Below are 56307 nucleotides of genomic sequence, written 5' to 3'. Positions count from 1 at the left end.
GACTTCACCCACTGGGACGGCACCGCCTTCCCGATGCGCTCGCTGGGCTCGTCCGGCGTGTGGGAGCTGTTCCTGCCCGGCGTCGGCGAGGGGGTGAAGTACAAGTTCGAGATCCACTCGCGGTACGGGCACCGGTTCCTGAAGGCCGACCCGATGGCCCGGGCCGCCGAGGAGCCGCCGAACACCGCGTCCGTGGTCACCGCGTCGCACTACGAGTGGAGTGACGCCGACTGGCTGCGGGAGCGGGCGGCGACGCCCGTGCACCAGGCGCCGTTCTCCGTGTACGAGGTGCACCTGCCGTCCTGGCGGCCGGGGCTCGGCTACCGGGAACTGGCCGACGTGCTGCCCGCGTACGTCAAGGACCTGGGCTTCACCCACGTGGAGCTGATGCCGGTCGCCGAGCACCCCTACGGGCCGTCCTGGGGCTACCAGGTCACCGGGTTCTACGCGCCGACCGCGCGGCTGGGTGCGCCGGACGACTTCAAGTACCTGGTCGACGCGCTGCACCGGGCCGGGATCGGCGTGATCATGGACTGGGTGCCGGCCCACTTCCCGAAGGACGACTGGGCGCTGGCCCGGTTCGACGGCGACCCGCTGTACGAGCCCGGGGACGAGCGGCGGGCCACCCACCCGGACTGGGGGACGTACACCTTCGACTTCGCCCGCACCGAGGTGCGCAACTTCCTGGTCGCCAACGCGGTGTACTGGTGCGAGGAGTTCCACATCGACGGGCTGCGGGTCGACGCCGTCGCCTCGATGCTGTACCTGGACTACTCGCGCGACTCCGGACAGTGGGAGCCGAACGTCTACGGCGGCCGGGAGGACCTGGCGGCGATGGCGTTCCTCCAGGAGATGAACGCCACCGTGTACCGGCGCTGCCCCGGCGTGGTGACCATCGCGGAGGAGTCCACCGCGTGGGGCGGGGTGACCCGGCCCACCGACGCGGGCGGGCTCGGCTTCGGGTTCAAGTGGAACATGGGGTGGATGCACGACTCGCTGGAGTACGTCGCCAAGGAGCCGGTGCACCGCAAGTACCACCACCACGAGATGACCTTCTCGATGGTGTACGCCTACAGCGAGAACTACGTGCTGCCCATCTCGCACGACGAGGTGGTGCACGGCAAGCAGGCGCTGGTGTCGAAGATGCCCGGCGACTGGTGGCAGCGGCGCGCGAACGTCCGCGCCTACCTGGGCTTCATGTGGGCCCACCCGGGCAAGCAGCTGCTGTTCATGGGGCAGGAGTTCGGGCAGGGCGCGGAGTGGTCGGAGCAGGCGGGCCCGGAGTGGTGGCTGCTGGACGAGGGGTACCACTCGGCCGGTGACCACCGCGGCATGCGGGACCTGGTGCGGGATCTCAACGCCCGCTACCTGGCCGCGCCGGCGCTGTGGCAGCGGGACACCGACCCGGCCGGTTTCCGGTGGGTGGCGGTGGACGCCGCCGAGGACAACGTCTTCGCCTTCCTGCGCTACGACGCCGAGGGGCGCCCGCTGCTGGCGGTGTCGAACTTCTCCCCGGTGGTCCGGCACGACTACCGGCTCGCCACCGGCGACGACGTGCCCGGCTGGCAGGAGGTCCTGAACACGGACGCGGCCCGCTACGGCGGCTCGGACGTGACCGGCCCCGGCCCCGTCCGGACCGAGGACGGCCAGGTCACGCTGACGCTGCCGCCGCTGGCCACGGTGTGGCTGATGCCCGCCGCCGGGTGAGGTCCCGGCTCTGCGGCCAGGTGTTCGACGGCGACTGAGGGGGCAGTCAGGTTCCTACGACTCGAGAACCCTCGTCGTCGCCGTTCCAGGGCCCCAGAGAGGCGGCATCAGGTGCGTACCGTCGGAGTGGAGGAGGAACTCCTCCTGGTCGACCCCGAGAGCGGTGAGCCGCGGGCGATGTCCGCGGCGGTGCTCGCCCGGGCCGCGCAGGACCCGGGCGAGCAGGACGTGTTCGAGAAGGAACTGCACGACCAGATGCTGGAGTTCGCCACCCATCCGCAGAGCGAGATGGAACCGCTGCACGCGGAGATCGTCCGCTGCCGCAAGGAGGCCGCGCGGCACGCGGGCGAGCTGGGCTGCACGGTGGCCGCGCTGGCCACCTCCCCGCTGCCGGTCAGCCCCGCCGTCGGCGTCAACCGCCGCTACCAGTGGATGGCCGGCCAGTACGGCGTCGTGGTGCAGGAGCAGCTCGTCCTGGGCTGCCATGTACATGTCTCGGTGGACTCCGACGAGGAGGGCGTCGCGGTCGCCGACCGGGTGCGGCCCTGGCTGTCGGTGCTCGCCGCGCTGAGCGCGAACTCGCCGTTCTGGCAGGGCAAGGACTCCGGGTACAGCAGTTACCGCAGCCGGGTCTGGCAGCGCTGGCCGTCGGCCGGTCCCACCGAGCTGTTCGGGTCGGCGGAGCGCTACCACCGGCGGGTCGCCGACATGGTGGCCACCGGCACCATCCTCGACGAGAAGATGATCTACTTCGACATCCGGCTGTCGGAGCGGTACCCGACGGTCGAGTTCCGGGTCGCGGACGTCTGTCTGCACTCCGACACGGCCGTACTCCTCGCCGCGCTGGCCCGGGCCCTGGTGGAGACCGCCGCCGAGGAGTGGCGGGCGGGCCGGGAGCCGGCCGGGCACAGCGTGAGCCTGCTGCGGCTGGCCGCGTGGCGGGCCGCCCGGTCCGGGCTGACCGGCGAGCTGCTGCACCCCCTGACCATGCGCCCGATGCCCGCCGAGACGGTGGTACGGGCGCTGCTCGACCATGTCGGGGAGGCGCTGGCGGCCGACGGCGACCTGGAGCGGGTCCGGGAGGCGTGCGGTGAGCTGCTGCGGCGCGGCAACGGGGCCCGGGTGCAGCGGGAGCTGCTGGAGCGCACCGGCAGTCTGCGGGACGTCGTCACCGGCTGCGTGCGCCGCACCCAGGGTTAGCCGGCGTCCCGTCGCTCACACCATCAGGGTGATCGCGTAGGCGAGGAAGAACGCCGCGACCAGCACGACCAGGACGATGATCAGGGTCAGCGGGCCCTTGCCCCAGCCCTTGGCCGGGTTGTGCGTCTCGCGCGGGCCGGCCTCGGGCAGGCTGCTCTCCGCGGGCGGGGTCTCGCCCGGCGGTACGCCGCCGCCCGGCTCGAGGCCGGTGCTGCGCTCGGGTTCGGGGTCGGGATTCGTATAGCTCATGGGGTCCGGGTCCCCCCTTCTCGCCGGGATCATCAAGGCGTGGCCCCAGTTCGGCCGTCCCGGTCCCCCGCCGCCCTCGCCTCGGCTAGATTCGGGCCCGCCGACAACGCTGTCCGACGGTTTCCGTCACAGCCCGTACCCATCAGGAGCAGTGCATGCGCGACTCCGCTCTCGCTCCCTGGGCCGTCCCGCCGCCGACCGGTGGGCTGGCCGACCGGCTCTTCGAGACCGCGGAGGGGAACCCGGCGCTGCCGCTGCTCGCCCGCCGTGCGCAGGGAGCCGCGGACGGCTGGCGGGAAGTGACGGCGGTGGAGGTCCGCGACGAGGTGGTGGACCTGGCCAAGGGGCTGATCGCCGCGGGGATCGCGCCGGGCGAGCGGGTGGCGGTGATGGCCCGCACCCGGTACGAGTGGACGGTCCTGGCGTACGCGCTGTGGACGGTGGGCGCCGAGGTGGTCCCCGTCCACCCGGCCGCCGCCCGGGACCAGGTCGGGTGGATGCTGCGGGACGCCGGCTGCGTGGCCGTGGTGGTGGAGGACGAGCGGTGCGTGATGACCGTCGGCTCGGTGTGCGCGTCGCTGCCGGCGCTGCGCCACGTCTGGCAGCTGGACGCGGGGGCCCTGGCCGAGCTGACGGCCCGCGGCGCGGACGTGGCGGCGGCCACGGTGGACTCGCTGCGCCGCATCGTGCTGCCGGAGGCCACCGCGGTGGTCGCCTACACCTCCGGCACCTCGAGGAGGGCGCTGGGCTGCGCGCTGAGCCACCGCGCGCTGGCCGCCCCCTGCGACGTCCTCCTGGCGGGGTGGGGCTCGACGGCGGCGCCGGCCGGGGAGCAGGGCTCGGTCCTGGCGTTCCTGCCCTTCTCGCACGTGTACGGCCTGATGGTGCAGGGGCTGTGCGTACGCGGCGGTCTGCTGATGGCGCACGAGCCCGAGACCACGGAGGCGGCGCTGACCGCCGCGCTGCGCTCGTTCCGGCCCACGTACCTCTACGCCGTCCCGTCGGTGCTGGAGAAGATCTACAAGAGTTTCCTGCGCGACGCCCAGCGGGCGGGCCGGGGCACCCTGTTCGAGCGGGCCGCCGGCACGGCCCGCGACTACGCCGAGGCCCTGGAGCGCCGAAGACTGGGCACCGGGCCGGGGCCCGGCCTCGACCTGCGGCTCCAGCACGCGCGGTTCGAGCGGACGGTGTACCGCCGGCTGCGCGGGGCGCTGGGCGGCCGGGTGCGCCGCGCGGCGTGCGGCGGCTCACCGCTCGGCCGCGAGCTGTCGCTGTTCTTCGCGGGCATCGGCATCGAGGTGCACGACGGCTACGGGCTGACCGAGACGGCCGGCGCGGTCACCATGCAGCCGCTGGGCCGGGAGAAGTCCGGCACCGTGGGCACGGCGCTGCCCGGCACCGAGATCCGGGTGGCGGGCGACGGGGAGATCCTGGTCCGCGGCCCGTCGGTGTTCCAGGGGTACGTGGGCGACCCGGCCGCCACCGCAGCGGCGCTGCGCGAGGGGTGGCTGGCCACCGGTGACCTGGGGCGGCTGGACGACGAGGGGTATCTGACGATCACCGGCCGCACCAAGGACCTCGTGGTCACCAGCGGCGGCACCCGGGTGGCCCCGGCCGTCCTGGAGCAGCGGCTGCGGCTGCACCCGCTGGTCCACCAGGCGGTCGTGGTGGGCGACGGCCGGCCCTGTGTGGGCGCGCTGATCACCCTCGATCCGGAGTTCCTGACGCACTGGCGGGCGGGGCTGGCGCTGCCGGGGGACGCCCCGGCGCGGGAGGCCCGGGAGGAGAACGCGCTGCGCGAGGAGATCGCGCGGGCCGTGGCCGCCGCCAACAGCGCCGTGTCGCGGGCGGAGTCGATCCGGGTCTTCCGGGTCCTGCCGGAGCCGTTCGACGTGGCCCGGGGGCTGCTGACGCCGTCGCTGAAGCTGCGCCGCGCCGAGATCGCGCGGGCCTGCGCCCTGGAGATCGACGCCATGTACGAGACGCGCTCCGCCCGGCCCGCGCGGGCCCTGCCGGACCGGTCGGCGGGCCGGGCCGACGGCCCGGCGGACTGGGAGGAGAGCGACAACGTCTTCGTCAGCCGCCGACGTACCAGCTGAATCCGCCGTTGGACGCGCTCACCGCGAGCAGCACACCGAACAGGACGAGGTCGACGATGCCGAGCACGATGCCGGCCTTGGCCATTCCCGCACCGCCCTTGGCCGCCGCCTGCCGGATGCCGACGGCGCCCAGCACGATGGCGACCGGTCCGAGGACCACGCTGAAGACGAGCAGTCCGACGATTCCGCAGACGAGGCTCGCGACGGCCAGGCCGTTGGTACCGGACCGGGAGGAAGCGGGCGAGGAACTGCCGTAACTGGTCATCAGAATCTCCTGGAGTAGGCGGATTCGAACGGCGGAGCACTTCCTGTCGCGACATGCTCCGGTGTGTTCCGCTCCACCGGGTGCCCGCCCAATCCGCCCCGCATTCCCGGGAATTGACATGTCTCGGTTCGGCCGGTAAGAGGAATTCGGCATTCCTCTCCTTCGGGGTCCTTTCCGCCGGCGTCCGGCGGCGGAATTCCGCCCGGCCCGGGACGGCGGGCACGGCAGGCCACCGCCCCGTCACCCCGGGTCATCTTCCGGTGTCCGTGCGAACGGGCGCGTAGGCTCTGCCGGCACGGGAACTAGCAGACGAAGGGGGCGCACGGGAAAGGACGAGACAGCCGGGCTGAGGCCGGGCCGGGAAGGCGAAATGGCAGCCGAGTCGCGTTGGGACAGGACACTGGCTTCCGAGGAGATCACGGACCGCACCGCCAGCTTCACCGGGGAGCTGCACAATGTCACCGGTGCGCGCCTGGTCGCGGAGGAATTCCTCTACGACCTCGCACGCGTGGCCCGGCCGGCGGCCGCCGAGCACTGGGACGACATTCTCCTGGTCGTCACGGAGCTGGCCGCGAACGCGGTGCAATATGCCCCGGGGCCCTTCCAGCTGCGCCTGCGGCGCACCTTCGACGGGGTGCACGTGGTGATGCACGACACCAACCCGACGCCGCCCGCGCCCCGGCCCTTCCATCCGAGCAACGGCGGCGGCGGCATCGGCTGGCATCTGATCCACACGCTGTGCGACCAGGTCAGCGTCGTGCCCGACGAGCGCGGCAAGGACATCCACGTCTTCCTGCCCTGGTGACCCGGCGCCCGCCGGACCCGCGCCGGCCTCAGGTGCCGGGCGTCTCCCCCGGCGGCAGCCGGTCGTAGTAGTCGCCGACCGCCGCCAGGTACTCCCGGTCCATCGTCTCGCTGTCGGTGTGGAAGCGGGGCGCGGCCTTCACCTCGGCCCTGGTGCAGGACACCGTGACCTTGCCGGCCCCGACGTCCACGCCGGTGACGACGCCGACCGGTACCAGCACGCTGCGGCCGAAGACCCAGACGCCGGTGTCGACCACCAGGTGCCGCATCCCGAAGTGGTCCGCCTGACGGTCCACGTGGCCGATGGTGCCGTCGCTCGCGACGACGGTGCAGCCCGACAGGTCCTCCCCCTCGACATGACCGCTCCCCGGCGCGTACGACCAGATTCTCTCCATCGGCACGCTGCTCCTTCCCTCCGGTGTCGTGACCGGTGCTGGCCCGGTCCGGGCGGCCGGTCCGCCCGGCTCCACAGCAGCCAACTACCCTCCCCGGCCACCGGCATTCGGCGCGCGCCGCGGCACTCCGCGCCGCCCGGTCCGGCGGGGACCGGGGCCGGGCGCGGCGGCCCGCGCCGCCGCACCGAAACCGCGCCGAGTACCCCTCGGTGCCGAAAGCATGCCCGGCTCGACCCGAAGGCGTGAGCGACGGTCACGGTCCGGGCGGCCTTTTCCTTCCCCGCCCGGCGCGCACCTGCTCCGCTGGCGTATTTTTCTCCCTGGGCAGTTCCGCTGAACTGCGCAAACGCATACACGAAAGTCCGGGCCGCGGATCGGCCCGGGCAGGGGGTTCCGAGTCCTTCGCCGCGAGGACTCCTGGGGAGCGGAACGAGGGTGCGCATGACCAGCGACAGCGCCGGGGTCGTCGACGCCGCCTGGGGCGATCAGGAGCTGCGACGGCTCCTGGCCGGCCTGACGGCCGTGCGGGACGGCGATTTCGGCACGCGTCTGCCGGACGACGCCGACGGTTTGATGGGCGACATCGCCAAGGTTTTCAACGGCATGGTGGACCAGTTGTCCGTGTTCACCTCCGAGGTCACCCGGGTGGCCCGGGAGGTCGGCACCGACGGGCGGCTGGGCGGCCAGGCGAAGGTGCCGGGCGTCTCGGGCACCTGGGCCGATCTGACGGACTCGGTCAACGCGATGGCCGGGAACCTGACCACCCAGGTGCGGGACATCGCCCAGGTGGCCACCGCGGTGGCCAAGGGCGACCTCTCGCAGAAGATCGACGTCGACGCCCGCGGCGAGATCCTGGAGCTGAAGAACACCATCAACACGATGGTCGACCAGCTCTCCGCCTTCGCCGACGAGGTCACCCGGGTCGCCCGCGAGGTCGGCACCGAGGGCCGGCTCGGCGGCCAGGCGGACGTGCAGGGGGTGCGCGGCACCTGGCGGGACCTCACCGACTCGGTGAACTTCATGGCCGGGAACCTGACCAACCAGGTGCGCAACGTGGCGCAGGTCGCGACCGCGGTGGCCAAGGGCGACCTCTCGCAGAAGATCACCGTGGACGCGCGCGGCGAGATCCTGGAGCTGAAGAACACCATCAACACGATGGTCGACCAGCTCTCCGCGTTCGCCGACGAGGTCACCCGGGTGGCCCGCGAGGTCGGCACGGCCGGGAACCTGGGCGGGCAGGCGCAGGTGCGCGGGGTCTCCGGCACCTGGAAGGACCTCACCGACAACGTCAACGTGATGGCGTCCAATCTGACCCACCAGGTCCGCTCCATCGCCCAGGTCGCCACCGCCGTCGCCAAGGGCGACCTGTCGCAGCGGATCACGGTGGAGGCCAAGGGCGAGGTCGCGGCGCTGGCCCAGGGCATCAACACCATGGTGGACACGCTGTCCGCGTTCGCCGACGAGGTGACCCGGGTGGCCCGCGAGGTCGGCACCGAGGGCCGGCTCGGCGGCCAGGCGCACGTGCCGAACGTGGCCGGCACCTGGAAGGACCTCACCGACAACGTCAACTCGATGGCCAACAACCTCACCGGCCAGGTGCGCAACATCGCGCTGGTGACCACCGCCGTGGCCCGCGGCGACCTGTCGAAGAAGATCGACGTCGACGCCCGTGGCGAGATCCTGGAGCTGAAGACGACCATCAACACGATGGTCGACCAGCTCTCCGCGTTCGCCGACGAGGTCACCCGGGTGGCCCGCGAGGTCGGCACCGAGGGCCGGCTCGGCGGCCAGGCCGAGGTGGAGGGCGTCTCCGGCACCTGGAAGCGGCTCACCGAGAACGTGAACGAGCTGGCCGGGAACCTGACCCGGCAGGTCCGGGCCATCGCCGAGGTGACCAGCGCGGTCGCCGAGGGCGACCTGACCCGCTCCATCAACGTGGAGGCGTCCGGCGAGGTCGCCGAGCTGAAGGACAACATCAACGCGATGGTGGAGTCGCTGCGCGAGACCACCCGGGCCAACCAGGAGCAGGACTGGCTCAAGACCAACCTGGCCCGGATCTCCTCCCTGATGCAGGGCCACCGCGACCTCGCGGTCGTCGCCGAACTGATCATGGACGAGCTGGTGCCGCTGGTCTCCGCCCAGTACGGCGCCTTCTACCTGGCCGAGGACGGCGCGAGCGGGCCCGAGCTGCGGCTCGTCGGCTCCTACGGCTACCCGGACGACGACGACCGGCCCACCCGGATCCCGTTCGGCCGGACCCTGGTCGGCCAGGCCGCCCGCAGCCGCCGCGCCATCAACGTGACGGAGCTGCCGCCGGACTACGTGACGATCTCCTCCGGGCTCGGCCAGGTGGTGCCCACCGCGCTGGTGCTGCTGCCGATCGTGGTCGAGGGCCAGGTGCTCGGCGTCATCGAGCTGGCCTCGGTGTCCGCCTTCACCCAGATCCACCACGACTTCCTGTCCCAGCTGATGGAGACCATCGGCGTCAACGTCAACACCATCGTGGCCAACGCCCGCACCGACGAACTGCTGGCCGAGTCGCAGCGGCTGACCGCCGAACTCCAGGTCCGCTCCACCGAGTTGCAGGTGCAGCAGGACGAGCTCCAGCGCTCGAACGCCGAACTGGAGGACAAGGCGTCGCTGCTCGTCACGCAGAACCGGGACATCGAGGCGAAGAACCTCCAGATCGAGCAGGCCCGCCAGGAGCTGGAGGCCCGCGCCCAGCAGCTCTCGCTGGCCTCGAAGTACAAGTCGGAGTTCCTGGCCAACATGAGCCACGAGCTGCGCACCCCGCTGAACAGCCTGCTGATCCTGGCCCAGCTGCTGGCCCAGAACCCGTCCCGCAACCTCAGCCCCAAGCAGGTCGAGTACGCGGGCATCATCCACTCGGCCGGCTCCGACCTGCTCCAGCTGATCAACGACATCCTGGACCTGTCCAAGGTCGAGGCCGGCAAGATGGACGTGGCCCCGGAGCGGGTCACGCTGCGCCAGCTCATCGAGTACGTCGAGGCCACCTTCCGGCCGATGACCACGCAGAAGAGCCTGGACTTCACCATCACCACCTCGGCCGGGGCGCCGGCCGACCTGCTGACCGACGACTCCCGGCTGCGCCAGGTGCTGCGCAACCTGCTGTCCAACGCGGTGAAGTTCACCGAGCGGGGCAGTGTGGAGCTGCGGATCGAGCCCGCCGCCGACGGCGAGGTGCCGCAGGGCGTGCTGCGCGGCGGCGCGGTGGTGGCCTTCCGGGTGCGGGACACCGGCATCGGCATCCCGGAACAGCACCTGGAGACGATCTTCGGCGCGTTCCAGCAGGCGGACGGCACCACCAGCCGCAAGTACGGCGGCACCGGCCTGGGCCTGTCCATCACCCGGGAGATCGCCCAGCTGCTGGGCGGCGCGGTCACCGTGGACAGCGTCCCCGGCCAGGGCAGTACGTTCACGCTGTTCCTGCCGGTGGCCCGGCCCGACTTCGAGGAACTGCTCGGGGCCGGCCGGGCGGCGGACCCCGAGCGGGCCGGGATGCCCGCCGACGCCCTCGACCGTCCGGCGGCGGTGCCCGAGCTGACCGCCGCGCCCCGGCAGCGGCCCCGGCGGCTGCTGGTGGTGGAGGAGCGGCCGCGCGGACTGCTCACCCTGGTCGCCGAGAGCGTGGTCGCCGACCTCGCGCACGGCCGGGACGAGACCGGCGACCGGCCGCCGCTGGACGTGATCACCGCCGTCGGAGCGCAGGAGGCGGCGGGCGCGCTGGCCGCCGACCCCTGCCACTGCGTGGTGCTGGAGCTGGGCATGCCGGACGGCGAGGCGTCCCGCTTCCTGACCGCGCTGCGCGGCGACTCGGCGCTGGCCAGCGTGCCGGTGCTGGTGCACAGCGGGCACCGCGCGGACGCCGCGCTGGAGGAGTCGCTGCGGTCCGGGGCGCCGGGCGGGGCGCTGGAGTTCCTCTCCAGCCTGGACGAACTGCGCGAGCGGATCGCCCTGCACCTGTCCGCCGAGGAGCCCGGCGACGTGCTGTCCCTGGTCCGCACCGAGGAGCCGGTCCGGCCGGCCCCGCCGGACACCTCCGCCGCGGCGGACGGCCGTACGGTCCTCGTCGTCGACGACGACGCCCGCAACCTGTTCGCGCTCAGCGGCATCCTGGAGCTGCACGGCTTCCGGGTGCTGCACGCCGACAACGGCCGCAAGGGCATCGACACCCTGCTGAACAACACGGACATCGCCCTGGTCCTGATGGACGTGATGATGCCGGAGATGGACGGCTACGCGGCGACCGCCGAGATCCGCGCCATGCCCCGGTACGCGGAGCTGCCCATCATCGCCGTCACCGCCAAGGCGATGCCCGGCGACCGGGAGAAGTCCCTCGCCTCCGGCGCCAGCGACTACGTCACCAAGCCCGTGGACACCGACGACCTGATGGCCCGCGTACGACGGTGGCTGCCCGCATGAGCGGACCGGCCCCCGTCCCGTACACCGGTGGGCCGGGGGGCGCGCGCCGCGTGCCCCCCGCCCGAGGAGCAGTGACAACGTGAGCATCCCAGAACGTACGCAGGACGACGGGTCCCAGGGGTCCGGCGGCGACCTCGTGGAGGTCTCCCCCGAGTCGCCCGTGGGCCGGCTGGCGGCCACCGTCGCCCGGCTCAGCCGCGAGGTGAGCCGGGCCCAGGCGGAGGCCGAGGGACGGGCCCTGATCGAGCTGGCCAAGGGCATCCTGGTGGAGCGGCTGGGCTGCGGCCCGGCCCAGGCCGCCCGGCAGCTCGCCGAGCTGGCCGAGCAGGCCCAGGTGACGCCGCTGGAGTTCGCGGTGGACGTCATCAACCAGGCCGCCCGGGACCGGATGTCGGAGGTGACCGACGCGTTCCTCGCGGCCACCGCCGCCGCGGCCGACGAGGAGCAGGCCGCCGAGTCGGCCGCGGTGCGGCTGCGGGCCGCCGAGAGCGGGGCGCTGGCCGCCGACGACACCCAGGCCGTCGCCGACGCCCTGCTGGAGCAGGCGCTGCGGCCACTGGGCGCGGTGGCCGTGGCGATCTGGTCGGCGGGCTCCGACGGCTCGCTGACGCTGGCCGGCAGCGCGGGCTTCTCGCCCGCCGAGGCGGCCCGCTGGCGGTATGTCCCGCCGGACGTGGCGACGGTGGCCCGCAGCGGCCTGACCGGCGCGGACGGGCGGTGGATCGGCTCGCTGGCCGACACCGGGCTGCCCAGCGTGGGCCGGCACCAGAATCCGCGGGGCGGGCGGGTGGCGCTGCCCGCCGGGACCGGCGGGCGGGTGCACGGCGTGCTGGAGATCGCCTGGCCCGGGCCGCTGGATCCGCAGCCCCCGCAGGTGGTGCGCCAGCTGGAGGCGCTGGCCGAACTGTGCGCGCACACCCTGGAGACCTACCCGTCGGCCCCGGGCGCCGGGCCGGAGCCGCGGCTGCTGCCGGACGCGGTGGAGCTGATGGACCTGGCCGACGGACTGCACGACCCGGCGCTGGTCCTGGTGCCGCACCTGGACGCCGCCGGGAACCTGGTCGACTTCCTGATCCAGCACGTCAACGACCGCTTCCTCGACCCGGCCGGCCGGCCCCGCGCGGTGGTGGGCGGCGCGCTGCTGCTGGAGGCGTACCCGATGGCGGCCGGGGACAGCGAGCTGTTCAAGAGCGTGGAACGGGTGTACGCCACCGGGGAGCCGTTCCGGGCCCGGCGGATGAACCTGACCGCGCTGGTCGACCAGGTGCCGCTGTCGGCACTCGCGGACATCAGCGTCAGCCGGCACGGCAACGCCGTCCTGCTGATCTGGCGCATCGAGGACGAGACGGCGCGGCTGGCCAGTCTGCTCCAGCACGCCCAGCGGCTCGGCCGGATCGGCGGGTTCGAGGAGAACCTGCTGACCGGCGAGATCACCTGGAACGGACAGCTGTTCGACCTGTACGGGCGCCCGGAGACGAGTACGCCGGTGCCGCTGGAGCAGTTGCAGGCGCACGCCCACCCCGACGACGCGGTCACCATCGGCCGGTTCCTGCGCACCCTGATGCACCACCGGCGGCCCGCCTCGGCGGCGTTCCGGCTGGCCCGGCCGGACGGCGTGACCCGGCACATCCGGGTGGTGGCCGAGCCGGTGCTGGACACCGACGACCGGCTGCTGATGCTGCGCGGTGCCTGCCAGGACATCTCGGCGCAGCACTGGACCGAGGTGGCGCTGGCCGCCACCCGGGACCAGCTCGCCCACACCGAGCAGCAGGCCAGCGAACGCGCCCGGCTGACCCTTCAGCTGCAGCACGCCATCATGCCGCCGGCGCAGGCGCCGCTGCGGATGGACGGCCTCCAGGTCGCGGTGCGCTACCGGCCGGCCGAGACCGAGCAGCTGGTGGGCGGCGACTGGTACGACGCCGTGGTGCTGCCCAACCGGCTGGTGCTCCTGTGCGTGGGGGACGTGGCCGGGCACGGCATAGAGGCCGCGACCACCATGGTGGTGCTGCGCAACGCGCTGCGCGGCCTCGCGGTGACCGGGGCGGGCCCGGGCCAGCTGCTGTCCTGGCTGAACATCGTGGCGCACCATCTGACCGGCGGGGTGACCGCGACGGCGGTGTGCGGGCTGTACGACCCGTCCCGGCGCACCCTGCGCTGGGCCCGGGCGGGCCATCTGCCGCCGGTGCTGGTGCGGGACGGGTCGGCGGCGCCGCTGCCGCTGGTCAAGGGAATCCTGCTGGGCGCGGTCCCGGAGGCCCGGTACGAGGAGGCCGAGACGCAACTGGCCGCCGAGGACACCTTGCTGATGTACACCGACGGGCTGGTGGAGCGGCGGGACCGGTCCGTGGAGGAGTCGCTGAGCCAGTTGCTGACCACGGTCCGCGCGGCGCCCACCGCACTGGACCAGCAACTGGACCGGCTGCTCACCTACAGCAGGTCGGACACGGACGACGACACCTGTCTGGTGGGCGTCCGCCTCGGCTGAGAACCCGGCAGGCATGACCGGCCCGGGAGGGGGTAGACGCGCGAGCGCGCTGACGACACCGGAAGGAGGGGCGATGAGATGTTGATCACCCGTGCGTTCCGGGAGAGACGCGCATCGAAGTGACGTACGGGGGTAACCGAGCCGGTTGTCCGCACCTGTTGGAGGTACACGTGCCCATTGCCCAGGATCCGCTGTCCGTCGAGGTGACCCTGCCCCGTGAGGACGTGGCGCTGCTCACGGTCGAGGGGTATCTCGACGTCGACACCGCCACCGAGTTCCAGCACCATCTGGCCAATCAGCTGCACCACGGCCGGCGGCACTTCCTGCTGGACCTGTCGGCGGTGCCGTTCATGGACTCCTCCGGCATGAACATCATCCTGCGGGTCTACCAGGAGGCCCGGGAGCTGCCGGGCAGTGTGCACATCATCCGGCCCGCCGCCGCGGTGCGGCGAATACTGGATCTCACCGGTGTCAGCATCACGGTCCCGGTCTCGGAGAGCGTCGAGGACGCCCTCGCGCTGGTCGACGGGCAGGCCGCCGGACCGGGCCAGGAGCAGTCGCGGGACCAGGAACAGCACGACTGACGGCAACCGGCGTTCCTCCTTGGGCCGCGGCTCGCGCCGGCCGTCCGCCGAGGTGCCGCACGAGGTGTCGTACGAGGTCGGCGGGTGGTTACAGTGGGCGCCCGGCAGAGTCACGTCGCCGGCCCGTTCCCGCAACGGTTCGCGCGACGCAGTTGCGGATGAGGAGTGAAACAGGTGCCGGAGCACGTAGCGGACACAACGCCCGGAACGCCGACCGGTGAGGTCCGCGACTTCCTGCGCGGCCGCCGGGAGCAGATCGCGCAGCGCTGGGCCGACGAGCCCCTGTTCCGGGCCGTGTTCACGGTTTCCCGGGACGAGGCGGTGGAGGCGGGCAAGGCCGTCGTCGACGCGCTGGCCGAGGTCGCGGACGTGGGCCGGGTGGAGGACCCCGACGCCGCCGGGTTCGCGGGCGTACGGGAGCAGTTGGGGCGGATGGCCGCGGCGCGGTCCCGGGCCGGCCTGAGCACCGGGCAGGTCTCCAGCGAGCTGGCCGGGCTGCGCCCGCCGGTGGAGAACATGCTCCTGGAGCAGCTGCGGGACGCCCCGACCGACCATGTGCGGGCCTGTACGACCACGCTGAGCGTGCTCATGGGCACGCTCCGGGTGCTGGTCATGCAGACCGCGCTGAGCGAGGGGCAGGCGCTCATCGACCGGCAGCGGCTGCAGTTGATGGAGGTGGCCACCCCGGTCATCAAGCTGTGGGACGGCATCGTGGCGGTCCCGCTGATCGGGACGCTGGACAGCGCCCGCAGCCAGGTGGTGATGGAGACCCTGCTGGAGTCCATCGTCGAGCAGCAGGCGCGGTACGCGATCCTGGACATCACCGGGGTGCCGACGGTCGACTCGCTGGTCGCCCAGCACCTGATGAAGACGGTGCAGGCGGCCCGGCTGATGGGCGCCGAGTGCATCGTCTCCGGCATCCGTCCGGCGATCGCGCAGACCATCGTCCACCTCGGTCTGGACCTGGGCGGGGTGATCACCCGGGCCGGGCTCGCCGACGCGCTGGGCTACGCGCTGCACAAGCTGGGGGCCGGCATCGTCAACACCGCGTCGAACGGTACGGATCAGCGGTGAACGAGGCGTTTGCCGGCCCCGCCGCCGGACGTGTACCGGTGCTCCGGCTGGGCCGGGTGCTGCTCGTCACCCTCCAGGGCGACCTGCACGACAACACCGCCCAGCAGCTCCAGCAGGACCTGTCCGAGACGGTGGTGGGCAGCGGGGCCACCGGCGTGGTCATCGACATCTCCGGGGTGGAGATCGTCGACTCCTTCCTCGGCCGGGTGCTGGCCGAGATCGCCGCCCAGTCCGGCCTGCTCGCGGCCCGGACGGTGATCGTCGGCATGCGTCCCGCGGTCGCGATCACCCTGGTGGAGCTGGGTCTGACGCTGCCCGGACTGCATACCGCGCTGAGCACCGAGGCCGCTTTGGAGCTGCTGGACGCGCGTCCCGGCGCCCCGCGCCAGGAGCGTCCGTGATGGGCACGGCAGCGGGCGTGGAGGCCCGCCTGCCGGTCCGTTCGGACCTGGACCTGATGTGGGTGCGCCAGCACGTCCGGCAGGCCGCCGCCCAGCTCGGTTTCGGCCTGGTGGACCAGACCAAGCTGGTGACCGCGGCCAGCGAACTGGCCCGCAACACACTGGTGTACGGCGGTGGCGGCACGGTGGAGTCGGAGCACCTGGTCGACGGTTCCGCGCACGGTCTGCGGCTGACCTTCAGCGACCAGGGGCCGGGCATCACGGACGTGGAGCAGGCGCTCAGCGACGGCTACACCTCCGGCGACGGGCTGGGCATGGGCCTGGGCGGGGCGCGCCGGCTGGTGCACGAGTTCTCGATCGAGAGCGCCCCGGGCGCCGGTACCACGGTGCGGGTGACCTCCTGGACCGGCCGGCCGCCCAGGCCGCGGGAGGAGTTCTGATGCCACGCGTGTGGGAGGTGCCGGTGCACGACTCGACCCGGGTGCGGGACGCCCGGGTCGCGGCCGAGCACGCCGCCTCCGCCGCCTCGCTGGACGAGCCGCGCACGGCGGCCGCGGCGCTGGTCGCCACCGAACTGGCCACCAACCTGCTCAAGCACGCGGGCGGCGGCCAGGTACTGATCGACGTGGTGGCGCCGCCGGTGCTCGCGGCCGGTCTGGACGCGGCGCCGATGGTGCAGATCGCGGCGGTCGACCACGGTCCGGGCATCGCCGACGTCGACGCGGCGCTGCGGGACGGTTTCTCCACCGCCGGGTCGCTCGGCGCGGGCCTGGGCACCTGCCGCCGTGTCGCCCACGAGTTCGCGCTGCACAGCGTCCTGGGCCGGGGCACGGTGGCGCTGGCCCGGGTCGGCGCCGCGCTGCCCCGGACCGGCGCCGACGCCCCGGGACCGACCGCCGCGGTCCGGGCCGGCGGGGTGAACGTGCCGTTCGCCGGGGCGGAGTACTCCGGGGACGCCTGGGCGTGGGTGCGCTCCGGGGACCGGGTGACGCTGATGCTGGCGGACGGACTGGGCCACGGGCCGGAGGCGGCCCGGGCCTCAACGGCCGCCGTGGACGCGCTGCGCGGCGCGGCCGGGCTGGGCCCCGCCGAGGTGCTGCGCCGGCTGGACGCGGCGCTCGGCTCCACCCGGGGCGCGGCCGTCGCGGTGGCCCAGGTGGATCCGGGGGCCGGGCGGCTGCGGTTCACCGGGGTCGGCAACGTGGGGGCGCGGCTGTGCGCGGCCGGGGTGTGGCGGCCGCTGGTGTCCCGGCCCGGCATTGTCGGCGTGCACCGGCCGGGGACGCTGCGCGAGGACGAGGCCGCCTGGGGTGACGACCACCTGCTGATCCTGCACAGCGACGGGCTGCCCAGCCGCTGGACGCCGCCGCCCGAGGCGTGCCGCCCCGCGCTCGATCCCGCCGTCACGGCCGCGGTGGCCCTGCGCGACGCCAGCAGCCCGGCCCGCCCGGTGCGCGACGACACCGCCGTGGCCGTACTCACCTCCAACCCGTCGGACCGGTGACGATGCGTACCAGGCAGACCCCCGGCGTCCCCCACGCCACGCCCCGAACCCGTCACCCCGCCCGCACGGCCCCGGCCACCCCGCACGACACCAGCAGCCCGGCCCGCCCGGTGCGCGACGACACCGCCGTGGCCGTACTCACCTCCAACCCGTCGGACCGGTGACGATGCGTACCTGGCAGATCTCCGGTGTTCTGGACGCGGCGCGGGCGCGGATCGCCACCGCCCGGCTGGTCGCCGCGTACGGGGTGCCGCCGCTGGAGCGGACCCGGCTGTCCGCGGCGCTCAGCGCGCATCTGCGCCAGTGCCTGACCAAGGGCGGCACCTGGCGGCTGACGCTGAACCCGATCGCCCGCGGTTCGGGCGAGGGCCGCCTCGAGGTGCTGGTGACACCGTCCCGGGAGGTGTCGGCGGCGGGCCAGCCGCCGTGGCGGATGACGCTGGCCTGCCCGGAGCCGGACCGGTCGCCGGAGCCGGGCCCGGCGGACGACCCGGCGGCGCTGGCGGAGGCGCTGCTCGGCGCCGACGAGGACACCGCGCTGGTGCTGCGCAAGCTGCGCGAGCAGGAGGAACTGGTCGCCTTCCACCGCGAGGAGCTCCAGCAGACCAACCAGGGCGTGGTGGCGCTGCACGCCGAACTGGACGCCGCCGGGCGGGCCCAGCGCGAGGCGTTCGCCGCCGAGCGCAAGGCGCGCACCGAGGCGGAGGAGGCGCGCCGCCGGCTGACGTTCCTGGCGGACGCCAGCGCGGTGCTGACCACGCCGCTCAACCACCACGAGATCCTGCGCCGCCTGCCGGACCTGCTGGTGCCCGGCTACGCCGGAAACGTCGACCTGTGGCTGTTCGAGACCGACGACGACCCGCGGGGCGCCGCGGCGCACCCGGCGGCGGTCACCGCGGCCCGCACCGGGCGCCCGCAGTACGCCGCCGACCACCCGGGGCACTTGGCCGGGGTGGACGACCACCCGACGTCCCCGGCGCACTCCGCGCGGCCGGTGCTGTGCATCCCGCTGCCCACCCGCCGGGAGCCGCTGGGCGTGCTGACCATGTCGCCGCCCGGCGAGCGCTGGGACCGGGACGACGCGGTGATGCTGGTGGAGCTGACCCGGCGGGCCAGCATCGCCATCGACAACGCGCGGCGCTACGAGCACAACCGGGACATCGCCGAGACCCTCCAGCGCGCCCTGCTCACCGAACTTCCGACGCCCGGTTTCCTCGGCATGGCGGCCCGCTATCTGCCGGCCACCCAGGGAATGAACATCGGCGGCGACTGGTACGACGCGTTCCGCCAGCCGGACGGCTCGGTGATCGCGGTGGTCGGCGACGTCACCGGGCACGGACTGCACGCGGCGGTCATGATGAGCCAGCTGCGCACCGCGCTGCGCGCCTACGCCGTGGACGGCGGCAGCCCCGGCCGGCTGCTGACCCGGCTGCACAACTTCCTGCACAACCTCCAGCCCGACCTGTACGCCACCGCCGTCATCGCCCGGTTCCACCCGGACGAGCCGACGCTGACCTGGGCGGCGGCCGGGCATCCGCCGCCGGTGCTGCGCGGGCCGGACGGGCGGGTGACGATCCTGGACGCCAAGCCCGGCGCGATGCTCGGCATCCCGCTCAAGCAGGACATCGCGGACCACACCGTACGGGTGGCGCCGGGGACGACGCTGGCGCTGTACACGGACGGTCTGGTGGAGCGGCGGGCCCGGGGCATAGACCCGGGCATCGAGCGGCTGGCGGCGGCGCTCGGGTCGTTCGGGCCCGCCGAGCTGGAGATCGACCTGGGGGGTGCGGCGGACGGCATCCTGGACCCGCTGCTGAGCGACTCCGAGCGGGACGACGACGTCTGTCTCCTCCTGTGCCACCTGCGGGAGCGCGGCTGAGCGGCCGGGCGGGCGCGTCCGAGTGGCGAAACGCGCGGCGGCGCGATGAGATCGGTGGGTGCGAAGCAGCGATCCCCGGGCAGGCGAAGGACGTTCGAGGCAGACGGCCCGGAGCCGCGGAAAGGGATGGACACCGTGACACGACCCAGGATTCTGGTGGTCGGCGCAGGTTTCGCCGGTGTGGAGTGCGTCCGCCGTCTGGAGAGGAAACTCTCTCCGGGCGAGGCGGAGATCACGCTGGTGACGCCCTTCGCCTACCAGCTCTACCTTCCTCTGCTGCCCCAGGTCGCCTCCGGCGTCCTGACCCCCCAGTCGGTGGCGGTGTCCCTGCGCCGCAGCAGCAAGTACCGCACCCGGATCATCCCCGGCGGCGCCATCGGCGTGGACCTGGAGTCCAAGGTCTGCGTGGTGCGCACCATCACCGACAAGATCGTGAACGAGCCGTTCGACTACATCGTGCTCTCGCCCGGGAGCATCACCCGCACCTTCGACATCCCGGGGCTGACCGACACCGCGTTCGGCATGAAGACGCTGGCCGAGGCCGCGTACATCCGGGACCACGTCATCACCCAGCTGGATCTGGCCGACGCCAGCGAGGACCCCGCCGAGCGGGCCTCCCGGCTCCAGTTCGTGGTGGTCGGCGGCGGCTACGCGGGCACCGAGACCGCGGCCTGTCTGCAACGGCTGACCTGCGCCGCCGTCAAGCGCTATCCCCGGCTGGACCCCAACCTGATCAAGTGGCACCTGATCGACATCGCCCCGAAGCTGATGCCCGAACTGGGTGACAAGCTGGGCCGCAGCGCCCTGGAGATCCTGCGCCGGCGCGGCATCGAGATCTCGCTGGGCGTCTCCATCGCCAAGGCCGCCGAGGAGGAGGTCACCTTCACCGACGGCCGGGTGATCCCGACCCGCACCCTCATCTGGACCGCGGGCGTCGCCGCCAGTCCGCTGATCGCCACGCTCGGCGCGGAGACGGTCAAGGGCCGGCTCGCGGTCACCGCCGAGATGTGCCTGCCCGACCACGACGGGGTCTTCGCACTTGGTGACGCGGCGGCCGTGCCCGACCTCGCCAAGGGTCAGGACGGCGCGGTCTGCCCGCCCACCGCGCAGCACGCGATGCGCCAGGGCACCCATGTCGCCGACAACGTCATCGCCGCCCTGCGCGGCCGGCCGCTGCGGCCGTACGTGCACAAGGACCTGGGGCTGGTGGTCGACCTCGGCGGCGCGGACGCGGTCTCCAAGCCGCTGGGCGTGGAACTGCGGGGGGTGCCCGCGCAGGCGGTGGCCCGCGGCTACCACTGGTCGGCGCTGCGCACCGGCGTCGCCAAGACCCGGGTGATGACCAACTGGCTGCTCAACGCGGTGGCCGGCGACGACTTCGTGCGCACCGGCTTCCAGGCCCGCAAGCCGGCCAAGCTGAAGGATTTTGAATACACCGACGCCTACATGTCGCCGGATGAGGTGCGGGCGCACGTCGAGGGGGCCGGCGCGGCCCGGACCTGACCCGGCGGGCGGGGTCCGCTCACGGCGTGACATGCTGAGAAGTGGATCTCGGCGTTCGACGGATGGGGAGTGTACGGCGGCGTGAGGGCAGCGGGACGCTCGGTGCGGACGCGACTGCGGGACCGCGTCGCCGCCTCCGATCCGGGACTGCTGCGGCTGGTCGCCGGGCTGCGGACGGTGGGCGCGATCGCGCTGGCGCTCGCCGTGCTGGCGCTGCTCGGCTCCGACGTGACGCATCTGGTGGCGGGCGCGATGGCGGCGATGGTCGCCACCTTCGCCATCCGGGAGAAGCAGCCCGCCGCGCAGGCCGTCACCCTGGCGCTCGGTCTGCCGGTCGCGCTCGCCTCGGTGTCGCTGGCCGCGCTGCTCGCCTCGCACGTGGTGCTCGGCGACGCCTTCTTCGTGGTGCTGATCTTCTGCGCGGTCTACGGCAGACGGTTCGGCGACCGGGGCACGGCGCTCGGCCTGATCGGCTTCCAGCTCTACTTCGTCTCCCTGTTCGTCGGCGCGACCGTGGCCGGGCTGCCGAAGCTGTACCTGTCGCTGGCCGTGGCGTTCGCGTGCAGTGCCGTGGTGCGGTTCGGGATCGTGCCGGCCACTCCGGCGGGCGTCCTCCAGCGGCTGCGGCAGGCGTTCCGGGCCCGGCTGGCCCAGTTGCTCTCCGCCCAGCTGGAGCTCCTCGACGCCGGTCCGGACGACATCGACAAGGTGCTGGCGGACCTGCGGGAGGGCCACGCCCGGCTGCACGAGACGGCGCTGATGATCCAGACCCGGCTGGACGACAACACGCTGGACGCGTCCACCACCCGGCTGGTGCAGCGCCGTATCGCGGACGCCGAGATCGCCGCCGAGCGGCTCGGGCTGCTGCTGCTGACCGCGCGCAGCGCCCGCCGGGCCGACACGCTCACCCTGCATCTGCCGGGCGCCCCGGCCCCGACGATGGGCCGGCTGCCGGGCGCCGACGAGGCCACCGCCCTGCTGCGCCGCGACCTGTCGGCGCTGCGCGAACTGGTGGTACGGCCGCCCGCCGAGGCGCGCGGCACCGCGCTGTCCCATCTGCGCAACCGGCTGCTCGGCTACCGCGACGAGGAGAACCTGCCCGCCGCCTCCCCGGCCGTCCAGGACGTGTTCCGCGGCATCGGCGAGACGGCCCGCGCGGTGATGGGTCTGCGGGTGGCGCTGGACGGTCCGCAGGACGAGTCCGACGACTCCCCCGCCACCACCCGCTCCCGCGAGGAGCTGGACGCCGAGGACGCGGCGATCGACGCCGGGGAGGCGGCGGCCGACGAGGCGGCGGAGCAGACCGGGCTGCGGCGGCCCACCACCCGGGCCGCGGTGCAGGTCGCGGTCGGCTCCACGCTGGCCATCGCCGGCGGCGAGCTGCTCTCCTCGCAGCGCTGGTACTGGGCGGTGCTCACCTGCTGGATCGTCTTCATCAACACCGCGTCGACCGGTGAGATCCTGGTCAAGGGCTACCGGCGGCTGCTGGGCACGGTCTTCGGGGTGGTGGCCGGCATCGTGCTGGCCGGGCTGGTCGGACAGCACACCTGGACGGCGTTCGCGCTGGTCCTGGTGCTCATCTTCGCGATGTTCTACACGGCGCCGCTGTCCTACACCCTGATGTCGTTCTTCGTGACCGCCATGCTGGGCCTGCTGTACACGCTGCTGCACACGTACAGCCTGTCGGTGCTGGTGCTGCGGATCGAGGAGACGGCGCTCGGCGCGGCCTGCGGGGTGGTGGCGGCGGCGCTGGTGCTGCCGGTGCGCACCGACAGCCGTACCGACGAACTGCTCGGCACCGTCCTGGAGCGGCTCACCGACGTCACCGAGGGCGCGGTGGACCAGCTCAGCGGCGGGCCGGCGGCCGATCTGCTGGACCGGGCCCGCGACCTGGACCAGGCGCTGGGCGATCTGCGCGGCGCCACCCAGCCGCTGACCCACCCCATCACGCCGCTGCGGGCCCGGCGGGACACCGCCCGCTATGTGGTGGCGCTGCTGGAGACCTGCGCGTACCACGCGCGGTCGCTGGCGGCGACGGCCGAGCTGCTGCCCACCCATCCGTCCATCGCGGCCGACCCCCGGCTGCGCGGGGCGGTGCGGCGCACGGTGCGCAACATTGGGACGATCGCCGCGCGGGTCGCGGACCCGGGTGCGGCGGGTGAGGTCGAGACCGGTCCGAGCATCGCCTCGCTGCTGGAGTACGACACCGCGGGCGTGCCCCGGTACGGCCGGATCACCGGCCGGGTGCTGCGGCATCTGGAGCGGCTGGACGAGGCGGTGACCGGCCTCGCCCGGCCGCTCGGGGTGCCGGTGGCGACGCCGAAGCGGTGACGGCGGTCAGAAGTCGCTGGGCAGACCGCTGGCCTCGGCGATGCCGCGCAGTTCCTCGTTCTGCCGGTGGCGTTCCTTGAGGTAGTCGGCGATCTCGCCGAGGCGGTCCGGGTCGGAGGCGGTGGCCGCGTCGGTGACCACTCTGATCGGCCCGGTCTCCTCGGTGCTGATCTCGATCACCTCGTTGTCGAGCCGGCCCGTCACGGCGGTGGCGATGACCAGGGCGGCCTCGTCGCGGATCTCCTGGGGCAGGGCGTCGGCGTCCTGGCCGTCGAGGGAGAAGTCGATGGTGGGCATCTGTTGGTCGTCGATCGCCCGCAGAACCGGCTCCACGACGCTGAGCAGCATCCGGTAGTCCTCGGTGTCCATCCGGACGCGCAGAAGGTCGAGGTAGACGTCCACGGGACGGCCGTCCGGCGGAATCTCGTGTTCGTTCATCTTCTCCGTGTTCCCCCTCCCACGTCGCTCAGACGCGACGCCAGCGGGCCAGTGCGAACGAGAAGACGCCGAACAGCACCAGGCCGGCCGCGACGAGGACCAGCAGCCAGGGCCCGAGCGGGGTCTCGGCGAAGGAGCGCAGGGTGTCGTCGAGGCCCTTGGCCCGGTCCGGCTCGTAGTCGACGGCGGCCCGTACCGCGAAGGCGCCGGCCGTGGCGAACACCAGGCCCCGGGCCACTCCCCCGGCCACGCCGGTCACGTCCACCAGCCGTCGCGACCAGGGCGCGAGCTGCCCCGTCTTGAGCTTCTTGCGGTAGCTGCGCCGGGCGGCCTGGACGCCGATCACCACGCCGGCGACGACTATGCCGACGCCGGCGATCCCGACCAGCCAGCGTCCGGCGGGCACCTCCATGACCCGGGCGGTGACGTCGCGGGACTGCTGGTCGCTGGAGCCGCCGGACCCGTTGGCCGGGCTGGCCGCGAACGCCAGTACCGAGTAGGCGACGAAACCGTAGAACACGCACCGGGCGGCGGCCGCCAGCCGCTTCTTCGCCTTGCGGCCGTCCGGGCCGACGGCGCCGAAGGCGGCCTCCGACAGCCGCCACAGGGCCATGCCCACCAGGCCGATGCCCAGGGCCCACAGCAGGACCGCGCCGAACGGCTGGGCCGCCAGTTCCTCCAGGGCGCCCGAGCGGTCGGCCTCCTGGCTGCCGTCGCCGAAGGCGATCCGCAGCGCCAGCACACCGACCAGCAGATAGATCACCCCCCGGGCGGTGAGCCCGGCGCGGGCGGCGCCTTCGCCGGCTGTTCCGTCGGCGGCCCGGCGGACCCGGCCGCGGGCGGTCGTGGGCAGTACTCGCGTGGTCATCTCGTCCTCCCCTTCGAGCCTCCCGGATGCCCCGCCGCGCACCGCGCACACCCCGCGGCCGGGACGGCGTTGCGGACCGGCCGGTTCCAGGCGGGCGCGGCGGCTCCTCGCAACCGGCCGCACCCGCCGCGGACGACGTGCGTCCGCGGCGGGTGCGGCGGGGACCCGGGAGCGCCGGTGGTCAGGCCGGCGGGCGGCGGCCGGGGCCGCGGCGGGCCGGGCGGCGGCCCATCGCCTCGTCCCGGACCCGGGCGCAGCTGCGGCTGATGAGGCGGGAGACGTGCATCTGCGAGATGCCGAGCTGGTCGGCTATCCGGCTCTGCGTCATGTCCTCGAAGAAGCGCATGTAGAGGATGGCGCGTTCGCGCTCGGGCAGCCGGCGCAGGCCCTCCTTGGCCGACTCGCGGTCCACCACGACGTCGTAGGAGTTGTCGGCGGCACCGAGCGTGTCGGCGAGGCTGTAGCCGTCGTCGCCGGCCGACAGCTCGGCGTCCAGGGAGAGCGTGCTGAAGCTCTCCAGCGCTTCCATCCCGGCGCCGACCTCCTCCTCCGTCAGCCCGGTGTGGGCGGCGATGTCGGCCGTCGAGGGCTCGGGGCTGCCCGGGTTCTGGGTCAGCTCGCGCCGCGCCACCCGTACCTTGTTGCGCAGTTCCTGGACCCGGCGGGGCACCCGCAGGGCCCACATCCGGTCCCGGAAGTGCCGCTTGACCTCACCGGTGATGGTGGGCACGGCGTAACTCTCGAAGGCGCCCCGCTCCGGGTCGAACCGGTCGATGGCCTTCACCAGGCCCAGCGCGGCGACCTGGCGCAGGTCCTCGACGGACTCGCCGCGGTCCCGGAAGCGGCCGGCTATGCGGTGCGCCATGGGCAGCCACGCGGTGACGAGTTCGTCGCGCACCGCGTCGCGTTCGGGACCCTCCGCCAGTGCCGCCAACCGGGTGAACAGGCTCGCGGTGTCGGGGGCGTCGTCGTGGCGGCGCCGGGACGGCGCGTTCGTCGGCTCGGTGACGGTGGGGGTGGACTCGGCTGTCGCGGGACGGCCAGTGGGCGTGTCAATGAGCATGCGATCCGCTCCTGAACGGTGGTCTCCAGGGGACTTTCCGCGGGAACGGCGCTGCGGTCGACTGGAGTGTCGAAGCAGCCATACCGCTCCCGCTGCTGCGCCTCCGGTCCGAAGCACGAAACTGCGACTGCCCTTCCCCTCGGGGAACAAACTCCGCTTTTCGAAAAGTACTCAGGACAGCGGTACCAGGACGCTGATGCACTTGCCTCCGGAGGGCAGGCCGGACACCCGCACGTCGCGGGCGAGCCGGCAGACGATGGGCCAGCCGCGGCCGCCCACCGTCCAGCGGCCCTGCCGGTCGGCGGCGGGCACCGGCGCGGGCAGCGCGTCGCTGCGGTCGCTGACCGAGAGGCGCAGCCCGGGGCCGACGACGTCGACCCGGAAGTCGGTGACGCCGCCGCCGTGCAGGATGGCGTTGGTGGTCAGTTCCGAGGCGACCAGTACGGCGTCCGACAGGGCGTCGGCGTCGTACCGGGTGCCGCCCTCGCGGCAGCGCGCGGTGACCGCGCGCTCCACGGCCCGGCGCGCCTCGGCGGGTTTGCTCGGCCGGGTGGGCCGGCTCCGCTGGTCACCGGTCCGCTCGGCGGCGGAAGGGGTCATGGGCCTCTCACACATCCGTCAGCTCCCTGATCGTGCGGCACATCGTGTGGAACCGGGCCGGAGCCCGCCCTGCCCGCGGCTGCCTTGTGTTCCGGCTGACCTCTGACCGCACCCGCAAACCTCACGACCTCCGTACGGTCCAGCGGCCATGCGGCCGCCGGGTGCGGGGTACGCGGTGTGCATGACGGATGTGGTGGACGCGGACGAACTACTGCGGCGGATGCACCGGGCACGGGCCTGCGCGGCCCAGGAGGAGCGCACCTGGCGGGCCCGGCGGGACGAACTGCGGCCGACCGACCCGGAGGGCGCCCGGGACGCCGAGGTGCGCACGGTGGCCTACGGGGCGGTGCTGCGGGTGCTGGACGAGGTGCTGACGCCGGGCCGGCGCACCGAGCGCGGCTGACCGGCCGGCCGGTGCCGATTGGGGCGGCCGGAGCGGGGAAACCGCAGGGGCATGGCCATCGATCACACTCAGGCCCCGGTTCTGCGGGCGCTCGCCGACTACCGCCGCGAGGGCCGGCTGGCGTTCACGCCCCCGGGGCACAAGCAGGCGCGGGGCGCCGACCCGGCCGTCCGTGAGGTGCTGGGCGACGCGGTCTTCCTCGGCGACGTACTGGCCACCGGCGGGCTCGACGACCGGCTCACCCGGAACCGGGTGCTCCAGCGCGCCCAGGAGCTGATGGCCGACGCGGTCCACGCCGACCACACGTTCTTCTCGACGTGCGGCAGTTCCCTGTCGGTCAAGGCGGCGATGCTCGCGGTCGCGGGACCGCACGAGAAGCTGCTGATCGGCCGGGACGCGCACAAGTCGGTGGTGTCCGGGCTGGTGCTGTCGGGCATCGAACCGGTCTGGGTGGAGCCGCGCTGGGACGCCGAGCGCCATCTCGCCCATCCGCCGTCCGCCGACGAGTACGAGGCGGCCTTCGCCGCGCATCCCGACGCCAGGGGCGCGCTGATCACCAGTCCGACGCCGTACGGCGCCAGCGCCGACCTGCGGGCCGTCGCCGAGGTCTGCCACCGGCGCGGGCGGCCGCTGATCGTGGACGAGGCGTGGGGCGCGCATCTGCCCTTCCACCCGGACCTGCCGTCCTGGGCGATGGACGCGGGCGCGGACATCTGTGTGACCAGCATCCACAAGATGGGCAGCGGCCTGGAGCAGGGTTCCGTCTTCCATCTCCAGGGCGACCTGGTGGAGCCGAAGCTGCTGGGGATGCGCGCGGACCTGCTCAGCACCACCAGCCCGTCGGCGCTGATCTACGCGGGGCTGGACGGCTGGCGCCGCCAGATGGCGCTGCGCGGCCAGGAGGTCATGGGCGGCGCGCTGGACCTGGCGGCCCAGGTACGGTCCGCGATCGAGCAGATCGACGGCATGCACGTCAACGACCGCGCGGACTTCTGCGGGCCGGGGCTGGCCGACGGCTTCGACCCGCTGCCGGTCGTCATCGACCTCGACGGGCTCGGCATCTCCGGCTACCAGGCCGCGGACTGGCTGCGTGAGCGGCACGACATCGTGGCGCACCTGACGGACCACCGGCGGATCGGCGCGCAGATCACCCACGGCGACGACCAGGAGACCACCGGGGAACTGCTGACGGCGCTCAAGGACCTCGCGCACGCCGCGTCCGGACTGCCGGACGCGCCCCGGGTGGCGGTCCCGGCACCGGCCGGGCTGCGGATGGCGCAGGCGCGGCTGCCGCGCGACGCGTTCTTCGGGCCGACCGAGGACGTGCCGGTGGCCCGGGCGGCCGGCCGGATCGCGGCGGAGATGATCACGCCGTACCCGCCGGGCATCCCCGCGGTACTGCCCGGCGAGCGGCTGACCGAACCGGTACTGCGCTACCTGACCAGCGGGCTGGCCGCCGGGATGTACCTGCCGGACCCGACCGATCCGGCGCTGGAGACGGTGCGGGTGACCGCGCAGGACGATGCCTGAACGGGCCGTGTGCCCGCCCGCCGCCCGCCCCGCCCCTGGGTGAGTCCGGTCACGAACTCCGCCCCCGGCTTCACTGAACCCCCGCAATTGGTTTAGCGTTCATCTATACGTGGTGACGGGGTCGACCCCCCGGTCCCCCGCCGCCACCGTTGACGGCCCTGGCTGGTTCCCCCCGTCCAGCCAGGGCTTTCCCATGCCGTCACGGAATCTCCGCGGGCCGCCGAGGTGCCCGCGGCCGCGTCGGGCGCTGAAATGGTCGTAGGGAAAACACCGGAACCGCATCGCCGGCGAGGAGTTCCGTGTCATGACCAAAGCGATCAAACTGCTCAACGTCCTCCCCCCTCCGCAGCGGGCGCGGCTGACCGAACTGGCCCGGGAGGTGCGCTTCCCGGAGGACACCCGGATCTTCGAGGCGGGCGGCACCGCGGACCGCTTCTGGGTGGTCCGCTCGGGCGCCGTCTCCCTGACCCAGCGGGTGACCTCGCTCCAGACCGTGACCGTCGCCGGGCTCGGCGCCGGTGACCTGCTCGGCTGGTCCTGGCTGTTCCCGCCGTACCGGTGGGACTTCGGCGCCGAGGCGTTCAGCGCGGTGCGCGCCTACGAGTTCGACGCCGCCGCGGTGCTGCGGCTGTGCGAGGACGATCCCCAGCTCGGCGTGGTCCTGGTGCGGTCCGTCGCCGAGATCCTGGCGCACCGGCTGGAGTCCACCCGGGGCAAGCTGCTGGAGCAGTACTCCCTGCACCGGCGCGGCGGCCCGCTCTAGCGGGCCACCCGGTAGCGGCGCAGGGCCGGCACCGTGCCGGCCAGGACCAGCATCACCACGACGACCAGCACTCCGCCGCCGGTCACCGCGGCGCGGGGACCGAAGGCCGAGCCGGCCGTGCCGTGCAGCACGTCGGCCAGCCGCGGCCCGCCCGCGACCACGACCGTGAAGACGCCCTGCATCCGGCCGCGCATCTCGTCGGTCGCGGCGGACAGCAGGATGGCGCCGCGGAAGACCATCGAGACCATGTCGGCGACGCCCGCGACGGCCAGGAAGACCACCGCGAGCCACAGGTTGCCGCTCAGCCCGAAGCCCGCGACCGCCGCGCCCCAGGCGACGACCGCGCCGATCACCATCCAGCCGTGCCGCCGGGCCCGGGAGAACGTACCGGAGAACAGGCCGCCGGCCACCGCGCCGATGGGTATCGCCGCGTACAGCAGACCCAGCGCGAGCCCCTCGCCCCAGCCTCCGTACGTCTCGGCGGCCAGCTGCGGGAACAGCGCCCGGGGCATGCCGAACACCATCGCCACGATGTCGGCGAGGAAGGACAGCAGCAGCACCGTGTGCCCGGCGATGTAGCGGAACCCCGCGACCACCTCGCGCAGCCCGGCGCGGCCCTTGCCGTTGCCGGTCAGCGGCAGCAGGGCGGGCAGCCGGTAGACCGCCCACACCGTGACGCACAGGGCGACGGCGTCGATGAGGTACAGCTCGGGCAGGCCGATGACCGGGATGAGGACGCCCGCCAGCAGCGGGCCCACCACCTGGCCGGTCTGCATGACGGTGGAGTTGAGGGCGTTGGCGGCGGGCAGTTCACCCGTCGGCACCAGCCGGGCGATGGAGGCGCTGCGGGCCGGGGAGTTCAGCCCCCAGAAGGCCTGCTGGAGGGCGAGCAGCACCATCAGTACGGCGACCGACTCCATGCCGGTGACGGCCTGCACCCAGAACAGCAGCGAGGTCACGGCTATCCCGCTGTTGGTGATCAGCAGCAGCTTGCGGCGGTCCATGGTGTCGGCGACCGCGCCGCCCCACAGCGCGAACACCACCAGCGGCACCAGTCCGGCGAGGCTCGCGGCGCCCACCCAGGCCGAGGAGCCGGTGATGTCGTAGATCTGCTTGGGCACGGCGACGGCGGTGAGCTGGCTGCCCACCGCCGTGACGATGGTGGAGACCCAGAGTCTGCGGAAGGCGGGGCGGCGCAGGGGGCGGGTGTCCATCGCGAAGCGGCGCCAGCCGCGGCGCGGGGCGTCGGCCTCAGGGGCCTGCGCCCGGGATTCGGTAGTGCTGTCGCTCGTGTCCACGCGTTCCTACTTGGTCGTTACATCTTTAGACTCGCTCACTATCGCAGGGTGGTGGGGCCGAGCGGTGTGACGGGCGTCAACTTCCGGCGATCAATGAGATGCCGAGGGCGATCATGGTGGCGGCGACCAGGCCGTCCAGCACCCGCCATGCCCCGGTGCCGGCCAGGAACCGGCCGAGGAAGCGGCCGCCGAAGCCGAGCGCGGCGAACCAGGCGAGGCTGGCGAGCGCCGCGCCCAGCCCGAAGGTCCAGCGCAGCGCGCCCCGGTCGGCGGCGACGGAGCCGAGCAGGAAGACGGTGTCCAGGTAGACGTGCGGGTTGAGCCAGGTCAGCGCCAGGCAGGTGAGCACCGCCCGCCGCCGGGAGCCGGCCGCCCGCGCGCCGTCCGCCCGCAGCGCGCCGGCCGGCCGGAACACCCGCCGGGCGGCCAGCGCGCCGTACCCCAGCAGGAAGACGCCGCCGATCCAGCCGACGGCGGTCAGCGCGCCCGGCCAGGCCGCCACCAGGGCGCCGACCCCGCCGACACCCAGCGCGATCAGTACCGCGTCGGACAGGGCGCAGATCCCGACCACGGCGAATACCGCGTCCCGGCGGATGCCCTGGCGCAGCACGAAGGCGTTCTGGGCGCCGATGGCGACGATGAGGGACAGGCCGGTACCGAACCCGGCGGCCGCGGCGGTCAGGGCGTTGCTCATGGCCTCGACGCTAAGCGCGCGATCACCGCGCGTACAGCTAAAGATTCTTACGTATCTTTAGCTCTGATGAAGACAGCTGTGGTGGAGGCTCTCGCTGAGGTGACGGGATGACGACGGCGCTGGACGATCTGCCGCTGGACCAGGTGCGGACCCTGCTGGCGGTGGTGGACGAGGGGACGTTCGACGCCGCGGCGGCGGCGCTGCACGTGACCCCGTCGGCGGTGAGCCAGCGGGTGAAGGCGCTGGAGCAGCGCACCGGCCGGGTGCTGCTGCTGCGCACCAAGCCGGTGCGGCCGACACCGTCCGGCGCGGTCCTGGTGCGGCTGGCCCGGCAGGTGGCGTGGCTGGCCCGGGACGCGCACGCGGAGCTGGGGCTGAGCGGGGCCGGTGAGCCGGTCCGGGTGTCGGTGGCGGTGAACGCGGACTCGCTGGCGACCTGGTTCCTGGCCGCGCTCACCCGGGTGCCGCGCGATCCGCCGCTCTGCTTCGAGCTGCGCCGGGAGGACGAGACGCACACCGCCGCCCTGCTGCGGGAGGGCCTGGTGATGGCCGCGGTGACCTCGTCGCCGGACGCGGTGCCGGGCTGCTCGGTGCGGCCGCTCGGGCGGATGCGGTATCTCCCGGTGGCCGCACCGGAGTTCGCCGCCCGGTATCTGGGCGGTCCGCTGCGGGAGGCGCTCGGTGCGGCACCCGTGGTGACGTTCGACCGGCGCGACGACCTCCAGGACGGCTTCGTCCGCCGGCTGGGCGGCGCGGCCGCGAGCGCGGCACGGCACCAGGTGCCCACCTCGGAGGGGTTCGTCGAGGCCGTCGCCGCCGGACTGGGCTGGGGCGTGGTGCCCGAGCCGCAGGCCGAACCCCTGCTGCGGGCCGGCCGGCTGACCCAGCCGGCCCCCGGGACGACGGTCGACGTGCCGCTGTACTGGCAGCAGTGGAAGCTCGACTCACCGGCCCTGGCGGCGGTGGCCGAGGCGGTGGCGGCGGGCGCGGCCCGGGCACTGCGCCCGTAGGAACGCGCGGGAACTCCTTTGCCCGGAAGCGACTTTGCGGCCTCTGGCCCGTTTGGCCCCGGCGTCCACAGGTCACCCGAGGGTGAGCAACCGATTCCGTGCAGCGCGATACGACGATCGCAGGTGACTTTGATGGACGACTGGCGAGAGCACGCGGCCTGCCGCGACGAGGACCCCGACCTGTTCTTCCCGATCGGAACTTCCGGCCCGGCCCTGCTGCAGACCGAACAGGCGAAGGCGGTCTGCCATCGCTGCCCGGTCCGGGACCAGTGTCTGCGGTGGGCCCTGGACACGGGGCAGTCCATCGGTGTCTGGGGCGGGACCGACGAGAACGAACGCCGTGCCCTGAAGCGGCGGCTGGCCAACCGCCGGCGCACCGGCTGACCCGGCGAGCGAAGGGAGGTCCGCCATGACCGTCCGTACCCACCCGCGGGTGCGCCGTGTCTACGACCCGCCCGAGCCGGACGACGGGACTCGGGTCCTGGTGGACCGGCTGTGGCCGCGCGGCGTGAAGAAGGACGCGGCGCACGTGGACGAGTGGCCCAAGGACCTCACCCCGTCCACGGAACTGCGCCGCTGGTACCACGCGGGCCAGGGCTCCTTCGCCGAGTTCGCCGAGCGCTACCGGGCGGAGCTGGCCGCCCCGGCGGCCGCCGAGGCGCTCGGCAGAGTGAGAGAGCTGGCGGGCCAGGGTCCGGTGACGCTGCTGACCGCGGCCAAGGACCCGGCCCGCGGCCACGCCGCCGTCCTGGCCCGCCTGCTCGGCGCACGGTGACTCGACGCACGGTGAACGGACCGGCCGCTCAGCCCACCTGGCGAGCCGCCGCCCGCCCCGCCGCCCGCCCCGAGAAGAGGCAGCCGCCCAGGAAGGTGCCCTCCAGTGCGTTGTACCCGTGCACCCCGCCGCCGCCGAAGCCGGCCACCTCGCCGGCCGCGTACAGGCCCTCGACCGGGCTGCCGTCGGCGCCGAGGGCGCGGGAGTCCAGGTCGGTCTGGATGCCGCCGAGCGTCTTGCGGGTGAGGATGTGCAGCTTGACGCCGATCAGCGGGCCGGCCGCCGGGTCCAGGACCCGGTGCGGTGCCGCGACCCGGCCGATCCGGTCGCCGAGGTAGCGGCGGGCGTTGCGGATGCCCTGGACCTGGGAGTCCTTGCTGAACGGGTTGGCCAGCTGGAGGTCGCGGGCCTCGATCTGGCGGCGGACCGCGGCGGCGTCCAGGAGCGGCTTGCCGGTCAGGCCGTTCATCCGGTCCACGAGCTGTTCGAGGGTGGCCGCGGTCACGAAGTCGGCGCCCTCGCGCAGGAACGCGGCCACCGGCGCCGGGGCGCCCTTGCCGACGACCCGCTCGCGCAGGAAGGCCCCCCGGTCCTTGGCGGTGATGTCCGGGTTCTGCTCGGAGCCGGACAGCGCGAACTCCTTCTCGATCATCTTCCGGGTGAGCACGAACCAGGAGTGGTCGTACGCGGCGATGTCCTGGTCGGTGCGCAGGTGCCGCAGGGTGGAGAGGGTGTCGTAGCCGGGCAGGCAGGGGTCGGGCAGCCGGCGGCCGAGCGCGTCGAACCACAGCGGGGACGGGCCCGGCAGGATGCGGATGCCGTGGCCGGGCCAGACCGGGTCCCAGTTGCGGATGCCCTCGGTGTAGTGCCACATCCGGTCCCGGTTGACCAGCCGGGCCCCGGCCGCCGCGCTGATGTCCAGCATCCGGCCGTCGACGTAGGCGGGGACGCCGGTGACCATCTCGGCGGGCGGGGTGCCCAGGCGCGCGGGCCAGTGGCGGCGCACGATGTCGTGGTCGGCGCCGATGCCGCCGGAGGTGACGATCACGGCCTGTGCGGTCAGTTCGAACTCGCCGACCGGGTCGCGGTTGGAGGCGACTCCCCGGGGCGAGCCGTCCTCGGCGAGGACGGTGCCCCGTACGCCGCGCGCGGTGCCGCCCTCGACGACCAGTTCGTCGACCCGGTGGCGGTGGTGGAAGGTGAGCAGTCCGTCGCGCACCGCCTGCTTGGCGTACCCGGCGAACGGCTCGACCACGCCGGTGCCGGTGCCCCAGGCGATGTGGAAGCGGGGCACCGAGTTGCCGTGTCCGCCGGCCCTGAGGTCGCCGCGCTCGGCCCAGCCGACGGTGGGCAGCAGCTTGATGCCGTGCCCGTCCAGCCAGGACCGCTTCTCCCCCGCCGCGAACTCGACGTACGCCCGGGCCCAGCGCACCGCCCAGGAGTCCTCGTCGTCGGTCCGGTCGAAGCCGGCGCTGCCCTGCCAGTCGTTCCAGGCCAGCGCGAAGCTGTCCTTGACGCCGAGCCGCCGCTGCTCCGGGGAGTCGACGAGGAACAGCCCGCCGAACGACCAGAACGCCTGCCCGCCGAGGTTGGCGGCGTTCTCCTGGTCGACCAGGGCGACCCGGCGGCCCCGGCTGGTCAGCTCGTGGGCCGCGACCAGTCCCGCGAGGCCCGCTCCGACGACGATGACGTCGGCGTCCATGGCGACCGTCCCTTCTCGTGCACTCGGTTCGTTCAGCTGGTGAGCAGCGCGGTCAGCAGCCGCCCCAGCCAGACGCGGGCATGCTCCTCGTCCCGGTCCAGCAGTACTTGGGTGGTGACTCCGTCGTAGGCGGCGACCACCGCGCCGGCCGCGCCGTCGGCGTCGCCGAGCACGGCGGGCAGCGCGGTGCCGGCGCGGGCGAGCCGGCCGGCGATCGCGTGGCGCAGCCGGGCCCGGTGCGCCAGCAGGGTGCGGGCGACGGCCGGGTCGCGGGCGGCGTGGGTCAGGAAGTCGGTCTTGACCAGCAGCCAGTCCCGGTCGAGCAGCAGCACCTCGGTGACCCGGGCCACGGCGGCGGCCAGGTCCGGCCCGGGTCCGTCCTGGGCCAGCGCGCCGGCGACCTGCTCGGCGATCAGCTCGGCGCGTTCCCGGTACAGGGCGAAGAACAGCTCGTCGAGGCCGGCGAAGTTGGAGTAGAAGGCTCCCCGGCTGTATCCGGCGGCCGCGCTGACCTCCTCGATCGACACGTGCCCGAACCCCTTGGCGGCGAACACCGCGAACGCCGCCTCCAGCAGGTCGGCGCGCGTGCGCGCCCGGCGCCTGGTCACTCGTTCCGGCACGTCCGCCTCCGTTTCGATACGCGAACGTATCCGATGCACCGGCGTATGCGAACCCCGCGCACAGCACTTTCACGCCGGACCACTGATGGAACGCACGTTCGATTACGGGGTACGCTCGGAGCATGACCACGCACCTCCAGGGCTCCCTCTTCGACCAGACCGACCGGGCCCGGCCCGGCCCGCTGGACGCGGTCCGCCGCACCCGGCTGGGCTCCGGCGCCTGGATCGACGTGCTGCCCGGGTGGCTGAGCGGCGCCGACGCGCTGTTCGAGCGGCTCGCCGCCGAGGTGCCCTGGCGCGCGGAGCGGCGCGAGATGTACGACCGGGTGGTCGACGTCCCCCGGCTGCTGGCCTTCTACGGCGCCGCCGACCCGCTGCCCGACCCGGTGCTGGACGACGCCCGCGACGCCCTCACCGCGCACTACCGCGCGGAACTGGGCGAGCCGTTCCGCACCGCGGGGCTGTGCCACTACCGGGACGGCCGGGACAGCGTGGCCTGGCACGGCGACCGGACCGGCCGGGGCGCGCGGGAGGACACCATGGTCGCCATCCTCTCCCTGGGCACCCCCCGGGACCTGCTGCTGCGCCCGGTGGGCGGCGGGGACACGGTGCGCCGGCCGCTGGGGCACGGCGACCTGATCGTGATGGGCGGCTCCTGCCAGCGCACCTGGGAGCACTGCGTACCGAAGTCGGCGCGGGTCACCGGGGGCCGGATCAGCGTGCAGTTCCGCCCCCGCGGTGTGCGGTGACACTGGCGGGTCTGATTACCTGTCCCCGGCCCACCACCCCCCACCGGAACGCGGAGTGAGCGATGAGCGCCGACGTGCGACAGGTCGCGGACGGCACCTACCTGGTGCACGGCAGCAACACCAACTGGGTGATACTCACCGACGGGGACGCGGTGACGCTGGTCGACACCGGCTACCCGGGGGACCGGCAGGCGGTGCTCGACTCGCTGGCGGTGGTGGGGAGTTCGCCGCACGCGGTGGCGGCCGTCCTGATCACCCACGCGCACAACGACCACCTGGGCTCCGCCGAGTACCTGCGCGCCACGTACGGCACGCCGGTCCTGCTGCACGAGGCGGAAGTGCCGCACGCCCGGCGGGACTTCCTCCAGCAGGTCACCGTCCCGACCGTGCTGCGCAACGCCTGGCGGCCCGGCGTGCTGCCGTGGATCGCGCACGCCGCCCGCTCCGGCGGCACCGCGCAGCTGCCGGTCGCCGAGCCGCGGCCGTTCCCCGGGGCCGGTGCCCTGGACCTGCCCGGCCGGCCGGTCCCCGTGCACACTCCCGGGCACACCGACGGGCACTGCGCCTACCACCTGCCCGAGGCGGGGGTGGTGATCTCGGGCGACGCCCTGGTCACCGGCCATCCCATCGCCCGGACCCGGGGCCCGCAACTGCTGCCGGACATGTTCCACCACGAGCGGCCCCGCACGGTGGCGTCACTGGCGGTGTTCGAGGAGCTGGACGGCGACCTGCTGCTGCCCGGACACGGGCCGGCCCACCGCGGGTCCGTGCCGGCGGCCGCGCGGCGGGCCCGGGAACTGGCGTGCTGAGGAACACCCCGGACGGCTTAGAGTCGGGTCCATGGCCTTGCAGATCAGTGCCACCAACCCGGAGCACCCCGCGCTCCTGCTCGAACTCCCCTGGCACATCCCGCTGGAGGAGTGGCCCGACAAGCACCTCGTGCCGCTGCCGCGCGGCATCTCCCGGCACGTGGTGCGCTACGCGCGCGCCGGTGCCGAGATCGTCGCGGTCAAGGAGCTGGCCCAGCGGCCCGCGCTGCGCGAGTACGAGCTGCTGCGCGACCTGGACCGGCTCGGCATCCCGGCGGTGGACGCCCTCGGCGTGGTCACCGGCCGTACGGACGCGGCGGGCGAGCCGCTGGAGCCGGTGCTGATCACCCGGCACCTGGGCGGTTCGATGCCGTACCGGTCGATGTTCGAGACGACGCTGCGCCCGGCGACCATGCACCGGCTGATGGACGCCCTGGCGGTGCTGCTGGTGCGGCTGCACCTGGCCGGGTTCGCGTGGGGCGACTGCTCGCTGTCCAACACCCTGTTCCGGCGCGACGCGGGCGCCTACGCCGCCTATCTGGTGGACGCCGAGACCGGCGAGCTGCACCCCCGGCTGAGCGACGGCCAGCGGGACTACGACCTCGACCTCGCCCGCGTCAACATCAGCGGCGAACTGCTGGACCTGGAGGCGTCCGGCGCGCTGCACCCCTCGGTGGACGCCATCGAGTTCGGCACCGAGATCTGTGCCCGCTACCGGGACCTGTGGCAGGAGCTGACCCGGACCTCGGTGTACCCGGCGGGCAAGTACCACTACATAGAGCGGCGGATACGGCGGCTCAACGACCTCGGTTTCGACGTGGCGGAGATGCAGATCGAGCACGCTTCGGGCGGCGCCACCGTCACGTTCGTGCCCAAGGTGGTCGACGCCGGGCACCACCAGCGCCAACTGCTGCGGCTGACCGGCCTGGACGCCGAGGAGAACCAGGCCCGGCGGCTGCTGAACGACCTGGAGTCCTGGATGGCCACCCAGGACGACTACGCGCCCGGCGACCCTCCCCCTCTCTCTCAGCTGCGTTCGAGCCGGGGGGACCCCCATGGCGCCCGCCCGGAGGTGCTGGCCCACCGCTGGGTGCGCGAGGTGTTCCGGCCGACCGTGCGGGCGGTGCCCCGCGAGCTGCGCGGCTCGATGGACCCGGCGGAGATCTACCACGAGCTGCTGGAGCACCGCTGGTACCTGTCCGAGCAGGCCCAGCACGACATCGGCCTGGGCACCGCCGTCGAGGACTACACCGCCAACGTGCTGCCCAGGGCCCGGGAGACACTCCAGCCGACGGCCGAGGACTGACTCACGCGTGCGGGACGACGGCCACCGGGCAGCCCGCGTGGTGCAGCACCCCGTGCGCGACCGAGCCGATCCGGGCGCCCACGGCGGAGCGGCGGGCGCGGCGGCCGACCACCATCAGCTGGGCCCGCCCGGCCACCGACAGCAGGACCTGTCCGGCGCTGCCCATCTCCACGTGCTCGACCACGGACACCTCGGGGTAGCGCTCCCGCCACGGCTCCAGCGCCTCGGCGAGGGCCTTGTGCTCATAGGGTTCCAGGCCCCCGGCGTCGTCCAGCAGCTTGAGCGAGCCGGGGCTGTAGGAGAACAGCGGCGGCAGCGTCCAGGCCCGTACCGCGCGGACGGCGGCCCCGCGGGCGGCGGCCGCCTCGAACGCGAACCGCAGCACCTCGGCGCTGTCCGCCGGCTCGCCCTGCTGGCCCACGACGATCTCGTGCCCGGCCACCTCGTCGGCGGGCCGGTCCGCGCCGGCCCGGACCAGCACCACCGGCCGGGCGGCCTCGGCGATCACCTGCTGGCCCACCGAACCCAGCAGGAAGCCGACGACCGTACCGTGCCCGCGCGAGCCCAGCACCAGCGCGCCGGTGTCGGCCGCCGCGGCGACCAGCGCCCGCACCGGGTCACCCTCGACCACATCGGTGGTGACCTCCAGGCCGCGGTGCTGCCCGGTCACGGAGCCCACCGCGCGCGCCAGCGTCTCGCGCACCCAGCGCTCCTGCGCGGCCCGGTCGCCCGCCGGCTCCGCCTGCCGCGGCTCGAACCGCCAGGCGTGCACGACCCGCAGCGCCGCCCCGTGCCGGACCGCCTGCCGGGCCGCCCAGGCCAGTGCCGCCAGGCTCTCCTCCGATCCGTCCACCCCTGCCGTGATCGGGCGCGTCATGCGGTTCCTCCCTGCGTCGCGGTGATGGCCTGCGCGGCCAGTCTTCCCTACGCATGTCGGCAGCCGAGCCGGGGGCGGGCCCGCCCACCGGGCAACGCGTCCGGATCGGACATACGACGCGGGGGACGTATGGCACAGGCCGCCGAGACGGCACGGACCGCCATCATGACCGTAGTCGTAGAGCAGGGTCTCGAGGTAGATGACGGGGCGGGTGGCGGCTTCGGCGAGGCGTTCGTCCAGGCTGAGGTGGCGCCGGTAAGGGACGCGGAGCATCTGGCAGCGCACGGCTGCGGCCCAGGCTGGACGCATGGGTTCGGGGGTCATGACATCGGCGAGGAGTAGGCCGATGTCGATGGCTTTCGTGCCGAGCGGAGTCAGGCGCCGAGCGAGGATGGAGCGGGTGCCGACGTCGAGGGCGATGTTGTGGTGGTGGTTGTGGGTTGACCGCTGATCGCTGTGACGTGGCAGGGAGGTCGGCGGGTCAGTGCTGTCGGTTCAGACCCGCGCGGGAAGCGTCAGCGGCGTGAAGTCCGGGCGCCGCGTCTCGTACTCCTCGATCTCCGCGATGTGGTTCATCGTCAGCGAGATGTCGTCCAGGCCATTGAGCAGCCGGTGCCGGGCCACGTCGTCGAAGTCGAAGGGAAATGTCTCGTCGCCCGCACGGACCTGACGCTCGACAAGGTCGACGGTGACCTGTGCCTGCGGGTCCTGCTCGGTCAGCGTCCAGATCTGCTCGACCTGGTGCTGCGGCAGGATCACCGTGAGCAGTCCGCGCTTGAGGGAGTTGCCGCGGAAGATGTCCGCGAAGCGGGAGGAGATGACCACTGCGAAGCCGTACTCCTGCAGTGCCCACACCGCGTGCTCACGCGAGGAGCCGGTGGCGAAGTCGGGACCCGCGACGACGATGTCGGCACCCTGCCGCTCGGGGTGGTTGAGTACGAAGTCCGGGTCGTCGCGCCAAGCAGAGAAGAGGCCCTCGGCGAAGCCCGTGCGGGTGACGAGTTCCATGAAGGAAGCCGGGATGATCTGGTCGGTGTCGACATTGGAGCGCCGCAGCGGCATCACGCGGCCGGTGTGAACGGTGAATTTCTGCATGGTAGTCGGTCCTTCTTCAGCGGTAAGCGGCAGGGGAAGCGGCGCTCGTCAACCCAGATCGGCGGGAGCGGTGAGCCGCCCCGTGACGGCGGTGGCCGCGGCGACCGGCGGGGAGACCAGATGAGTACGTCCGCCCTTACCCTGCCGTCCCTCGAAGTTGCGGTTGGAGGTCGAGGCCGAACGCTGGCCGGGGGCGAGCTTGTCGGGGTTCATGCCCAGGCACATCGAGCAGCCGGCGAACCGCCAGTCGGCGCCCGCCTCCTTGAAGACCTTGTCGATTCCTTCTGCCTCCGCCTGTAGCCGCACCTTTGCCGAACCGGGAACGACTAGCATGCTCACACTGTCTGCGACCCTGCGGCCCTTGAGCACGTCGGCCGCGACCCGCACGTCCTCGATGCGGCCGTTGGTGCACGAGCCCAGGAAGACGGTGTCGACGGCGACGTCACGCAGCGGGGTGCCGGCCGCGAGGCCCATGTAGGCCAGGGCCTTCTCCGCCGCGGCCCGCTTCTCGTCGTCCTCGAAGGAAGCCGGGTCGGGGACGCTCGCGCCGCGCGGGGCACCCTGGCCAGGGTTGGTGCCCCAGGTGACGTACGGGCTCAGCTCTGTGGCGTCGATGACGACTTCGCGGTCGAAGGCGGCGTCCTTGTCCGTACGGAAAGTCGTCCAGTATTCGACCGCGCGGTCCCAGTCACCCTCGGACGGGGCGTGCGGGCGGCCCTTGAGGTACGCGAACGTCGTCTCGTCGGGGGCCACGAGGCCCGCGCGCGCCCGCCTCGATGGACATGTTGCAGACCGTGAGCCGACCCTCCATGCTCAGCTGCCGGATGGCCTCGCCACGGTATTCGATCACGTGGCCCTGGCCGCCGGCGGTGCCAATCTCGGAGATCACCGCGAGGATGATGTCCTTCGCGGTGACACCGGGCGGCGGGGTGCCCTCGACGGTGACCGACATCGTCCTGAAGGGTGTCATCGGCAACGTCTGGGTGGCCAGCACATGTTCGACCTGCGAGGTGCCGATCCCGAAGGAGAGACAGCCGAAGGCACCCAGGGTCGAGGTGTGCGAGTCACCGCACACCAGTGTCATGCCGGGGTGGGCCAGGCCGAGCTGGGCACCGACGACGAACACGATGCCCTGGTCGAGGTCGCCCAGAGAGTGGACGCGTACGCCGAACTCCTCGCAGTTGGCCCGCAGAGTCTCCAACTGCGCGCATGAGAGCGGGTCTTCGATCTGCGTGAGGCTCGTGGTGGGGACGTTGTGGTCCTCGGTGGCGATGGTGAGATCCGGGCGGCGCACGGGGCGGCCCGCCTCACGCAGGCCACCGAACGCCTGCGGGCTGGTCACCTCGTGAAGCATGTGCGGATCGATGTGGAGGAGGTCCGGCTCCCCCGGCGCGCGCCGCACCACATGCGTGTCCCACAGCTTCTCGGCGAGTGTCCGCCCCACGATCGTCCGTCCCATCGTGCCCGTATCACCATCCGAGACACTGTGTCTCAACTGGCGTACACCATAGTTCACTTGACCCGATACCCAACACCCATCTCCGTCTCACACTGCGGGATATTTGTCTCGTATTGCAGACTTCACGCCTCTGACCTGCATACGTTCGAAACTCAATACACCATCTTCAAGTTGCGACCGCCCCGAGAAGGGAGAGGCTCATGCGCAACACGACGGGCTTTCTGGGGATCTGCCTGGGCTATTTCGCCGTCATCCTCGACGGCAGCGTGCTCAATGTGGCGATCCCCGATCTACGTCACGACCTGGGCGCCTCCATGGCCCAGGCCCAATGGGCCATCAAACGGCTACAAGCTCGTCCTGGCAGCCCTACTGCTCGCCGGAGGTTCGCTGGGCCACCGGTTCGGCCTGCGCCGCTCACTCTGCGCCGGGCTCGTACTGTTCACCCTTGCCTCCGCGGCGTGCAGCCTCGCCCCCTCCCCGGCCGTACTCATCGCGGCACGCGCGGTGCAGGGCTTGGGCGCGAGCGCCCTGCTGCGCGCGACCCTCGCGCTGATCCCGCATGTCTTCCCCGACAAGGCGCGGCGCGAGAAGGCCGCCGTCGTGTGGGTGGCAACCTCCGCGATCGCCGTCGCCGCAGGTCCGCTGGTCGGCGGAGCGCGCGTGGACTCCTTCGGCTGGCGCAGCATCTTCCTGATCAACGCCCTGGCGTGCACGCTGAGTTGGATCATGGTGATGCTCTGCCTGAAGCCGAACGAGCAGGGCACCGCCCGGGTCGGTCTGCCGGGGCAGCTCCTCGGCATGAGCGCGCTCGGTCTGATCACCGGGGCCCTCATCGCGGGCGGCGCACTCGGCTGGTCGGCGCCACTGACGCTCGGCCTGTTCGCCGCGGGAGTGGCAGCCGGGCTGCTTTTCACCGTCGTGGAGCGCCGGGTTCACTCGCCGCTGCTGCCGCTGTCCTTCTTCTCGTACCGAATGCGCACGTCCGCTCTGCTCAGTCTGGGATTCACCGGATTCCTCTCCTACGGGGCGCTGTTCGTGATGTCTCTCTACTTCCAGCAGGCCCGTGGCTGGACTCCGGGCGCCACCGGCCGGGCACTGCTCCCGATGACCGTCGGCACGGTTCTGGCCCCCTTCTTCCTCTACCGGCCACTGTCCAAGCGCTTCGGGCACCCGGTCATGATGGTCACCGGCTTCACGACGATGCTGCTCGGCGCTCTCACCCTGTACGGCACCGACGCGTCGACGCCGCACAGCCGCATCGCCATCGGCATCTTCCTCATCGACTGCGGTTCCACCTTCACGCCGTCCGCCGCCGCGTCGATCGTGGTGTCCAGCACTCCCCCCGAACAGTCGGGACTCGCCTCCGGCGTACAGAACACCCTGCGCCAGAGCGGTGGACTCATTTCCGTCGCCGTCTTCGGCTCGATCCTCAACACCTCCGACTTCACCGGGCGGATGGGGGCGGCCCTCTCCGTCACGACAGCGGCCGCACTTCTCGGCATCAGCACCGGGATCGCCGCCGTCCGCGGTGAGCGGGCCAGCCGGCAGGGCATCCCGGGCGCCGGAGGAAATTCCTTGACGACCGCGTCGGCCACCACCAACACCACTTCGCCACAGCGCCGTTCCTGAGGCCCGCGGTCGGCGCCACAGAAGAGAACAGAGAAAGGACCCCTCCATGAGACGCTGGCTGATTCTTGCGCTGGGCACCGGAGCACAGACTGTCGCCTGTGTCTTTGTCTACGGACTGCCCTACATGTCCGACGAGTTGCGTCGCAACAGTTCCCTGAGTCTTAGTCAGGTCGGGCTCGTCGTCGCCTGCCCCACCGCCGGCCTGGTCCTTGCCCTGGTCGCCTGGGGCGCGCTGGCCGACCGCATCGGCGAGCGCATCGTCATCACAGCAGGCCTGACAGCGACCGCGGCGCTCCTCGCCCTTGGCACTCAGGTATCGGGCCTGGTCCCACTGGGTCTCCTCTTCGCCCTGTCCGGGGCCGCCGGCGCCTCGGTGTACGCGGCCAGCGGCCGCCTGGTGATGGGCTGGTTCTCCGCCAAGGAGCGCGGCCTTGCGATGGGGATCCGCCAGACGTCGACGCCGTTGGGCATGGGCGTCGCGGCGCTGTGCATCCCGAGGCTCTCGGAATCCTTCGGGGTACGAGGCCCGGGGGTCTTCTGCGCCGCACTGTGTGCATTGTTCGCCCTCCTGGTGGGCGCACTGACGGTCAACCCTGCTCGAGACACGTCGAGTTCGGGGACCAGGCCCGAGGAGGGGTCTGGCAATCCCTACCGCAGCCCTTCCCTGTGGCGCCTCCATGGAACGAGTGCCCTGCTGTGTGTCCCGCAGTTCACGGCGAGCGCCTTCGCCCTGGTCTTCCTGGTCGACGTGCGCGGTTACGGCGCCGTCGCGGCCGGTCAGCTCCTCGCCTTCGCCCAGGTACTCGGTGCCCTCTCCCGTGTGGTGGCGGGCCGCTGGTCCGACCGTGTCGCCAGCCGCGTACGCCCCATGCGTCAACTGGCCTACACCACAGCCGCAGTGCTCTGCCTGACCGCCCTGGGTGCGGTGTGGCCCACACCGGCCTCGGACGTTCTGCTGGTCATCGCGTGCGGGATCACGGCGAGCACCAACGGCCTGGCCTTCACGGCGGTCGCGGAACTCGCGGGACGCTCCTGGTCCGGCCGTGCCATGGGAATCCAGAACACCGGCCAGAACGTGACAGCTTCCCTGACCCCGCCCCTGATCGGCGCCTTGATCGGCGCCGCAGGCTACGCCGCGGGCTTCGGGCTGGCGGCGGTCATCGCGGGCGCAGCGGCGCTGGCCGTGCCCGTACCGAAGCGCGAGCGGTCGGCCGAGCAGACATCAGGCGACTCCGGACAGGTGGAGCCCGCCAAGGGGTCTGTCTGAAGCGGCAGATGCGGGAGAAGATACGCGAGATCGTGGCCGATGTGCTGGAGGCCGAGCCCGCCGACGAGAGCAGCTTCGCCGACGACTTCGAGGCCGATTCCCTGCTCGTCATCGAAATCTTCTCCCGCTTCGAACGTGACCTCGGCATCAAGATCCCGCAGGACGAGCTGACCGAGCTGGACGATCTTCCGACCGCTTACGCCCTGGTGGAGAAGCGCGTGGCGGCGGAGGACGTCCGTGGCTGAACACGGCCGCCGCAGAGTCGCTGTCACCGGACTGGGGGCCATCAGCTCGCTCGGGCACGACGCTGACAGCGTCGTGAACGCCATCCGGTCCGGGCAGTCCGGGGTCGCTCCGATCGAGCGGTTCGACTCCACAGGATTCGAGCGTCTCCTCGCCGGAGAGGTCCGGGGATTCGCCCCGGCACGGCACTTGAAGTCGCCGGATGCCCCGCACTGGGGTCGCAGTGCCCAGCTCGCCGCGGCGGCGGCCCGAGGGGCGGTCCTCAACTCGGGGATCTCACCGGAATTTCTCAGCCAGGAACGCACCGTCAGCTGTTTCGGCACCACGAACGGTGAGTCCCAGGCCATGGAGCGCCTATCCGCCCAATGGGTGGAGGGCGCGGGGGAGCAGCTGGATCCGCGGCTCATCCCCCAGGTCGACCCGGGCAGCATCTCCACCGCGGTCTCCGTCGAACTCGCCCTCGGGGGTGCGGCGGTGACGTGACCAGGAACTGGTCGGCCTGCTGTTCGCATCGGTACTGGGCGCCGACCAGAACGTGCTGTCCGTACTGACCAAGGTCGTCTATTCGCTGCTCTGTGCCCCTTCGCTCTACAGCAGGCTCGTAGCGGATCCGGACCTCGTCCCCAAGGCGGTCGAGGAGCTGATCCGGCTGATACCGCTCGGCACCATCTCCACCTTCCCGCGGGTGGCGCGCCACGATGTCGAGCTCATCGAAGGCCGCATCATGGCGGGCGACCTCGTCTACGCGGACGCCTTCGCGGCGAACCGCGATCCCGAAGCCTTCTCCGACCCGCTGGTCATCGACCTGGACCGGGAGGGCAAGCGGCATCTGCAGTTCGGCTACGGGATGCATCACTGCATGGGCGCGGCCCTGGCCCGGATGCAGATCAACACCCCTGCTGTCGCATCTGGTGCGGGAGTTCCCGGCCCTGACCCTGGACGCCGATCCGGCCGAACTGCCGTGGGACCACGGGACGCTGCTGCGCCGGCCGACGTCACTTCCGGTGCGCTGGTAGGCCGGGGTTCGCGCGAACGAGGTCCAGGAGGCCCGGGAATCGGGCCTCCAGGTCCTCGTGGCGCAGGTGTGCCTTGCGGCTGTTGCCGCGGTCGACCTGCCGAATCAGGCCCGCCTCCCGCATGATGCGGAAGTGGTGGCTGAGCGTGGACTTGGAGATGTCGAAGCCGAAGGACGAGCAGTTGCGTTCGGTGCCCACCTCTTCCCGTACGAACGTGGAGATGACCTCGTAGCGCAACGGGTCCGCCAGTGCGCTGAGCACCATGCGGAGGTCCATCTCCTCGCGACCGGGGTGGCCTTCCTCGTCGGGCATCGCCCTCTCCCGTCCCTTGTTTCGTCCGGGAAACAACCCCGGCCCGAAGGTTCCACTTGCATCGTACCTCCCCACCTGCCACTCTCAGGTTCGGAAAATTTCTAACCTTGGGCCGACTGTCGGCCCACCTTTGGAGTTCACCCATGTCAGCAGTCACCGACGCCGCACCGGACTCCCCATCCGGCTCGCCTGCCAACGGCCCTGACGGAGCGCCGGCCAAAAGCCCCCGGCAGACACTCACCCTTGTCGCCGTCCTGCTCGCCGTGTTCGTCGTCCCCACGTCGATTTCCGGCACCGGTGTCGCACTCCCATCCGTTGCGACCGGGCTGCACGCGAGCGTCGGCCCCGTGCAGTGGGTCGCCAACGCCTTCAACGTGGCCTTCGCCTGCTTCACCCTCGTCTGGGGCTCCATCGCGGACATCATCGGCCGCGTCAAGGCGTTCGCACTCGGTGCCGCCGTCTTCACCCTCGCTTCCGTCGGCAGCATCTTCGCCGCGAACATCTACGTTCTCGATGCCGCCCGCGCCCTCGCAGGACTCGGCGGTGCCGCGATCTTCGCCTGTGGCAGCGCCATCCTGTCCACCGTCTTCGACGGCCCAGCTCGCGCCAAAGCCTTCGCGCTCTTCGGCACCGTCGCGGGCATCGGCATCTCCGCCGGCCCGTCCATCTCCGGCACCCTCGTGGAGAACGCGGGCTGGCGCTGGGTGTTCGTCCTGCACGCGGTGGCTCTCGCCGTCGTCCTGGCGCTGGTGCCCATCATCGCGCGCCAAACCCGGGAGGAGCGCAAGAAGGGCGCCCGGATCGACGTGCTGGGCAGCCTCGTGTTCATCGTCGCGATGTTCCTGCTGACCTGCGGCATCGTTCAGGGGTCCCAGTGGGGTTGGGGCAGCGTGGGAGTGCTCGTGCTGTTCGCCGGGGCCATCGTGGCGCTCGTCGTGTTCACCTCGGTGGAAAAGCGCCGGGAGCAGCCCATGCTCGACCTGGCGCTGCTCCGCAATCGCCGCTTCGTGGCGCTGTGTCTGGTCCCGGTCGCCGGCTCCTTCGGCTTCGTGACCATGCTGACGTACCTGCCCAGCTATCTCACCGCCGCCGGCGGCTACAGCACGGGCACCGCTGGACTGATCATGGTCCTGCTCACCGTCCCGATGCTGATCTGCCCCCTGCTCGCGGCCCGGCTGGTCTCCCGCGGCGTCCCCGCCATGCGGATCATCTACGTCAGCATCGCCTGCCTGATCGTCGGCGACCTCGGGCTCATGCTCTACTCGCCCGAGGTCTCGATCGCCACCGTCGCCTTCCCCATGCTCGTCACCGGTGCGGGCATGGCCCTCGCCGCCGGCCTTGTCGACGGGCAGGCGCTGGAGATGGTGGCTCCCGAGCAGGCCGGCATGGCGGCTGGGTTCCTCAACACTCTGCGGCTGGGCAGTGAAGCCGTCGCCGTGGCTGTCTACGCCTCCCTCCTGACAACGACCGTCTCCTCCAAAGTCCGTGACGGAATCAGCGCGTTCCCCTTCCACGGCAACTCCGGCACTCTTGCCGGGGAGGTCTCTGTCGGTGACATCAGCGGCCCTGTCGGCCGGATGGCGGCATCCAGCCGCGACGCCTTCGGAGACTTCCTCGTCAACACCTACGACGGAGCCTTCCACAACGTCCTGTGGATCCTTGCCGCGATCTGCCTCGTTCTCCTCGTCGCCATCGCGTCGATGCTGCGCGGATCCGAAAGCGACTGTTCGGCAGCAGAATGACGAGCGAGGTCCCCACCGAACGGCAACAGCAGATTCTGCGTGCGCCTCGAAACCGCACGATGGCGCCCCACGTAGCCGTTCTTGGCCGATGTGCGCCCGGATCGCCACCGCGGTGCCCCTGGTGGACCGCACATGCGCCCTGAACGAGGATGGGCCACCGTGCGAGTCTCCGCGGTGAACGGCGAATCCGACCGGGAGGTGCACGATGACCCTGGCCCATGATGACCTGCTCCGCCTTCTGGAGTCACTACGCTCGGCGGACGGACTGGAGATCGTCCGGACCGCGGCCGAACGAGTCCTGCAAGAACTGACAGAAGCCAAGGCGACACAGCACATCGGTGCCGCATGGGGCGAGCACACCGAGACCCGCACCGCCTACCGCAACGGCCACCGCAAACGGATCTGACCACCCAGGCCGGCGACCTGGAACTCGCGATCCCCAAACTCCGAGCCGCCACCTTCTTCCCCAGCCTCCTGGAACGCCGACGCCGCGTCGACCCGGCCCTCTACGCCGTCATCATCGAGGCGTACGTCCATGGCGTGTCCGCCCGCAGCGTCGACGACCTGGTCAAAGCCCTCGGCTCGGACACCGGCATCTCCAAGAGCGAGGTCTCCCGGATCTGCGGCGGCCTCGACGAAAGCCTCACCGCCTTCCGCGGCCGCCCCCTGAACCACATCCGCTTCCCCTACGTCTACCTCGACGCCACCTGCCTCAAGGCCCGCGTCGACCAGCAGATCGCCTCCCGCGCCGTCGTCATCGCCACCGGCGTCACCGAGGACGGCGGCCGCGAAGTCCTCGGCATCATGGCCGGCGCCCGGCCGCAGCGCCGCGCCACGCCTCAGCGGTCTCTCCCTGAACGCGCGTCCCTCATCCCTCATCCCCGGGAACCGCCCGACCCGCCAGGTGTCCGGCTCGGGTTTTGGCCGGGGAGGCGGTGTGCCCGTGCCGGCCCCCTGCCGTGTCCGCCGGGTACCGGCGCGCCTATAGGTCCAGAACCGCGCGGATGGCGTTGTCGACGAGATCCTGTTGTTGAGAGCCGATGTTTCCGTGCGGTGTGGCGGTCTCGAAGCGGTGTGCGGAGAGCTGAAGGAGGTTGACGGCGACGAGGGAGGCGTCGACCGGTGCGGTCAGGTGCACACTCATCGCCGTGTCGGGGTGCTGCGCCGGGGCGTGGAGGGGCAGGACGACGACGGCGCCGTACGCCTCGGCGAGGCCGTCGAGGCTGACGACGAGCACGGTGCGCGTGCCTTTGCCCGTGTCGACGTCCCAGACGTCGCCCTTGCGGATGGTCACAGGGCGTCGCCCTCGCCCTCGAGGTCGAGCGGAGCGATGGCGGCGAGCTTGCGGGCAGCGTCGAGTGTCATCTGCCGGCGCACTGCGCGCAGGATGTAGTCGTTGAGTGACGGAGCGCCCGCTGCGGCGTCGCGCAGCGGCTTGTCCATGGAGTCGGGGACCCGAAGGGTGATGGCAGTCATGCCACCAAATCTAGTGGCAAGAGTGGCGTCATGGAAACCATGTCCCGCATGCGCGATCCCGAACTCGTCGTGGAGGACGGCGCGACGGGCCTGCGGCGGGCGCTCGCGGAGGTGTTTCCGCAGGCCAGACACCAAAGGTGCTGGGTCCACAAGACCCGGTACGTGGTCAACGCACTGCCGCAGTCCGCCCAGCCCGGCGCGAAGAAGGCCCTGCAGGAGATCTACAACGCCGAGGACCGCAAACCACGCCGAGAAGGCGATCAAGGAGTTCGCCCGCGACTACCAGGCGAAGTGGCCCAAGGCCGTCAAAAAGGCCACCGAGGAGGCCGATGAGCTGCTGGCCTTCTACGACTTTCCCGCCGAGCACTGGGTCCATTAGAGAAGGATGAATTTGATCGAATCGACGTTCAGCGTTCAGCTCGGTCCAGCTTCGGACCAAGGTCATCCGCGGAGCGGGCGGCCCGGCCGCCGCCCTGGCCATGGTCGTCAAGCTCGTCGAATCGGCCCAGGAACGGTGGCGGGCCGTTACCGGCGCGCACCTCGTCGCCCTCGTTCGCGCCGGCGCCAAGTTCAAGAACGGCGTGCTCGTCGAGCGCCCCGAGGCGGTCGCGGCGTGAGCATCCTGACGGCACGGGCCATGAGCACCAGCAGGCTGGACCTGCTGCCGCTGCACGTCGAGCACGCAGCCGGGATGGCCACGGTGCTGTCCGATCCCGCCCTGCGAACCTTCATCGGCGGCGCCCCGGACACCGAGCAGGCCCTACGCTCGCGCTACCGGCGCATGGCCGCTCACTCCCCGGAACCGTTCGTACCTGGCTGACCGGGTGTTCCGGCTCCGCGACGAGTCCTGCCTGACGGGCACGATCCAGGCGCCGGTCGGCCCCTGCGGCAACGGCCTCGTGGCAGAGATCGCCTGGGTGGTGGGAACCCCGTGGCAGGGCAGCGGCATCGCCACCGAAGCGGCCCGAGGACTCGTCGACTGGCTCAGCCGGCAGCCGGTGCACACTGTCATCGCCCACATCCACCCCGAACACCGAACATCCGCCGCCGTCGCCACTGCCGCCGGATTCACGCCCACCGACGAGCAGCATGGCGGCGAGATCCGATGGCATCGGTGCATCGAGCCGCGACTTCAGTGATCCACAGAAATTGACAATTGCTCGCCCCTCCCCTGTCCCTTACGGTCGCGCTATGTCTCCTTCCCAATCAACCGCAGGTGTAATTCTGACCGTGGACGACGACCCGGGTGTGTCCCGGGCCGTCGCCCGCGACCTGCGGCGGCGCTACGGCGCCGCGCACCGCATCGTGCGCGCGGAGTCCGGGGAGTCCGCGCTCCAGGCGCTGCGCGAACTGAAACTCCGCGGCGATCTGGTCGCCGTAATCCTCGCCGACTACCGGATGCCCAGGATGAACGGCATCGAGTTCCTCGAACAGGCGATGGACGTCTACCCGGCGGCGCGACGGGTGCTGCTGACCGCGTACGCCGACACCAACGCGGCCATCGACGCGATCAACGTGGTCGACCTGGACCACTACCTGCTCAAGCCGTGGGACCCGCCGGAGGAGAAGCTCTATCCGGTCCTGGACGACCTGCTCGCCGCCTGGCGGGCCGACGACCACAAGCCGGTGCCCAGCACCAAGGTCGTCGGCCACCGCTTCTCGGCCCGCTGCTCCGAGGTCCGCGAGTTCCTGGCCCGCAACCAGGTGCCCTACCGGTGGTACTCCGCCGACGAACCGGAGGGACGGCGACTGCTGTCGGCCGCGGGGCAGGACGGGCAGCGGCTGCCGGTGGTGATCACCCCGGACGGGACCGCGCTGGTCGAGCCTGAGGCCACCGACCTCGCCGCCCGGGTCGGCCTGGCGACGACGCCGGCCGCCGACTTCTACGACCTGGTGGTGATCGGCGGCGGCCCGGCCGGCCTCGGCGCGGCCGTGTACGGCGCCTCCGAGGGGCTGCGCACGGTCCTGGTGGAGCGGTCGGCGACCGGCGGCCAGGCCGGGCAGTCCAGCCGGATCGAGAACTACCTCGGCTTCCCGGACGGCGTCTCCGGCGCCCAGCTCACCGACCGGGCCCGGCGGCAGGCCACCAAGTTCGGCGCCGAGATCCTCACCGCGCGCGAGGTGACCGGCCTGGAGGTCAACGGGTCGGCGCGGACCGTACGGTTCTCCGACGGCTCGGCGCTCGCCGCGCACAGCGTGATCCTGGCGACCGGCGTCTCCTACCGGGAGCTGGCCGCCCCGGGCACCGCGGACCTGGCCGGCTGCGGCGTCTTCTACGGCTCGGCGCTGACCGAGGCGGCCGGCTGCCAGGGCCACGACGTGTACATCGTCGGCGGCGCCAACTCGGCCGGACAGGCGGCGATGTACCTGGCCCGGGGCGCCAAGTCGGTCACGCTGCTGGTGCGCGGCCCGTCGCTGGCCGCGTCGATGTCGCACTACCTGATCCAGCAGATCGAGCAGACCCCCAACATCGTGGTGCGCTGCGGCACGGTCGTCGAGTCCGCGCACGGCGACGGCCGGCTGGAGCGGCTCACGCTGCGCGACGCGGAGACCGGCGAGCGCGAACTGGTCGACGCGCAGTGGCTGTTCGTGTTCATCGGCGCGGCCCCGCTGACCGACTGGCTGGACGGCACGGTGGCGCGCGACGACCGCGGGTTCATCCTGGCCGGGCCGGACCTCGGCGCCGACGGCCGGCCGCCGGCCGGCTGGGAGCTGGACCGGCCGCCGTACCACCTGGAGACCAGCGTCCCGGGCGTGTTCGTGGCGGGCGACGCCCGCGCCGAGTCCGCCAAGCGGGTCGCGTCCGCCGTAGGAGAGGGAGCCATGGCCGTGATGCTCGTCCACCGGTATCTGGAGCAGTCGTGAGCGGCCGCCCGATGCCGTGCAGCCCCGGTGAGATCGGGGCGCTGTTCCTGTTCGAGAAGCTGACCCCCGAGCAGCTCGGCCGGCTGTGCGCCGAGGGCCGGGTGGAGCTGTTCGAACCCGGCCCGGTGTACGCCGAGGGCTCCCCCGCCACCTGCTTCTACGTGCTGCTGGAGGGCACCGTGGTGCTCTCCCGCCGGGTCGGCGGGGACGAGGTGGAGACCAACCGGGCCGCCCGGCCCGGGGTGTACGCCGGGGCGATGCAGGCGTACCTCGGGGACCGGGTGCCGCAGACCTACAACAACTCGCTGCGCGTGACCGAGCCGACCCGGTTCTTCGTGCTGCCCGCGGACACCTTCGCGAGCATCATGCAGGAGTGGTTCCCGATGGCGGTGCATCTGCTGGAGGGGCTGTTCTTCGGTTCGAAGAACAGCCAGCGGGCGGTCGGGCAGCGCGAACGGCTGCTGGCGCTCGGCTCGTTGTCCGCCGGGCTCACCCACGAGCTGAACAACCCGGCCGCGGCGGCGGTGCGGGCCACCGCCTCGCTGCGCGAGCGGGTGGCGAAGATGCGGCACAAGCTCGCGGTGATCGCCGGGGGGCCGTTCTCCCAGGAGGCGCTGGCCGAGCTGATCGACATCCAGGAACGCACCGCCGAGCGGGTCGCCAAGGCGCCCGCGCTGAGCCCGATGGAGGCCGCCGACCGGGAGGACGCGGTCACCGACTGGCTGGACGACCACAACATCCGGGACGGCTGGCAGCTCGCGCCGACCTTCGTGCAGGCCGGCCTGGACACCGAGTGGCTGGACCAGGTCGCGGCGGCCGTCGGCACGGAGATCCTGCCGAACGCGGTCGGCTGGCTCAACTACACGGTCGAGACCGAGCTGCTGATGAACGAGATCGGGGACTCCACGGCCCGGATCTCGCACCTGGTGAACGCCGCCAAGCAGTACTCCCAGCTGGACCGCGCGCCCTACCGGGTCGCCGACGTCCACGAACTCCTCGACTCCACCCTGCTGATGCTGTCCGGCAAGACCGGCCCGCGGATCAAGGTGGTCAAGGAGTACGACCGCACGCTCCCGGGCGTCCCCGCCTACCCGGCGGAGCTGAACCAGGTGTGGACCAACCTGATCGACAACGCGGTGTCCGCGATCAACGACGGGGGTGGCGACGGGACGCTGACCGTGCGCACGGCCCGCGACCACGACCGGCTGCTGGTGGAGTTCCGCGACACCGGGCCGGGGGTGCCGCCGGAGATCCGCGACCGCATCTTCGACCCGTTCTTCACCACCAAGCCGGTGGGCGAGGGCACCGGGCTCGGCCTGGACATCTCCTGGCGGATCGTGGTCAACAAGCACCACGGCAGCCTCCAGGTGGACTCCCGGCCGGGCGACACCCGTTTCCAGGTGCTCCTGCCGCTCACCGCGGCGGAGCCGGAACCGACGACCGAGGAGCCGGCATGAGTGACATCCACGACGACCAGGCGTTCGATCCCGCCGTCCCGCCGAGCGGCGCGGGGTGCGTCGAGTGCGACGCGGCCGGCGGATGGTGGTTCCATCTGCGGCGCTGCGCCGCCTGCGGCCACGTGGGCTGCTGCGACAGCTCACCCGGGCAGCACGCCACCGCGCACTTCCAGGCCTTCGGGCACCCGGTGGTGCAGAGCTACGAACCCGGCGAGGACTGGTTCTGGGACTACGCCACCGGCCGGCTGCGCGAGGACGGACCGGAGCTGGCCCCGCCGGCCGGCCATCCGGCGGACCAGCCGTCCCCCGGCCCGGCGGGCCGCGTGCCGGCGGACTGGGCCCGCTCGTTGCGGGGCTGACGCCGCCCGGCCGGGAACCCCCGTGCCGCCCCGCCCGTTCTCCCTGTGCCCCCATCGAAAGCGCGAGCCCGACGACAGGGCGGTGCCATGCAGGAGTTGGTCCCGGGCGGGAACGTCGCCCTGCCGGCCGGTCCCGTTCAGGTGCGGGTGCCGGGACGGTTCGACGTCTCCGCGCTCGTCACGGACGCCGGCGGCAAGGTCGCCGGCGACGGCGACTTCGTCTTCTACAACCAGCCGGACGCCCCCGGCGCCCGGCTGCGCGACGGCACGCTCACCGTCGACCCGGGCGCACTGCGCCCGGGCGCGGCCCGGGTGACGGTCGCCGTCAGCGCCGCCGACCCGGACACCCCGCTGAGCGCGCTGCCCTCCCCCGCCCTGCGCGTCACGGACCCGGACGGCCGCGCCCTGGCCCGGTTCACACCGCCGCGCCCGGCGGGCGAGACGGTGCTGCTGCTCGCGGAGTTCTACCGGCGCGGCGCCGGCTGGAAACTGCGGGCCCTGGGGCAGGGCTACGCGGACGGACTGGCCGGGCTGGCCCGCGACTTCGGGGTGGACGTCGTCGACGAGAGCCCCGCGGACCCGGGCGGCGGCCCGAGCGGCGGCGGTGACCCGCTGCGGGCGGTCAACTCCGCCCGCGCCGCCGCCGGTTCCCCGCCCGTCGCCCTCGACGCCCGGCTGACCGCCGCCGCCCGCGCACACGCCGCCGCGATGGCCGCGGCGGGCACCCTGAGCGTGCAGACCCGGGACGGGATCTCCGTCTACCAGCGTGCCCTGACCGCCGGATACGCGTACCTGTCCGTGGGCGAGCACCTGGTGTCCGGACCGCGCACGCCGGACGAGTTCGTCGGGTACTGCCTGGAGAGCGAGGGCGCCCGCCGTATCCTGTGCGACCCGGCGCACATCCACGTCGGCCTGGCCCAGGTCGCCGGCGGGCCCGCGGGCGACACCTACTGGACCGCGCTGTGGGCCTCGCCGCTGACCGCCGCCGGGCTGGCCCGGACGGCCGCCGAGGTCGTCGCCCGCACCAACCGGGAGCGCGCCGCGGCGGGACTTCGGCCGCTGGCCGCCGACCCCCGGCTCACCGCCGCCGCGCAGGCGCACAGCGCCGACATGGTGGCCCGGGACTTCTACTCGCACACCTCCCCGGGCGGCGCCGGCCCCCGCGACCGGGCCGTCGCCGCCGGCGCCGCGCGGGGCACCATCGGCGAGAACATCGCCTGCGGCCAGCGTTCGCCGGACGCGGTGGTGGAGGGCTGGATGAACAGTCCGGGGCACCGCGCCAACATCCTGAGAGCCGAGTTCACCCACGTCGGCATCGGTCTGGCCGGCGGCGGCCGGGCGGGCACCTACTGGACCCAGTTGTTCGGGGGCTGACCCCGGTTGATCCCGATCCGGCCCCGATCCGGCCCCGATCTCGCCCCGATCTTGGCGGAGGGGTCCCGTCCGGGACAGGATGCCCGCATGAAGGGTGACCTCTTTTCCAGTGAGCACATGGTCCAGCCCGCGCAGGCACCGGGCATGACCGTCGAGAACTCCAAATGCATCCGGTACACGGTCCAGGGCGAGATGCTCGCCCGGCAGGGCGCGATGGTCGCCTACCGCGGCAGCCTCCAGTTCGAGCGCAAGGGCCAGGGCGTGGGCGGCATGCTCAAGCGCGCGGTCACCGGCGAGGGCCTGCCGCTGATGGCGGTGCGCGGCCAGGGCGAGGCGTGGTTCGCCCACGAGGCGCAGAACTGCTTCGTCGTGGAGGTGGACCAGGGCGACGAGTTCACGGTCAACGGCCGCAACGTGCTGTGCTTCGACGCCTCGTTGGCGTACCGCATCGCCACCGTCAAGGGCGCCGGCATCAGCGGCGGCGGCCTGTTCAACAGCGTCTTCACCGGCCAGGGCCGGCTGGGCCTGGTGTGCGAGGGCACCCCGCTGGTCATCCCGGTCTCCGCGCAGTACCCGGTGTACGTCGACACCGACGCGGTGGTCGGCTGGACCGCCGGACTCCAGACCTCCCTGCACCGCTCGCAGTCGATCGGCTCCATGCTGCGCGGCGGCTCCGGGGAGGCCGTACAGCTGATGCTCCAGGGCCAGGGGTACGTTGTCGTCCGGCCCAGCGAGGCGACCCCGCAGAAGGCGCAGCAGCACTGAAAGGCACTTCCTTGAACTTGATCGGTATCGCAGAGATCGAAGCCGCCGCGGCGCGGATCGCCGGGCATGTCGTGCGCACGCCGACGGTGCCGAGTCCCGGGCTGTCCGCACTGCTCGGCGTCCCGGTCACCGCCAAACTGGAGCTGCTCCAGCGCACCGGCTCGTTCAAGGCGCGCGGCGCGGTGGCCAAGCTGCTGTCGCTGGGCGAGGCGGAGCGGGCCGCCGGGGTGGTCGCGGTCAGCGGCGGCAACCACAGCATCGCGCTGGCGGTGATGGCCGCCGACCTCGAGGTGAAGGCCACCGTGGTGATGCCGCGTTCGGCGCCCGCGCGTTCGGTGCGGATCGCCGAGGACGCGGGCGCGTCGGTGCGGCTGACGGACGGCATGGCCGAGGCGTTCGCGCTCGCCGCCCGGCTGGGCGAGGAGGGCCTGACCACGGTGCACCCGTTCGACGATCCGGTGGTGATCGCCGGGCAGGGCACCGTCGGCCTGGAGTTCGCCGCCGACGCCGGTGACCTCACCGATGTCCTGGTGAGCATCGGCGGCGGTGGGCTGATCGCCGGGGTGGCGGCGGCGCTGCGGGCCGCGCGGCCGGACGTACGGGTGTGGGGCGTGGAGACCGAGGGCGCGGAGGCGATGTCCCGGGCGCTGGCGGCGGGCGGTCCGCTGCCGGTCGAGGTGTCCTCGATCGTCTCCACCCTCAGCGCCCCGGCCGTCTCGCGGCTGACCTACGACCATGTGTCCGCCCTGGTCGACGAGGTGCTGGTGGTGTCCGACCGGGACGCCGTACAGGGGTCGCTGGAGCTGGCCGAGCACGCGAA

Annotated in this window: 51 protein-coding genes and 5 pseudogenes (2 of these 56 cut by a window edge); 39 read left to right on the top strand and 17 right to left on the bottom strand. The window is 72.6% G+C overall.

The genetic code is table 11. The features are described 5' to 3' along the window. Positions 1–1707, top strand: the 3' portion of a protein-coding gene (glgB, locus tag AB0G32_RS24010; RefSeq protein WP_361166751.1) for a 1,4-alpha-glucan branching protein GlgB. Its footprint begins 513 nt before the window's first position; 1707 of the gene's 2220 nt are visible here — the last part of the coding sequence; its start codon lies beyond the left edge, outside the window; it ends in the stop codon at positions 1705–1707. 111 nt (positions 1708–1818) lie between these two features. Beyond that, positions 1819–2907 carry a glutamate--cysteine ligase gene (locus tag AB0G32_RS24005; protein ID WP_361166748.1) on the top strand — a complete coding sequence of 363 codons (1089 nt, stop codon included), beginning with the start codon at positions 1819–1821 and terminating at the stop codon, positions 2905–2907. 15 nt (positions 2908–2922) lie between these two features. Here AB0G32_RS24005 and AB0G32_RS24000 read toward each other — a convergent pair whose 3' ends face one another. After that, positions 2923–3156, bottom strand: a complete 234-nt coding sequence (locus tag AB0G32_RS24000; RefSeq protein ID WP_361166745.1) for a DUF6480 family protein — start codon at positions 3154–3156, stop codon at positions 2923–2925. Between the two features lie 155 nt (positions 3157–3311). On the opposite strand from AB0G32_RS24000, the gene AB0G32_RS23995 reads away from it, so the two are divergent. Beyond that, on the top strand, positions 3312–5255 hold the full coding sequence (locus tag AB0G32_RS23995; RefSeq protein ID WP_361166742.1) for an AMP-dependent synthetase/ligase: 1944 nt from the start codon (positions 3312–3314) through the stop codon (positions 5253–5255). On the opposite strand, the gene AB0G32_RS23990 is transcribed toward AB0G32_RS23995, so the two are convergent. After that, entirely contained in the window at positions 5233–5520 is a 288-nt protein-coding gene (locus AB0G32_RS23990; RefSeq protein ID WP_361166739.1) for a DUF4190 domain-containing protein, read from the bottom strand. The two genes, AB0G32_RS23995 and AB0G32_RS23990, sit on opposite strands and share 23 nt — an antisense overlap. 370 nt (positions 5521–5890) lie before the next feature. On the opposite strand from AB0G32_RS23990, the gene AB0G32_RS23985 reads away from it, so the two are divergent. Then, a complete protein-coding gene (locus tag AB0G32_RS23985) occupies positions 5891–6325 on the top strand; it encodes an ATP-binding protein (RefSeq protein ID WP_361166736.1) in 435 nt (144 codons plus the stop codon). A 28-nt stretch (positions 6326–6353) separates the two neighbouring features. Here the strand turns inward: AB0G32_RS23985 and AB0G32_RS23980 are convergent, their stop codons facing one another. Then, a complete protein-coding gene (locus AB0G32_RS23980; protein WP_361166733.1) occupies positions 6354–6725 on the bottom strand; it encodes a PRC-barrel domain-containing protein in 372 nt (123 codons plus the stop codon). A gap of 435 nt (positions 6726–7160) precedes the next feature. Between AB0G32_RS23980 and AB0G32_RS23975 the strand changes: the two genes are divergently transcribed. The 11 genes from AB0G32_RS23975 (at position 7161) to AB0G32_RS23925 (ending at position 22923) form a co-directional block, all read left to right on the top strand. Next, positions 7161–11162: a HAMP domain-containing protein gene (locus AB0G32_RS23975; RefSeq protein WP_361166730.1), complete on the top strand. Its 4002-nt coding sequence runs from the start codon at positions 7161–7163 to the stop codon at positions 11160–11162. A gap of 136 nt (positions 11163–11298) precedes the next feature. Then, positions 11299–13647, top strand: a complete 2349-nt coding sequence (locus tag AB0G32_RS23970; RefSeq protein WP_361166774.1) for a SpoIIE family protein phosphatase — start codon at positions 11299–11301, stop codon at positions 13645–13647. A 170-nt stretch (positions 13648–13817) separates the two neighbouring features. Continuing rightward, complete coding sequence (locus AB0G32_RS23965; protein ID WP_361166727.1) at positions 13818–14231, top strand: STAS domain-containing protein; 414 nt, start codon at positions 13818–13820, stop codon at positions 14229–14231. Positions 14232–14405: 174 nt separating this feature from the next. After that, on the top strand, positions 14406–15305 hold the full coding sequence (locus AB0G32_RS23960) for an STAS domain-containing protein (RefSeq protein ID WP_361166724.1): 900 nt from the start codon (positions 14406–14408) through the stop codon (positions 15303–15305). After that, positions 15302–15706 (top strand): STAS domain-containing protein, encoded by a 405-nt coding sequence (locus AB0G32_RS23955; protein WP_361166721.1) that lies wholly within the window; start codon positions 15302–15304, stop codon positions 15704–15706. The genes AB0G32_RS23960 and AB0G32_RS23955 overlap by 4 nt, the downstream gene beginning before the upstream one ends. Further along, entirely contained in the window at positions 15706–16146 is a 441-nt protein-coding gene (locus AB0G32_RS23950; RefSeq protein WP_361166718.1) for an anti-sigma regulatory factor, read from the top strand. The genes AB0G32_RS23955 and AB0G32_RS23950 overlap by 1 nt, the downstream gene beginning before the upstream one ends. After that, positions 16146–17210 carry an ATP-binding SpoIIE family protein phosphatase gene (locus AB0G32_RS23945; protein ID WP_361166715.1) on the top strand — a complete coding sequence of 355 codons (1065 nt, stop codon included), beginning with the start codon at positions 16146–16148 and terminating at the stop codon, positions 17208–17210. The genes AB0G32_RS23950 and AB0G32_RS23945 overlap by 1 nt, the downstream gene beginning before the upstream one ends. A 2-nt stretch (positions 17211–17212) precedes the next feature. Then, a complete protein-coding gene (locus tag AB0G32_RS23940; protein WP_361166712.1) occupies positions 17213–17374 on the top strand; it encodes a hypothetical protein in 162 nt (53 codons plus the stop codon). A 2-nt stretch (positions 17375–17376) separates the two neighbouring features. Further along, positions 17377–19089, top strand: a complete 1713-nt coding sequence (locus tag AB0G32_RS23935; RefSeq protein ID WP_361166771.1) for a SpoIIE family protein phosphatase — start codon at positions 17377–17379, stop codon at positions 19087–19089. 126 nt (positions 19090–19215) lie between these two features. Then, the gene (locus AB0G32_RS23930) at positions 19216–20592 is read left to right on the top strand and encodes an NAD(P)/FAD-dependent oxidoreductase (RefSeq protein WP_361166709.1); all 1377 of its coding nucleotides are present in this window, start codon (positions 19216–19218) and stop codon (positions 20590–20592) included. 81 nt (positions 20593–20673) lie between these two features. Further along, entirely contained in the window at positions 20674–22923 is a 2250-nt protein-coding gene (locus tag AB0G32_RS23925) for an FUSC family protein (RefSeq protein ID WP_361166706.1), read from the top strand. 6 nt (positions 22924–22929) lie between these two features. Here the strand turns inward: AB0G32_RS23925 and AB0G32_RS23920 are convergent, their stop codons facing one another. The 4 genes from AB0G32_RS23920 to AB0G32_RS23905 form a co-directional block, all read right to left on the bottom strand. Next, on the bottom strand, positions 22930–23361 hold the full coding sequence (locus tag AB0G32_RS23920) for a hypothetical protein (RefSeq protein WP_361166703.1): 432 nt from the start codon (positions 23359–23361) through the stop codon (positions 22930–22932). A 28-nt stretch (positions 23362–23389) separates the two neighbouring features. Further along, positions 23390–24229: a DUF1206 domain-containing protein gene (locus tag AB0G32_RS23915; protein WP_361166700.1), complete on the bottom strand. Its 840-nt coding sequence runs from the start codon at positions 24227–24229 to the stop codon at positions 23390–23392. 181 nt (positions 24230–24410) lie between these two features. Next, positions 24411–25292: a SigB/SigF/SigG family RNA polymerase sigma factor gene (locus AB0G32_RS23910; protein WP_361166697.1), complete on the bottom strand. Its 882-nt coding sequence runs from the start codon at positions 25290–25292 to the stop codon at positions 24411–24413. A 171-nt stretch (positions 25293–25463) separates the two neighbouring features. Then, on the bottom strand, positions 25464–25892 hold the full coding sequence (locus AB0G32_RS23905) for an ATP-binding protein (protein ID WP_361166694.1): 429 nt from the start codon (positions 25890–25892) through the stop codon (positions 25464–25466). Positions 25893–26073: 181 nt separating this feature from the next. On the opposite strand from AB0G32_RS23905, the gene AB0G32_RS23900 reads away from it, so the two are divergent. The 3 genes from AB0G32_RS23900 to AB0G32_RS23890 all read left to right on the top strand — a co-directional run bounded on the left by AB0G32_RS23900 (position 26074) and on the right by AB0G32_RS23890 (position 28588). Continuing rightward, the gene (locus AB0G32_RS23900) at positions 26074–26295 is read left to right on the top strand and encodes a hypothetical protein (protein WP_361166691.1); all 222 of its coding nucleotides are present in this window, start codon (positions 26074–26076) and stop codon (positions 26293–26295) included. A gap of 51 nt (positions 26296–26346) precedes the next feature. Next, positions 26347–27825 (top strand): ornithine decarboxylase, encoded by a 1479-nt coding sequence (locus tag AB0G32_RS23895; protein WP_361166688.1) that lies wholly within the window; start codon positions 26347–26349, stop codon positions 27823–27825. Positions 27826–28129: 304 nt separating this feature from the next. Next, positions 28130–28588 (top strand): cyclic nucleotide-binding domain-containing protein, encoded by a 459-nt coding sequence (locus AB0G32_RS23890; protein ID WP_361166685.1) that lies wholly within the window; start codon positions 28130–28132, stop codon positions 28586–28588. Here the strand turns inward: AB0G32_RS23890 and AB0G32_RS23885 are convergent. Next, positions 28585–29886 (bottom strand): MFS transporter, encoded by a 1302-nt coding sequence (locus AB0G32_RS23885; RefSeq protein WP_361166682.1) that lies wholly within the window; start codon positions 29884–29886, stop codon positions 28585–28587. The two genes, AB0G32_RS23890 and AB0G32_RS23885, sit on opposite strands and share 4 nt — an antisense overlap. A 76-nt stretch (positions 29887–29962) precedes the next feature. Further along, a complete protein-coding gene (locus AB0G32_RS23880) occupies positions 29963–30580 on the bottom strand; it encodes a LysE family transporter (RefSeq protein WP_361166679.1) in 618 nt (205 codons plus the stop codon). A 107-nt stretch (positions 30581–30687) separates the two neighbouring features. Between AB0G32_RS23880 and AB0G32_RS23875 the strand changes: the two genes are divergently transcribed. The 3 genes from AB0G32_RS23875 to AB0G32_RS23865 all read left to right on the top strand — a co-directional run bounded on the left by AB0G32_RS23875 (position 30688) and on the right by AB0G32_RS23865 (position 32365). Beyond that, positions 30688–31590: a LysR family transcriptional regulator ArgP gene (locus AB0G32_RS23875; RefSeq protein ID WP_361166676.1), complete on the top strand. Its 903-nt coding sequence runs from the start codon at positions 30688–30690 to the stop codon at positions 31588–31590. A gap of 132 nt (positions 31591–31722) precedes the next feature. Beyond that, entirely contained in the window at positions 31723–31974 is a 252-nt protein-coding gene (locus AB0G32_RS23870) for a WhiB family transcriptional regulator (RefSeq protein WP_361166673.1), read from the top strand. A gap of 25 nt (positions 31975–31999) precedes the next feature. Further along, positions 32000–32365 carry a DUF488 family protein gene (locus tag AB0G32_RS23865; protein ID WP_361166670.1) on the top strand — a complete coding sequence of 122 codons (366 nt, stop codon included), beginning with the start codon at positions 32000–32002 and terminating at the stop codon, positions 32363–32365. 28 nt (positions 32366–32393) lie between these two features. Here AB0G32_RS23865 and AB0G32_RS23860 read toward each other — a convergent pair whose 3' ends face one another. Next, entirely contained in the window at positions 32394–34067 is a 1674-nt protein-coding gene (locus AB0G32_RS23860; RefSeq protein ID WP_361166667.1) for an FAD-binding dehydrogenase, read from the bottom strand. Positions 34068–34099: 32 nt separating this feature from the next. Continuing rightward, positions 34100–34687 (bottom strand): helix-turn-helix domain-containing protein, encoded by a 588-nt coding sequence (locus AB0G32_RS23855; RefSeq protein ID WP_361166664.1) that lies wholly within the window; start codon positions 34685–34687, stop codon positions 34100–34102. Between the two features lie 122 nt (positions 34688–34809). Between AB0G32_RS23855 and AB0G32_RS23850 the strand changes: the two genes are divergently transcribed. The 3 genes from AB0G32_RS23850 (at position 34810) to AB0G32_RS23840 (ending at position 37551) form a co-directional block, all read left to right on the top strand. Continuing rightward, positions 34810–35436, top strand: coding sequence for an alpha-ketoglutarate-dependent dioxygenase AlkB (locus AB0G32_RS23850; protein ID WP_361166661.1), 627 nt, complete (start codon positions 34810–34812; stop codon positions 35434–35436). Between the two features lie 62 nt (positions 35437–35498). Beyond that, positions 35499–36245 (top strand): MBL fold metallo-hydrolase, encoded by a 747-nt coding sequence (locus AB0G32_RS23845; RefSeq protein WP_361166658.1) that lies wholly within the window; start codon positions 35499–35501, stop codon positions 36243–36245. A gap of 31 nt (positions 36246–36276) precedes the next feature. Further along, positions 36277–37551 carry a DUF4032 domain-containing protein gene (locus tag AB0G32_RS23840; RefSeq protein WP_361166655.1) on the top strand — a complete coding sequence of 425 codons (1275 nt, stop codon included), beginning with the start codon at positions 36277–36279 and terminating at the stop codon, positions 37549–37551. A 1-nt stretch (position 37552) separates the two neighbouring features. On the opposite strand, the gene AB0G32_RS23835 is transcribed toward AB0G32_RS23840, so the two are convergent. The 3 genes and pseudogenes from AB0G32_RS23835 to leuC form a co-directional block, all read right to left on the bottom strand. Continuing rightward, positions 37553–38428: a universal stress protein gene (locus tag AB0G32_RS23835; RefSeq protein WP_361166652.1), complete on the bottom strand. Its 876-nt coding sequence runs from the start codon at positions 38426–38428 to the stop codon at positions 37553–37555. A 495-nt stretch (positions 38429–38923) separates the two neighbouring features. Beyond that, on the bottom strand, positions 38924–39523 hold the full coding sequence (leuD, locus tag AB0G32_RS23830) for a 3-isopropylmalate dehydratase small subunit (RefSeq protein WP_361166649.1): 600 nt from the start codon (positions 39521–39523) through the stop codon (positions 38924–38926). Between the two features lie 48 nt (positions 39524–39571). Continuing rightward, positions 39572–40967 (bottom strand): annotated as a pseudogene (leuC, locus tag AB0G32_RS23825) (3-isopropylmalate dehydratase large subunit). A 288-nt stretch (positions 40968–41255) separates the two neighbouring features. Between leuC and AB0G32_RS23820 the strand changes: the two are divergent. The 5 genes and pseudogenes from AB0G32_RS23820 to AB0G32_RS23800 all read left to right on the top strand — a co-directional run. Further along, on the top strand, positions 41256–42611 hold the full coding sequence (locus AB0G32_RS23820; RefSeq protein WP_361166646.1) for an MFS transporter: 1356 nt from the start codon (positions 41256–41258) through the stop codon (positions 42609–42611). Between the two features lie 46 nt (positions 42612–42657). Next, entirely contained in the window at positions 42658–43878 is a 1221-nt protein-coding gene (locus AB0G32_RS23815; protein WP_361166643.1) for an MFS transporter, read from the top strand. A gap of 8 nt (positions 43879–43886) precedes the next feature. After that, positions 43887–44123 carry a phosphopantetheine-binding protein gene (locus AB0G32_RS23810; protein ID WP_361166640.1) on the top strand — a complete coding sequence of 79 codons (237 nt, stop codon included), beginning with the start codon at positions 43887–43889 and terminating at the stop codon, positions 44121–44123. Next, positions 44116–44604 carry a beta-ketoacyl synthase N-terminal-like domain-containing protein gene (locus tag AB0G32_RS23805; RefSeq protein ID WP_361166637.1) on the top strand — a complete coding sequence of 163 codons (489 nt, stop codon included), beginning with the start codon at positions 44116–44118 and terminating at the stop codon, positions 44602–44604. Before AB0G32_RS23810 ends, AB0G32_RS23805 begins: the two co-directional genes overlap by 8 nt. Before the next feature lie 52 nt (positions 44605–44656). Beyond that, a pseudogene (locus tag AB0G32_RS23800) lies at positions 44657–44953 on the top strand (cytochrome P450); the annotation flags it as partial. A gap of 163 nt (positions 44954–45116) precedes the next feature. Here the strand turns inward: AB0G32_RS23800 and AB0G32_RS23795 are convergent. Further along, positions 45117–45449, bottom strand: a complete 333-nt coding sequence (locus AB0G32_RS23795) for a helix-turn-helix domain-containing protein (protein WP_361166634.1) — start codon at positions 45447–45449, stop codon at positions 45117–45119. A 143-nt stretch (positions 45450–45592) separates the two neighbouring features. Between AB0G32_RS23795 and AB0G32_RS23790 the strand changes: the two genes are divergently transcribed. Both AB0G32_RS23790 and AB0G32_RS23785 read left to right on the top strand, forming a co-directional pair. Next, complete coding sequence (locus AB0G32_RS23790; RefSeq protein WP_361166631.1) at positions 45593–47191, top strand: MFS transporter; 1599 nt, start codon at positions 45593–45595, stop codon at positions 47189–47191. 205 nt (positions 47192–47396) lie between these two features. Continuing rightward, positions 47397–47992: pseudogene (locus AB0G32_RS23785) on the top strand (transposase); the annotation flags it as partial. Between the two features lie 181 nt (positions 47993–48173). Here AB0G32_RS23785 and AB0G32_RS23780 read toward each other — a convergent pair. Both AB0G32_RS23780 and AB0G32_RS23775 read right to left on the bottom strand, forming a co-directional pair. Further along, a complete protein-coding gene (locus tag AB0G32_RS23780) occupies positions 48174–48485 on the bottom strand; it encodes a type II toxin-antitoxin system PemK/MazF family toxin (RefSeq protein ID WP_361166628.1) in 312 nt (103 codons plus the stop codon). Next, positions 48482–48667, bottom strand: a complete 186-nt coding sequence (locus AB0G32_RS23775; protein WP_361166625.1) for a hypothetical protein — start codon at positions 48665–48667, stop codon at positions 48482–48484. The genes AB0G32_RS23780 and AB0G32_RS23775 overlap by 4 nt, the downstream gene beginning before the upstream one ends. 57 nt (positions 48668–48724) lie before the next feature. Here AB0G32_RS23775 and AB0G32_RS23770 point away from each other — a divergent pair. The 8 genes and pseudogenes from AB0G32_RS23770 to AB0G32_RS23735 all read left to right on the top strand — a co-directional run. Beyond that, positions 48725–49284: pseudogene (locus tag AB0G32_RS23770) on the top strand (transposase); the annotation flags it as partial. Positions 49285–49304: 20 nt separating this feature from the next. Continuing rightward, positions 49305–49806 (top strand): annotated as a pseudogene (locus tag AB0G32_RS23765) (GNAT family N-acetyltransferase). Between the two features lie 52 nt (positions 49807–49858). After that, positions 49859–51532 carry an FAD-dependent oxidoreductase gene (locus AB0G32_RS23760; RefSeq protein ID WP_361166622.1) on the top strand — a complete coding sequence of 558 codons (1674 nt, stop codon included), beginning with the start codon at positions 49859–49861 and terminating at the stop codon, positions 51530–51532. Next, complete coding sequence (locus AB0G32_RS23755) at positions 51529–52989, top strand: ATP-binding protein (protein ID WP_361166619.1); 1461 nt, start codon at positions 51529–51531, stop codon at positions 52987–52989. Before AB0G32_RS23760 ends, AB0G32_RS23755 begins: the two co-directional genes overlap by 4 nt. Further along, positions 52986–53348, top strand: coding sequence for a UBP-type zinc finger domain-containing protein (locus tag AB0G32_RS23750; RefSeq protein WP_361166616.1), 363 nt, complete (start codon positions 52986–52988; stop codon positions 53346–53348). Before AB0G32_RS23755 ends, AB0G32_RS23750 begins: the two co-directional genes overlap by 4 nt. Before the next feature lie 87 nt (positions 53349–53435). Continuing rightward, positions 53436–54722 (top strand): CAP domain-containing protein, encoded by a 1287-nt coding sequence (locus tag AB0G32_RS23745; protein ID WP_361166613.1) that lies wholly within the window; start codon positions 53436–53438, stop codon positions 54720–54722. Positions 54723–54809: 87 nt separating this feature from the next. Then, complete coding sequence (locus AB0G32_RS23740; protein WP_361166610.1) at positions 54810–55487, top strand: AIM24 family protein; 678 nt, start codon at positions 54810–54812, stop codon at positions 55485–55487. 17 nt (positions 55488–55504) lie between these two features. Next, positions 55505–56307 carry the 5' portion of a threonine/serine dehydratase gene (locus AB0G32_RS23735; RefSeq protein WP_361166607.1) on the top strand. It continues 157 nt past the right edge of the window, so 803 of the gene's 960 nt are visible here — the first part of the coding sequence; its start codon is at positions 55505–55507; its stop codon lies beyond the right edge, outside the window.

Source organism: Streptomyces sp. NPDC023723, from assembly GCF_040639815.1.
GTDB lineage: Bacteria > Actinomycetota > Actinomycetes > Streptomycetales > Streptomycetaceae > Streptomyces.
The sequence above is the reverse complement of the archived record's forward strand: the minus strand, read 5'-3'. Positions and strand labels throughout refer to the sequence as shown.

Coding starts and splice junctions, on each gene's coding strand:
- AB0G32_RS23750 (WP_361166616.1), top strand. CDS start 52,986: ATGAGTGACATCCACGACGACCAGGCGTTCGATCCCGCCGTCCCGCCG.
- AB0G32_RS23920 (WP_361166703.1), bottom strand. CDS start 23,361: ATGAACGAACACGAGATTCCGCCGGACGGCCGTCCCGTGGACGTCTAC.
- AB0G32_RS23990 (WP_361166739.1), bottom strand. CDS start 5,520: ATGACCAGTTACGGCAGTTCCTCGCCCGCTTCCTCCCGGTCCGGTACC.
- AB0G32_RS23845 (WP_361166658.1), top strand. CDS start 35,499: ATGAGCGCCGACGTGCGACAGGTCGCGGACGGCACCTACCTGGTGCAC.
- AB0G32_RS23820 (WP_361166646.1), top strand. CDS start 41,256: ATGTGGCGATCCCCGATCTACGTCACGACCTGGGCGCCTCCATGGCCC.
- AB0G32_RS23910 (WP_361166697.1), bottom strand. CDS start 25,292: ATGCTCATTGACACGCCCACTGGCCGTCCCGCGACAGCCGAGTCCACC.
- AB0G32_RS23995 (WP_361166742.1), top strand. CDS start 3,312: ATGCGCGACTCCGCTCTCGCTCCCTGGGCCGTCCCGCCGCCGACCGGT.
- AB0G32_RS23835 (WP_361166652.1), bottom strand. CDS start 38,428: ATGACGCGCCCGATCACGGCAGGGGTGGACGGATCGGAGGAGAGCCTG.
- AB0G32_RS23815 (WP_361166643.1), top strand. CDS start 42,658: ATGAGACGCTGGCTGATTCTTGCGCTGGGCACCGGAGCACAGACTGTC.
- AB0G32_RS23935 (WP_361166771.1), top strand. CDS start 17,377: ATGCGTACCTGGCAGATCTCCGGTGTTCTGGACGCGGCGCGGGCGCGG.
- AB0G32_RS23775 (WP_361166625.1), bottom strand. CDS start 48,667: ATGACTGCCATCACCCTTCGGGTCCCCGACTCCATGGACAAGCCGCTG.
- AB0G32_RS23860 (WP_361166667.1), bottom strand. CDS start 34,067: ATGGACGCCGACGTCATCGTCGTCGGAGCGGGCCTCGCGGGACTGGTC.
- AB0G32_RS23950 (WP_361166718.1), top strand. CDS start 15,706: ATGGGCACGGCAGCGGGCGTGGAGGCCCGCCTGCCGGTCCGTTCGGAC.
- AB0G32_RS23940 (WP_361166712.1), top strand. CDS start 17,213: ATGCGTACCAGGCAGACCCCCGGCGTCCCCCACGCCACGCCCCGAACC.
- AB0G32_RS23900 (WP_361166691.1), top strand. CDS start 26,074: ATGACGGATGTGGTGGACGCGGACGAACTACTGCGGCGGATGCACCGG.
- AB0G32_RS23790 (WP_361166631.1), top strand. CDS start 45,593: ATGTCAGCAGTCACCGACGCCGCACCGGACTCCCCATCCGGCTCGCCT.
- AB0G32_RS24000 (WP_361166745.1), bottom strand. CDS start 3,156: ATGAGCTATACGAATCCCGACCCCGAACCCGAGCGCAGCACCGGCCTC.
- AB0G32_RS23975 (WP_361166730.1), top strand. CDS start 7,161: ATGACCAGCGACAGCGCCGGGGTCGTCGACGCCGCCTGGGGCGATCAG.
- AB0G32_RS23880 (WP_361166679.1), bottom strand. CDS start 30,580: ATGAGCAACGCCCTGACCGCCGCGGCCGCCGGGTTCGGTACCGGCCTG.
- AB0G32_RS23985 (WP_361166736.1), top strand. CDS start 5,891: ATGGCAGCCGAGTCGCGTTGGGACAGGACACTGGCTTCCGAGGAGATC.
- AB0G32_RS23745 (WP_361166613.1), top strand. CDS start 53,436: ATGCAGGAGTTGGTCCCGGGCGGGAACGTCGCCCTGCCGGCCGGTCCC.
- AB0G32_RS23865 (WP_361166670.1), top strand. CDS start 32,000: ATGACCGTCCGTACCCACCCGCGGGTGCGCCGTGTCTACGACCCGCCC.
- leuD (WP_361166649.1), bottom strand. CDS start 39,523: ATGCAGAAATTCACCGTTCACACCGGCCGCGTGATGCCGCTGCGGCGC.
- AB0G32_RS23760 (WP_361166622.1), top strand. CDS start 49,859: ATGTCTCCTTCCCAATCAACCGCAGGTGTAATTCTGACCGTGGACGAC.
- AB0G32_RS23740 (WP_361166610.1), top strand. CDS start 54,810: ATGAAGGGTGACCTCTTTTCCAGTGAGCACATGGTCCAGCCCGCGCAG.
- AB0G32_RS23870 (WP_361166673.1), top strand. CDS start 31,723: ATGGACGACTGGCGAGAGCACGCGGCCTGCCGCGACGAGGACCCCGAC.
- AB0G32_RS23875 (WP_361166676.1), top strand. CDS start 30,688: ATGACGACGGCGCTGGACGATCTGCCGCTGGACCAGGTGCGGACCCTG.
- AB0G32_RS23930 (WP_361166709.1), top strand. CDS start 19,216: ATGGACACCGTGACACGACCCAGGATTCTGGTGGTCGGCGCAGGTTTC.
- AB0G32_RS23795 (WP_361166634.1), bottom strand. CDS start 45,449: ATGCCCGACGAGGAAGGCCACCCCGGTCGCGAGGAGATGGACCTCCGC.
- AB0G32_RS23890 (WP_361166685.1), top strand. CDS start 28,130: ATGACCAAAGCGATCAAACTGCTCAACGTCCTCCCCCCTCCGCAGCGG.
- AB0G32_RS23810 (WP_361166640.1), top strand. CDS start 43,887: ATGCGGGAGAAGATACGCGAGATCGTGGCCGATGTGCTGGAGGCCGAG.
- AB0G32_RS23905 (WP_361166694.1), bottom strand. CDS start 25,892: ATGACCCCTTCCGCCGCCGAGCGGACCGGTGACCAGCGGAGCCGGCCC.
- AB0G32_RS23850 (WP_361166661.1), top strand. CDS start 34,810: ATGACCACGCACCTCCAGGGCTCCCTCTTCGACCAGACCGACCGGGCC.
- AB0G32_RS23945 (WP_361166715.1), top strand. CDS start 16,146: ATGCCACGCGTGTGGGAGGTGCCGGTGCACGACTCGACCCGGGTGCGG.
- AB0G32_RS23895 (WP_361166688.1), top strand. CDS start 26,347: ATGGCCATCGATCACACTCAGGCCCCGGTTCTGCGGGCGCTCGCCGAC.
- AB0G32_RS23915 (WP_361166700.1), bottom strand. CDS start 24,229: ATGACCACGCGAGTACTGCCCACGACCGCCCGCGGCCGGGTCCGCCGG.
- AB0G32_RS23840 (WP_361166655.1), top strand. CDS start 36,277: ATGGCCTTGCAGATCAGTGCCACCAACCCGGAGCACCCCGCGCTCCTG.